Genomic DNA, 57,394 nt, shown 5'->3' with positions numbered 1-57,394 from the left:
GTGACACTGTATGTTCCTGCTGCCAAGCCTGTTAAATCTTCCGTTGTTGCTCCGTTGCTCCACAAGTATTTCAATACTCCCGTACCACCACTTGCCGTTAAGTTCGCCTTTCCTGTTAAATCTGCATGACAAGTCAAGTTCGTACCAATAATACTCGCTATTACTTTCGTTGGTTGTGTAAGCGAAGTTGTTGCTGTCCCTATACAACCTTTTGTATCTTGTACTGTAATAGTGTAAGTTGTATTTGGGTCTAAACCTGTAAATAAATTTGACCCAGCGGCTGGTGTTGTAAATGTTCCACCATTTATACTAAATGTATATTGTGGTGTACCACCATTTCCTGTTGCTAAAATTTTTCCGTCTTTTGCACCATTACAACTAATATTTGTTGGTGTTAAACTAACTGTCGGTAACGGATTGACTGTTAAAATTGCATTATCAGAGGCTGAACATTCTTTGACATTTAGAATAGTCTTACAAGTTGCTACATAAGAGTATGAGCCTGCACTTTGTCCGTTGATATTGATAGTTGCCCCCGTAGTACTTCCTGCAATATTTGGTCCTGTCCAAGAGATAGTTCCACCTAAACAACCTGTGGCTGTCAGCGTAGTTGAAATATTTGCACATATTTCTTTATCATCAACATTTAGTGTAACGAGAGGATTGACAATAACGATTCCTACGTCGGAAGCTGAACAAGTTTTTCCATTGGCTGTAACCGAACAAGTGGCAGTATAGGTACCTGCTGCACTAACTGTAAGGCTTGTTCCTGTTGTACCTCCTGTCCATGTTACTGTTCCTCCTGTGCAACCCGTTGCTGTCAATATACCTGTTGTTCCATTACAAAGTGTTAAATCTGGCACATTGATTGAAACTGCAGGATTAACTGTAACAACCCCTACAGCAGAAGTCGAACACGCATTTCCATTAGTTATAACTGTACAAATGGCAGTATAGGTACCTGCTGCACTAACTGTAAGGCTTGTTCCTGTTGTACCTCCTGTCCATATTACTGTTCCTCCTATACAACCTGTTACTGTCAACATAGCTGTTGCTCCATTACAGATAGTTAAATTTGGAATTATATTTGTTGGTAATGGATTTACTGTGATTGTTGCAGAAGTTCTTGAACTTTCACAGTTTGCTAAAGTGCAACTTGCATAATACGTTGCATCTGCTGTTATATTATTTACCGAAAACGATATTCCACTTGCTAAAACTGTAGTACCCGTTGCGGTGGCATACCATTTTACTATTCCTGAGCATCCTGTTGCTGTAAGCATTGCATTATCGCCTGAACAAACATCAACCGAGACAACAGTTGGTGCAGGAGTGGTAGATGGTGGCCCGCAACATCCATCTATTTTAACATCATCTATTTCCCATACCGAACATCCACCTGTTGGATTATAACCTACGATTTCAAAGTCATAAGTTGTCTGAGAACTTGAAATAAAATCGGCATCATTTGTAAAACTAATTGTCTTCTGAACCCAAGTTGATGTTAGACCACTGATAGCCTCTTCATATATTTTAGTGCCATTTTTGAAAACGAGGACAGCTAAATTCTGAGAACCACCTGTGGCACAATTATAGCCAGTTCGTTTATAACGGAATGAAAGTTGTGTAACCTTGTGGGCATTCCCTACATTTGGCTTAACGGTAGTGCTAAACCTTACTGCTCTTTCTTCGTGGCTACCATAAGTTGTGCCATCTAAACCTCTGATACACATTGCGGCTCCGCCGTTGCCATCAGTAACACATGAATGCGTATTTACGTCAGGGTTTATTCTAAATATAGTAGATGCACTAATATTTGCACAACCTCCAAAATTAATAACTGGGGTGAATTCTCCATACCAGTTTCCACCTGAACCTGTATCACAACTGTTCATATTCCAAGAAACTAAGGTCTGTGGTGTACAGTTTGGTGCACACGGAGGGGTATTATTGCAGTCTGTTTTCACTGTAACATTCACTGTGGCAGTAGCCGAACAAGTTTTACTACCTGATGTATAAGTAGCCGTTACGGTATAAATTCCAGCATCGCTTGCTTGAATATTGGTTAATGAAACACTTTGCATGCTGCTAAATACTGTACCATTAGGTTTTTTCCAAGAATAAGCAATCGTACATGGAACATTTCCTTGGAAAGAGGCATTTAAGCTCATATCTCCACCCACACAAACATTGTTGCTTGATGCCGTTGCGAATAATGGAAACGGTGAAATTGGATCTAAATTAAAGTTCAAATCGCCATGCTTAGATGAAGACGACCAGTTATTTACACCGTCATTAGTAATAATGATATTGAACCATCCACTACCCCCAAATTTTGCGGTTTCGTTTAGGTTAGCACCAGTACCTATTTGGAATGAGAAACTATTGGTAGTATAAGTACCCGTAAGATCTTTATAAATACCACCCGCATCACCTGTGAAAGTTCCTACAGTAACATTTGGATAATAATACCAATCATTAGTTGCTGGATTATAGCCATCACAATGTGTATTTTTATATGGACTTCCCATTGGGGGGGTAGCTGTACGTCCACCATAATTTACTGACAATTTGATACAATCGCTTGCTCCTCCTCCTACTGCACAAGCAGTAATATCAAGAATGGCGGTTCCATCACAATACTCAGTTAATTTACCGGTTTTGACTTTAAAATATTTGTAGTCTGATTGGGTCGAGCTTATCAAGTCATTAAACCAAATCGCATAAGGTGTATTATTATTACACTCAATATTATCTTTGACTACCCTCGTTCCTGATAAGCAAATTGGGTCATTACCAGTACACGTGCCGCTTGTAGTAATTTTTATAGAAGCAGCAGCACTTGTACAGTTACCTACATTACAAGTTACAGTATAAGTAGTAGTGATAGAAGGAACAACTACGATGGCAGTACTTGTTGCACCAGTATTCCAAAGTAAAACTCCACCTGTACAATTAGATACTTCTAAACCTACTGATTGGTCTGGACAAACAGTAGTACCTGGCTTAGCAGTAATAACTGGTGTTGGCACATTACAACAACTTAGGAAACCTCCTGTTGATGTTCCGTTAACATAATTTTCATTAACTGAAGACACAGCATTATTAATATCAGAAAGTGAATAGGTCGATGAACAACCACCCAATGCTTTATTTGCTTCATCTAAAAGAAACTGTACATTCTTCCCAGAGAAAGTGCCAGAGTTAATTATTAAGTTTTTAAGATTTGTTGATGATGAACCAAAATTAACATCATAATTATCGAAACCAACATTAAGTGTTAAAGCAACAACTTGCCCAGCAAGAACATTACTATAAAGACCACCAATGTTAATTAAAGTACCTGATGGTAAAACAGAAGGGGTACTACCAGATGGTAAGAAATCCTCAACTGCCTGTGAAGTAGTAAGTTTCAACAGTTTAGTACCACAACCAACGGTTAAGCCACTTGGGAAAGCCCCTACAAAATTAGCATCTCGGTAAACTCCTGGGTTTTCTCCGTTTCCTTTGCTTCCCCAACCACCCTGTGTTTGTGTACGGAAACCAATACAGTTATCTCCTGGTTGTGTAATAATAAATTGCCACATTTTGCTACATCCTTGTGCATCAGTCACAGTTACCCAATATACCCCCGCTTTCAAATTAGTACGGTCTTGTGTTGTAGCACCATCGTTCCATAAATAAGTATATGGGGCAATTCCGCCAGTAACCGTTACATCAATTGCTCCATTTGTACCATTTATTGTTGTAACATTGGTTATATTACCCGAAATAACTGTATTACATTCTTGACAAGTAAGTGTAGTAGTTACTGTACCCACACAAGTTGGGATGTTAACTGTTCTTACATAAAAAGTATAGGTAGTACCTGGAGCCGACGACGCTGACAAACCTGTGAATTCATTAGATGTTTGTTTGGTTGCAAAATTATCTTTACTGTATTCATACGTACCAGTACCACCAGTTGCAGTAACTGTAACCGAGCCATTGCTCTTTGTGCAAATTGGCGATATTGTACTACTAATGACTAAAGAAGGTGGTGTACAAATAGAAGTAGGAGGCGATACATATACTCCACTTGTACCCGAAGTCATGCTAAATTTGTTAGTCTTTGAATACCACCCTCCAACAAAAATACCATTACTCAAAGAAGCAGTATTTCCGAAGGGCTGATTACTACCATCCAAATTATCGGGTGAGCCAGTAGTCAACCAATATCCTGTAAAAAAACCTCCACCATTAAAATCAGCTCCACCATTGACTAATGCACCCGAACCGTCATTTAGTCGAGGACCTTGTGGAAAAGGCAAAGGCGGATTACCTCCACCACCACTACTGTTTATGTCGCCAGCAACATTTATAAAGTTTGTTGGCTTAAGATTTCCTGCTGGAATTATACCACCACCTGATTGAAATTTTACCTGACCATTATATCCATTACTAAAAATGGCATCACTATCCCATCTCAAAATAAATATATCTCCCGCATCACCAGTAATAACAATTTGGCTGGAAACTTGCAATCCGCTGGTAATGTTGATCACAAAAGTCTGGTTGATATTATTCTGCGTGTTTAAACCATTTAATGAGGTTGAGGAAACATTAGAATAACCACTGGTAGCAGATAATGAATTTATTTGATTAAATGCACTTTCAAGGTCCGCGTTTAATCCATTAATAACAGTTGATTGATTTAAAGATGCCGTAGCTTGACCTGCATTTTGGTCAACTATACCTTGCCAAGCACTCAATGTATTATCATTTGTAAAAATCGTTCCTGCAAACGGAACACTACCAGAAGTTCGTTCAGTAGCGATTGTTCCTTTAATAGCCATATTTCCTGCAAAGCCCTTCGTGGCACCTTGCCAGTTTGCATCGACGCTACCATTTGTAAAAACCATGTGATAATTTGGCAGGTTTCCAAGGTTCACTCCACCCAATATAGTTTGAGCAAATGAAGAGTAGGTTGCATAAATACAAAATGCAGCAAGAAAAACGCTCCTACGTAGTAGAGTTTGGACGAAATTATTCATCATTTTAAAATTGTAAAGGTTCACTCAATAGTATAAAACAGTAATATTTTAGCCCCGCGAAGGAGGTTTACTCGTATTGTATTTAATAACTCAAAATAGTATGGAAGGTTTCTGATAAGTTAATAAAAATATCAATTTCAAAAACCACATTTATATTCAAAAAGGTATAAAATTAAAAAATTAGGCACAATGAGAGGCTTTACCAACCATTGGCTTATATTCTTTAAAAGCTTGTATTTGCATTTTTTACTTGATTCTCTATTACAAAAAAAGAGAAGTGTGAAAACAAAAAGAATGTAGCGAAAGCCACGCTTCTTCGGAGAAGAGTAACAGCGTAATTATTCATCATTTTTATATTGTAAAGGTTCACTCAATAGTAAATAACTGTAACATTTGGCCCCACGAAGGAGGTTTACTTGTTTTAAACTTATGACTCAAAATAGTATGAATTGTGCCTGATAAATTATTAAAAATATCAATTTCAAAATCCACATTTATATTCAAAAAGGTATAATATTCAAAAATCAAGCCCAATGGAAGTTTTACCAACAATTGGCTTATATTCTTTAAAGCTTGTGTTTACTTTTTTTACTTGACTCTACTTGTGCAAAAAATGAGAAGTGTGAAAACAAAAAGAATGCAGCAAAATCTACATTTCTCCTAAGAAGAGTAACAGCGTAATTATTCATCATTTTTATAGTGTAAAGTTTCATTCAGCAGTAAAATTTAAATCCCACGAAGGAGATTTACTTGTGTTAAACTCATTTATTAAAATAATATGGAATGTAACTGATAAATTATAAAAAACCAATTTCAAAATCCACATTTATATTCAAAAAGGTATAGAATTCAAAAATCAAATCTAATCAAGTATTATGGCACGATATTTGAAACCAACAATTGCCTCCTCTTATCTAAATTCGTGCCAAACCTGTAACTATGATTCCAATATTTTTTTTCATTAAAAATATATAAAAAATGATGTTTTTAATTAAAAAAGCCACTATTTAAAATTCTGGAATAAAATCCATTGCTCTAACGTCTGCAAAAACCATGCTAAAAATTAGCATGCGGATACACTCATCCAAAAAACTCTTAAATGACTTCATTTCCAAAGAAAATCACCGTTACTTTGTGGTGTAATAAAACCACAATCAAGTGAAACTTTGGCAAAAGGAAAGCAGTAAAAAAAAATCTAAAAGGGAGGATATCCTCCGAGTTGAAAAATTTACGGTTGGCGGAGACCGTGAAATGGATATGTATTTAGCAGAGTTTGACGTACTCGGCTCAATGGCACATGCCATTATGTTAGAGAGTATCGGCTTACTCGAAACCGAAGAATTAGGGTTGATTCTCAAAGAATGTCGAAAGATATATAATGATATTTTAAATGGCAAGTTTTTAATAGAAAAAAATATTGAAGACGTACATTCACAAGTAGAATGGCTACTCACACAAGCACTCGGCGATGCAGGAAAAAAGATTCACAGCGGTCGCTCTCGCAACGACCAAGTATTGGTCGATTTAAAACTTTTTATGCGTCATCAAGTACGGCAGGTTGTAACCCAAGGCGAGCAACTTTTTCATAAACTGATCGAACTAAGTAATAAACATAAAAATGATTTATTGCCTGGCTATACACATTTGCAAATCGCTATGCCTTCGTCGTTTGGGCTGTGGTTTGGTGCTTATGCCGAAAGTTTGGTTGATGATATCGTAGTAATGCATGCAGCTTATAAAGTAGTCAATAAAAACCCATTAGGTTCGGGAGCTGGCTATGGAAGTTCATTCCCATTAAATAGAACTTTGACTACAAAACTGTTAGGTTTCGACGACCTTAATTATAATGTAGTATATGCCCAAATGACTCGTGGAAAAACGGAGTATGTGGTACTTTCGGGACTTACTTCATTGGCTACAACCCTATCGAGAATGGCGATGGATATTTGTCTCTATAATTCTCAGAATTTTAGTTTCTTGACCCTTCCCGACGATTTTACGACAGGCAGCAGTATCATGCCTCATAAGAAAAACCCTGATGTGGCCGAACTTTTGAGAGCAAAAACAAATCGCCTTAAAGGGCTTCCAACTGAATTGGCTTTCGTTACAAGCAATCTCCCAAGTGGCTATCATAGAGACATGCAGATTTTGAAAGAAATTTTGATGCCTGCTTTCGACCAGATGTTAGAGTGTTTGGATATTGCTCATTTCATGCTTTCAAATATTGAAGTAAAAACAAATCTTTTGGAAGATAAAAAATATGACCCGATTTTTTCGGTAGAGCGGGTCAATGAATTAGTGATGCATGGCTTACCTTTTAGAGATGCGTATTTGCAAGTAAAAGAAGAGATTTTTGGCGGAAGCTACGAAGCACAACGTGAGCTGAATCATACGCTCGAAGGAAGTATTGGTAATTTATGTAATGACGAAATTACGAAAATGATGAACAAAACCATCAATGATTTTGACTTTGATAAAGTTGATGAGGCTTTAGAAAAATTATTAAATTGGGAGTAATATATATTAGACTTGTTGCAATGGAAGATTATTCGTTTAAATTTTCGTCCGTAGCTTCACTACGAACTCAAATTTAAGCCTCAATCAAGCAAAAAATCACTTGATTTTATAAATCGAAACTCCCATTGCAACAAGTCTATTGGGAGGATTTTAAAAAAACCTCCCAATATTTCTCTTATTCTTTACTAACAGCCACTGCAATCTTAGAATCGGCTGTACCATAATACAAAAACCATTTATTCTTAAAATTTACCAAACCTTCTACAAAAACTACGTGGTTTACTTGTCCTTCGAGTTCGTAAGGTTTGTCGGGTTCAAAGAAAAAAGTTTTTGAGCGGTCAATAATTTTTGATGGGTCATTTTTGTCAAAAAGCAATTGTCCTGCACGGTAGGCATTTCTGCTATCTTTGCTTTTATTCTGAAAGCCTTTGTTGGCACTATTATATATAAGGAATATACCATCATTACGAATAAATGCCGCAGGACCAGATTCGACCAGCCAACTATCAAAATTATCATCACGTGGCTTTACGATTGGCTTGGGTTTTCCTGACTCATCTTCCAAAATTTTCCAGTCGGTCAAATTATCCGAACTTGCCAAAAACAAATTGGTATCGCCCCAATACATCCAATATTTGCCATTAATTTTTGTTGCTACAAATCGCTCACCTACTTTCTTACAAATGATTGCTCCAGATTTTGACCACAAACTTTCATTTTTAGGCTCTTTAAATGCCAATCCTTCTTTTGTCCAATTTTGTAAGTTTAGCGACGAAGCAATACACAGCCGAGCTGTTTTTCCGTCATAAGCTGTATAAGTCAAAATATATTTCCCATCTTCTGTTTCCACCAAACGAGGGTCTTCGCAACCACCTGGATATTCGTATTTTTTCATAAAATCATTGGCAGGAAAAAAAACAGGTTTTGTCTGACGCTTAAAATGAATACCGTCTTCACTCACTGCCAAACCCAAACGAGAAGTCCCTTGCACAACTTTCAAAGTATCTTCTGCTCGATAAAGCAAATAGACTTTTCCGTCACGCACCACCGCCGAAGGATTATATACATCTTTTGCTTCCCAATTAATAGTTTTTTGAAGAATTGGGTCATTAAAAGTAGTAGTATCGACTGCACTCAAAATGGGGTTTTCGGAATCCTGTTTTACAAATTCTGTAAGCTGCCAAGCTTGTTGCGTAGTATTTCTGCAAGAAGCAAACGCCAAAAGCAAAAGAATTAAACTTTTTTTCATAGATTTGATAGAGAAGTATAAGTTTAGTTAAATATAATAATGACTGAAATATACTTCAAAATCACCTACTAAAAAGCATTTAAAAAATTTATTCTGAAAAAATGACTCGAAAATTATTACTCGCTCTCTTTTTATTGTCCAATTTAAGTTTTGCCCAAGAACGACTAATTTTAATTGGCGGTGGCAAACGAACACCCGATATTCTGACAAAATTCATAGAATTTAGCGGCAATGAAAATGGCAAAATACTGGTCATTCCGTGGGCAAGTGGCGAGCAAGAAAAGGCTTTTGAAAATATTAGAAATGAAGTAGCAGATCTTTCAAAAATTTCGGTTGAAAATGCTCCATTATCTCCATTAAATGCTGAAACGAAAGCTAAACTTTTAACACAACTTAAAACAGCAAAAGGCATATTTTTTTGTGGTGGCGACCAAAACCGAATCATGGAGGTTTTGAAAGATGAGGAATTATTCAAAATGATGCACGAAATGTATAAAAATAGCGTAGTTTTTGCAGGAACAAGTGCAGGAACGGCAATTATGTCGGAAATTATGATAAGTGGTGAAGGTGATTTCAAGTTAATTGACGGCTCAAAAGTTGAAACAAAAAAAGGCTTAGGTTTAGTCAATGAAATGATTGTGGACCAACATTTTATCAAGCGACAAAGACAAAATCGTTTGATTGGTTTGATTTTCAAAAACCCGACTTTGCTCGGCGTTGGCATTGACGAAAATACGGCTTTAGTAGTGGAGCAAAACCGCTATGCAGAAGTATTAGGCGAAAGTCAAGTAATGATTTTCGAAGCATTGAAAGCAACTAATGAAATGAAGTTTGTTATGCTCCAAAAAGGCGAAAAATTTGATTTGAAGAAGAGAAAAAAAATAAAATAATAATGCGTTTTTTCACAAAAATTAATAAGAAATAGACAATTTTTAACTATCTATTTTACATTATACATTAAACAAGTACCTTTGCAGTTCAAAAAAGAATTCTGAAAATGACTGACCGTTATATGCAGCGTGGCGTTTCTGCCGCCAAAGAAGATGTTCATAAAGCAATCGAAAAACTCGACAAAGGGCTTTTTCCGAAAGCATTCTGCAAAATTTCACCCGATACCTTGGGCGGAGATGCCGACTATTGCAACATCATGCACGCCGACGGTGCTGGCACAAAAACATCATTAGCATATCTATATTGGAAAGAAACGGGTGATATTTCGGTTTGGCGTGGCATTGCCCAAGATTCAATCGTGATGAATACCGACGATTTGATTTGTGTAGGAGCTGTTGGCCCAATGCTTATTTCGTCGAGTATTGATAGAAATAAAAATAAAATCTCAGGCGAAGTAATCGGAGAAATTATTAACGGTACGGAAGAATGCTTGGAAATGCTTCGTAGCAACGGCATTGAAATTTACAGCACAGGCGGTGAAACCGCCGATGTAGGTGATTTGGTACGCACGATTGCCGTTAATAGCACTATTGTTGCACGAATGAGGCGAAGCGATATTATTTCAAACGATAATATCAAAGCGGGCGATGTAATTGTAGGCTTGGCTTCGTATGGTCAAGCAACTTACGAAACAGCATACAATGGCGGTATGGGAAGCAATGGTTTAACCTCAGCACGCCACGATGTTTTATCAAAAATTTATGCTGAAAAATACCCTGAGAGTTTTGATGAAGAAATTGATTATTCGCTTGTTTACAGTGGCGGAAAGCAATTAACCGAAGAAATTATAGGTACAAACATCGGTAAACTTATCCTCTCCCCTACTCGCACTTATGCACCTGTGGCAAAAGTATTTTTAGACGAACTTCGTCCGCATATTCATGGCATGGTGCATTGTAGCGGTGGAGCTCAAACCAAGGTTTTACATTTTATCGAAAATCTACACGTCATTAAAGACAATCTTTTCCCAATTCCTCCACTTTTCAGATTGATTCAAAAGCAAAGCGGAACATCTTGGAAAGAGATGTATAAAGTCTTCAACATGGGACATCGTTTGGAGGTTTATCTTGACGAAGTTCATGCTCAACGAATTATCGAAATATCACAATCATTTGGAATTGATGCCCAAATTATCGGTAGAGTTGAGGCAGCAGAAAACAAAAAAGTAACGATAAAAAGCGAATTGGGAGAGTTTGTATATTAAGTCAATTAGACGATAGCAAAGGAATCTATTCGATAGCTATCTTTCTGAAATCATAAAAAGCCATGTTGAGAAACTCAACATGGCTTTTTATGATCTGTCGTCGTCCTTAGACTATTTAAAATCCGATTCCTGCATACAATTTCACATCATCAAGTGTGATTGTTGGCCCACACATAATCACGAGGCGTTCTACCACGTTGCGTAGCTCACGCACATTTCCTGACCATGGCAAATTTTTCATATACTCCAACGCATCCGCTTCAAAATCTTTGGTAGCATCACCATATTCTTCGGCAACATCATTCAAGAATTTATCTGTTAATAAAGGAATATCATTTTTGCGGTCAGCCAAAGCAGGTACATGAATTGGAATAACATTCAGACGATGAAATAAATCTTCACGGAAATTCCCTTCTGCAATTTCTTTTCGTAAATCCTTGTTAGTTGCCGCAATTACACGCACATTGATTTTTATTTCTTTATCGCCCCCTACACGAGTGATTTTACTTTCTTGCAAAGCACGAAGCACCTTTGCTTGGGCAGAAAGGCTCATGTCGCCAATTTCATCTAAGAAAAGTGTACCGCCATCGGCTTGTTCAAACTTACCAATTCTTTGCTTAATTGCCGAAGTAAAAGCTCCTTTTTCATGTCCAAAAAGTTCACTTTCAATCAATTCCGAAGGAATCGCCGCACAATTTACTTCCACCGAAGATTGATTGCAACGGTTACTTTTCTCGTGAATTTGCTTGGCAACCATTTCTTTACCCGAACCGTTAGGGCCAGTTATCAATACACGTGCTTCTGTTGGAGCAACACGGTCGATAGTTTCCTTCACTTTCTTGATAAGGTCAGACTCGCCAACAATTTCATTGATTTTATAAATTCTTCTTTTAAGAACTTTTATTACTTGCACATCTTTGCTCTTTTCAATGGCATTCCGTACTGTTACGAGCAAACGGTTTAAATCAGGTGGCTTTGTAATAAAATCATAAGCTCCACGTTTGGTGGCTTCTACCGCATTTTCAACGTTTCCGAAAGCCGAAATCATAACAAACTGAGTCATTACACCTTCTTCTTTGGCTTTCAACAGCATTTCAAGTCCATCAAGTTTCGGCATCTTTATATCGCAGAGAGCTACATCATACTGGGTTTTTAACAGCATTTCGAGTCCCTCTTCGCCATCTTTTGCTTCATTTACTTCGTATTCTTCATATTCTAAAATGTCACGCAAGGCATCTCGAATACTTTTTTCGTCATCAACAATCAGTAATTTTGCCATTAGTGGTTCTACGCAGGAATAGGGTAATTAATCTTATAATAAATAGGTTATTTCTATTAGGACGCAAAATAATGAAAAAAAACTCAATTTTAGCGATAAATTTGTTTTTTTAAAGATACCAGAGGCAAAATACGAGGTATGTGATATTTTTTAATATCAGTTATTACTGTTTTTTAAAAATATTAATAACACATCTTACCTAATAAATGTTGTAAAATTAGTATCAATTTTAGATGTTAAGTTTTTATGAAAGCAGCAATCATCGGAGCAGGAATTGGGGGAATTGCAACGGCTATTCGCTTGGCAAATAAAGGTTATGAAGTAGCCGTTTTTGAAGCAAATAGTTATTCAGGAGGCAAATTGAGTCAATTTCAGCAAGGCGATTATCGTTTTGATGCGGGACCTTCGTTATTTACGATGCCACAATTAATAGGCGAGCTTTTCGAGCTGTCAGGAAAAAAAACTACCGACTATTTTGAATATATAAAACTACCCGAAGTATGCAAATATTTTTGGGAAGATGGCACTCGATTAGACGTTTCGGCTGATATAAATATTTTTGCCAAAGATGCAGAAAAAAATATTGGTGAACCTGCCGAAAAAATTTGTAACTTCCTGAAAGACAGTGCTTTAAAGTATGAGATATTGAGTGGTCTGTTTTTGGAAGATTCGCTTCATAAACTCTCAACTTGGACTTCAAAGAAAGCTTTTCGAGGATATTTTAATTTGCATAAGTTAGGTATCTTCAGCACAATGAATGAGGCAAATGAAAGTTATTTTTCGACAAAAAAAGCCGCTCAATTATTCAATCGCTATGCTACTTATAATGGCTCTGACCCTTACCAAACTCCTGCTACGCTCAATATTATTCCGCATTTAGAATACAATATTGGGGCATTTTTCCCGAAAGATGGAATGTTTGGCATAACTCAAAGTTTGGTTCGATTGGCAAAAGATTTAGGTGTAAAATTTCATTATAATTCGAAAGTTGAGGAAATAATTGTAGAAGAGGGAAAGACAGTAGGAATCAAAATTAGAGAAACAATAAATGAGAGGCACGATGAACAAAATTCATCGACGGAACGCCGCCCGACGGATCGCCGCCCGACGGATCGCCGCCCAATTCTGATTTATCATTCATCAATTGTAGTTTCAAACATGGATGTTACGCCCACTTATAGAAAGCTATTGCCAAATGAAAAACATCCTAATAAAATACTAAATCAAGCCAAAAGTGGCTCTGGACTTATTTTTTATTGGGGAATCAAGCAAGAATTCAAGGAATTGGGATTACATAATATCTTTTTTTCGGATGATTATCGAACCGAATTTGAATATCAGTTTCAAAAAAAAACAATTTATAATGACCCAACCATTTACTTAAATATTACATCAAAATACAAAAAAAATGATGCTCCACAGGGTTGTGAAAATTGGTTTGTTTTGGTCAACGTCCCTGCCAATGAAAATCAGAACTGGAACAAAATTATTGCCGAAACTCGCCAGAATGTGATTGATAAATTAAGCAGAAATTTGGGCATTAATGTAGCTAATTTGATAGAAAATGAGTCAATTCTTGATCCTCGAAGCATTGAATTTAAAACTTCTTCGGCACAAGGAGCATTATACGGTAATAGCTCCAACAATAAATTTGCGGCATTTTTGCGACACGCCAATTTTTCGTCAAAAATAAAAAACCTTTATTTTGTTGGTGGAAGTGTACACCCAGGCGGGGGAATTCCATTGGCTTTATCATCAGCCAAAATTGTGGGAGCAATGATAAAAGATATACGATAAGTGCTTAGAGCCAAAATCACCAAGAAATTTTCTTAGTGATTTTTGAAATCTATGAAATTTAAGCCAATTGTGGCTCTTTAATAGCCAACTGCCCGCAAGCGGCATCAATATCTTTGCCTCGGCTGCGTCGAATATTTACAATTACACCTTTTTCCTCCAAAAACTTAGCAAATTTCGTCAATTTATCTTCCGAAGTATTCACGTAATCGGCTTCGGCAATTGGGTTATATTCTATGATATTTACTTTTGCGGGTACTTTTTTTGTAAATTCCCATAACTCTTTGGCATCTTGCAGTGTATCATTGAAATCATTAAAAACAATGTATTCAAAAGTAATTCTGTTACCCGTTTTTTTGTAGAAATAATTCAATGCTGTTGCTAAATTTTGTAACGTATTGGTTTCGTTAATTGGCATAATTTCGTTGCGTTTCACATCATTTGCAGCATGAAGCGACAACGCCAAATTGAACTTAACGCCATCATCGCCCAATTTCTGAATCATCTTGGCAATACCAGCCGTACTTACCGTAATTCGCTTGGGAGACCAGTTTAGCCCTTCGGGTGAAGTAATATAATTGACCGATTCAATAAGTCCATTGTAGTTGAGCAGAGGCTCACCCATACCCATATACACAATATTTGTAAGTGGTTGTTGATAATGCTCTTCGGCTTGTTGTTTTATCAAAACCACTTGGTCGTAAATTTCGGCAGCATCTAAGTTTCGTTTGCGTGCCATGTAGCCCGTTGCACAAAATTTACAAGTAAGTGAACACCCCACTTGCGATGAAACGCAAGCCGTCATGCGGTCGTCGGAAGGAATAAGCACACCTTCCACTAAATTCCCATCAAACAGTTTAAAGCCTGATTTAATAGTTCGGTCATTGCTAATTTGTTTTTTTAATACTGAAACTGCTCGAATTTCAAAATTTTCTTTCAATAACTCACGCGTCTTCAACGACAAATTGGTCATTTCATCAAAACTTATTGCCGATTTTTTCCAAAGCCATTCCGAAACCTGTTTTGCCCGAAAACCCTGCTCACCATTTGCCGAAAGCCAAACTTTAATTTGGTCGGTTTTGAGTTTTCTTATATCTTGCTTGTCCATACCCACTACCTCCTAAAAAGGAATTTTTTTTTATTTATTCAACAAAGTTCCGAAATATTCGTTGGTTTTACCAAGAATAATGAATTATCATAGAAAAATAGTAGTTTTGTTTTTACTAAACCATATAAAGATTTAGAAAATTGTATTCAAAAGATGAAAAAATTTGAAAATAAAGTTGTTTGGATTACAGGAGCATCGTCAGGTATTGGCGAGGCCACAGCTTATCAATTTGCTAAAGAAGGTGCAACACTAATTCTTTCAGCAAGGCGAGAAGATGAACTTTTAAGAGTAAAACAAAACACGGGTTTACCTTCACATCAAGTATTCATTTTGCCGATTGATATTGAGAATATCGAAAAAATTTCTGAAAAAGCCAAGCAAGCCATCGAACATTTTGGCAAAATAGATGTGCTTTTCAATAATGCGGGTATTTCACAGCGAGGCTCGGTTTTAGATACAGACATATCTGTTTATCAAAAAATATTTAATCTTAATTTCTTCGGAGTTATTGCTCTCACAAAGGCGGTTTTGCCTTTTATGAAACAACAAAAAAGTGGACAAATTGCCGTTACCAGTAGTGTTTCAGGAAAATTGGCAACACCAATGCGGTCAGGATACTGTGCTTCAAAACACGCATTACATGGTTTTTTTGATGCTCTACGCTCAGAAATTTACCAAGATAATATTAGTGTAACACTTATTTGTCCAGGTTATATCCATACCAATATTTCGTATAATGCAGTGGCTGCCGATGGTAGCAAATTTGGCAAGATGGACGAAAACCAAGCCAATGGAATGTCGCCAGAAGAATGTGCCAGTCGAATTGTTGAGGCAATTTATAAGAAAAGAGATGAAGTTTATATGGGTGGTAAAGAAGTTTTGGGTGTTTATCTAAAAAGATTCTTCCCAAGAATATTATCAAAACTTTTACGTGGACAAATGCCGAGATAACTAACAGTCAACTACCAATTATCATAATAAATACTAATTATTGAGTTGCTTTAGGTTTAGAAAAAAGATTAGTTTTTTGAATTTAACATCAAAAAACCAATCTTTTTTAATTATATCTTATCTACTTTCCTTTACTCCATATTTTGTTTAAAAACACACGCTACCTTCCTAATAATCAGTAGATTATGCTCAAAAACATAAACTTTAATAAATCGCATAAATCTTGATTTTGGTCATATAAATTAAAACCTTCATTGCTTTTCTTTGTTAAAAAAAGGATTAGTGTGTATATTTATAATACAAAGTTTTAATTACACTAAACTAACTAACAACAAACTGAATGAGGAAACTACTACTCGCTGGCATAATGCTGGTGTGGGCAAGCATCGCTTTTGCCCAAGACAAAACAGTATCAGGGAAGATAACTTCTTCTGACGACGGCTCTCCACTTCCAGGTGTGAGTGTATTAATTAAAGGCTCTACTAAGGGTGTAACAACTGATGGAGACGGTGTTTACAAAATCTCTGCTCCAGCGAATGCAACATTAAATTTTAGTTTTATTGGCTTTACTACGCAGTCGGTTGCAATCAATAACCGCACAATTGTTGATGTTCAATTAAAAGCAGATGCAGCCGCTTTTAATGAAGTTGTGGTAACCGCTCAAGGAATTCGTAAAAATATCAGAGAGATTGGCTACGCTTATTCTAAGGTCAATACCGAAGACATCACCGTGGGTCGTTCGCCACAATTGGCTCAGGCTCTTTCGGGTAAAGTAACTGGTTTGGCCGTTTATAACGTAAACAATAGCGTTGACCCATCAGTAAAAGTCGTTTTACGTGGTTTCAGGTCATTGACAGGTAATAACGAAGCCTTGGTAGTATTGGATGGTATGCAAACTACCTCTACGATTTTGGCTTTGATTAACCCTAATGACATCGAAAGCGTTTCGATTTTGAAAGGTGGTCAAGCAGCTACATTATATGGTTCGGCGGGTATCAATGGGGCAATTGTAATCACTACCAAAAAAGGTGCTCAAGGTAAAGTAAAAGTATCTTATTCAAATAGTACAAACTTTGAAGAAATTAGCTTTTTACCAGATTTTCAAGATAAATATGGCTCAGGCTCACACTATTATCCATCATTTGGTACGGCCGGTTATAGCAATGACTATTTATTAAGAATGAAAGAAAACTTTAGACCTTATGAAAACCAACAATATGGTGATGCTTTTGACGGCTCTTTAAGACTTCAAGGAAGGGTAGCTGAAGATGGCAGCAAATTGATTGTTCCTTATGCTGCACTTGACAATATTCGTAGAAAGACTTTTGATGTGGGCGTTTCTACAAACAATCAAATAAGTGTTCAGGGTGGCGATGAAAAAAGTTCGTTCTATCTATCGGTCGAAAACCAGAAAATTAAAGGTGTTGTACCTGAAGATAAAAGTGAAAGAACAGGTGTTAGATTATCTGCAACAAAAGAATATAACAAACTTACATCAAGCTTCAATGCGAGCTATACGCAAGCTGCTTATGACCGTACTTCGGCTGATTTTTACAGTGAAGTATTGAATCAGCCAGCAAACATTCCTTTGAACGAATTGAGAGATTGGAGAAATAACCCATTGGCAAGTCCAAATGGTTATTATAATGATTACCTAAATAATCCTTATTTTCTTTCAGGTAATAACAGAATGAATTATAAAGATGCCAATATTACTGGAAACTTTAGCTTGGTTCATAAAACAACTAATTGGTTACAATTTACCAACCGTTTGGGTGTGATGAACAATTCTCGTACTGGAAAAAACTATACTGGTAAATTCTTGTATTCTGACTGGGCAAAAAATAAGGCGTTTATTCCAGAGCCTTATACGCATGATGATGATTATGATGGTATTTATCGTGCAATCACCGACATCTTAGGTTCAGTTTCAGATTATTCAACAACTGAAAATGTAATCAACAACGAGTTCCAAATACAATTGACTAAAGATTTTGGTCCACTCAAAAACAGATTGATTTTGGGAAATAGTGTTTATCAAAGATTCACTAAGTCTATCTCAGTAGGTTCAAACTCACTCGTTGTACCTCAAGTCTATAACGTTTCTAACCGTCAAGGTGAATTAACAGGTGGTGAAGCAAATACATTAGAAAGAAAACTCGGTTACTACGCCGATTTAACTACTAATTATAAAAACTGGTTGATTTTTAATGGTACTTTCCGTTTTGACCAAACTTCACGTTTCTATAAGCCAACTCGTGCGAAGAATTTCTATTCTTATCCGTATTATGGTGCTGCTTTGTCGTTTATCCCAACCGATGCCTTCCCAGCATTGAAAGGTACTGTATTGAACTATGCAAAGTTGCGTATGAACTTCAATAAAAATGCCAACGACAATGTTCCTTTATATGGTTTGGATTTAGTTTACAACAACGGTGCAAACTTCCCTTACGGAAATACTGTAGGTTTGACAGTTGGAAACGTACTTCCTGATGCAAACTTGAAACCAGAAATTGTGTATTCAGGCGAAATCGGTGGTGAGTTCCAAATGTTTAATGACCGTGTAAATATTGATTTCTCGGCTTATTCTCAAACTTCAAAAGGACAAGTAATCACGGTTAAAGTACCAAATACAACTGGTTTCAGTAACTTGTTGATTAACGTTGGTGAAACTAAAAACTTTGGTTATGAAGGTGAGTTTAAATATTTAATATTTAGAGACCAAAAAATCAACTGGGATTTCTCGGTAAGATATTCATACAACGACAACAAAGTTGTGGATTTGTATCCAGGTATCAACGAGTTCCAATACGGTGGTTATTCTTATGCTAACACAAACGTTATCAAAGGTGAGCGTTTCCCAATGTTGAAAACTGATGGTTATCAATATGCTCCTGATGGCTCTGGTTATGTATTGGTTAATCCTACAACGGGTTATCCATTAAGACAAACTACGTTATCAAAACGAGGCGGTACATTGCCACGTCATATTGCTGGTTTAGGTTCACGCTTCTCTTATGGAAGTGTTGCATTTACTTTCAATTTTGAATACCGTGGTGGCAACTATATGTATAGCGACTTAGGTCGTCAGATGACATTTACGGGTGCAGGTGGTTGGACAGAGAACAGAGCTCCACACATTTTCCCTAATTCAGCTATCTTAAACGCCGATGGAAAAACAGTAACACCAAACACTACTGTTAATGTGCGTGAAGCAGAATACGCTCTTTGGGTTGATAACTATCGCTTGATTTCTGAAAACTTCGTAAGCAAAGCGTGGTTCATTAAGTTGAGAGATGTAAACTTGTCATACTCTGTACCTGCTAAATTAATTGCTAAAACCAAAATATTCTCGAGTGCAAGTATTGCCGCTTATGGTAGAAATTTATTAACAATCGTTGATAAAGCAAACTTCTACACTGACCCTGAGTTTAGCTTTACAACTGGTAATGGTTTGGGTATCAATAACACGACTCAAACACCTCCAGTACGTCAGTACGGTATGAACATCAATCTTGTATTTTAATAACAACCAAAATTGAATTAAAATGAAAATAAAATCAATATTAATATCAGCATTAGTGGCTTTAGTGAGCAGTGCTTGTAGCGAGTCTTTTCTAGACATCAACACAAACCCTAACACATTGCCAACTGCTTCACCAAACTTCGTATTTACGAATGCTTTGAATACCTCGGCAGCCAACATGGTTTCACCAAATGAAACTGGTTCATATTGGGCAGGTCAGTGGACGCAATCTAACGGTTACATTATCTCGACAACGCTTTTTGGGTATAACTTCACCAACGGCGATTTTAACTATTGGGATGGATATTATGATAATTTGAATGATTATCAGTTTGTAATTGACAACGGAGATACCTACAGTCAGAAGTTTTTGAAAGGACCAGCAAAAGTAATGAAAGCTTTGTTGATTCAACAATTGGTTGATATGTACGGAAATGTGCCTTATTCTGATGCTTTGAAAGGCGTTGGCTCTTTAGCACCGAAATTTGATGACCAAAAAACTATTTATGAAGAACTTATCAAACTATTAGATGAGGCTCTTGTGGACATCAAAGCTAATACTTTTGCAAGTGCATTTACGAGTTCGGACATCATCTTTAAAGGTAACACTACCAAATGGGCGAAATTTGCCAACTCTCTAAAATTGAGAATTTTGTTGCGTCAGGCAAGGGTAAGCGGTAGAGATGCTTACATCAAAACCGAAATCAACAAAATCGTTAGTGAAGGCTCAGGCTTTATCACAGGTGAAGATGTTGGTGTTGGTGGAAATGGTTTCTTTTTAGCAACTGCAGGTAAATTAAATCCAATTTATGACCGTTGGGGATATGATGCAAATGGAGCAAAAAGAGCATTGAACAATTTCCCAAGATTATCACAATATCTGGTAAATAGCCTAAAAACATCAAATGATACTTTGCGTTTGAAAAGAATTGGCTATACAACAGGTGGCGAAAGTGCAACTGCGGGTGTAAGTTCAAAAGCAGAAATTGCAGCTAACTATGTGGGTGTACCATTTGGAGCAAGTTCGGGATTTTTACCAGCGGGTTCAAGTGCATTAGGACCAAGCCTTTTAGTAAAAGGCGAGTTCAACAGACCATATCTTTTAATGACAGCTTCGGAAGTACAATTACACTTGGCTGAAGCTAAACAAAGAATTAGCGATGTAGCATTACCAGGAACAGCAAAATCTTACTTTGAAGAAGGAATTACTCAGTCATTCAGAACATTAGGTGCTAATGTAGCTGGTGCAAATGCATTTAAAGTTAGCAAAATTAATAACTACGATTGGGATGCTTCTACAAATAAATTGAATGCGATTGCAATTCAGAAATGGATTACATTCACAAATTTCAATGGTTTGGAGGCATGGTCAGAATACAGAAAAACAGGATTACCAGTTACACCACAAAGTATCCAAGTACCTGATGCCAAAAGACCAGTTCGATTCTTCTACCCAAATACAGAGTCGGGTGCAAATCAAGCAAACGTAACAGCACAAGGCACAATTGATGCCTTTGCAACAAGATTATTCTGGGATGTTGATTAACACTGCTCAGTATTTTTTTTAAAAAGAGAGGTTGTCAGTTTTGGCAGCCTCTCTTTTATTTTATACATCATTAGCACACGAATCGCTTCTAAAAAAGCTCCTAAATGACCGTTAAATAAGAAAGCTTACCGTTAAATAGATTTTTAGTATAGAAATATCTACTTTTTTTGATATTTGAAAGGGTGATTTAACTAAAAACAACCGTGGCAACACCAGTTGGAAGATATACTAAAACTAATGAAAAACACCCATTGCTTTTGTATAAATTCTAAGTATACTAAAAACCATAATCGTGCGGTAGTTAATGACTTATACTTAATTCAAAAAAATAATTACATCTATAAAACCTTTCTTCAACCCTAAAACAAAAACAACATGAAACGACCAATCTTTATGCTTATTTCTTCCATTTATGGTATTTTACTCGGTGGAATTTTAGTTGTTTCTCCTTCGGAAGCAATGAAAACTTACGGCTATAACGCCATTGATTTGCTCCATAACGACCTCTCAGTTCATCTTGGTTTAATTGTGCTTATTACTTCGGTTTATATCTTTTTAAAACGAAATTCCGAAAATCAAGAATTGGTAAATATGCTCCTTTGGATGAACCTTATTTCGTTGATAACAGGAGCTTTATATGATATTTATGCACTTAATCATGTGTCAGTAATGCCTACAATTGGCTATTGTGACATTGGGTTACGATTGATTTTAGGAGTAACTACTGGATTTTATTTGAAAAAATAAATTAACAGTATATGGCACTATCTTCGCTTTCAAAAGAGTGGTTTTCAATCTGAGAACCATTCTTTTTTATTTATTTTCCCGATAGATTTGTGCATCATGCCTATAGATTTGGATAAGAGGAAATGGTGCAAAATTGTAAGAAAAAACAGGCTTTTGAACGATTATCCAAATAAAACCAACAAGATTTTTATCACATCTCAAACATTTAAAAGCATTTTTTTGTTTTGTTTAGGTATAATTATTTGTATAATTGTATGTTATAACATTAATTTTGTATTCCAATTATTTCATTTACAAACAAACTAAACAGACAATGATGAGGAAAAATTTATTTAACCTCCTTTTAGCAGTACTTTTCAGTGTGCAAATTTTTGCACAAGAAAAAACTATATCAGGAAAGGTCACATCGTCAGACGACGGATCTGCTCTACCAGGGGTAAGCATTACAATCAAAGGTACTACAAGAGGTGCCTCTACCGATGAAAATGGAGTTTATAAAATTGCAACTCCAGCAAACAGCGTATTGGTGTTCAGTTACGTGGGTTTTGTTATTCGAGAAATTCAAATTAATAACCGAACAATAATTGATTTACAATTAGCTCCTGATGCAAGTGTTTTAAATGAAGTTGTAGTTGTTGGTTATGGTCAGCAATCAAAAAAACTGAGTACACAATCGATTTCTACAGTAGGCTCTAAAGCAATTGCTAACAGACCAGTTCTTTCACCTCAAGAATTACTTCAGGGGCAAGCTGCTGGTGTACAAATGGTAGGGTCGTCGGGTTTATTAGGGGCAAACCCCGTCATTCGAATTAGAGGTGCTGGATCAATAACTGGTGGTGGTCAGCCTTTATTTGTTGTAGATGGCGTTCCTCTCAACGACGGAACCCTTTCCGGTGGGCAAGGTGCACCAACAGGTTTAAATCCATTATTGAATATCAATCCACAGGATATTGAATCAATGTCAGTTTTGAAAGATGCTGCTGCGGTTTCTATTTATGGTTCGAGAGGTTCGAATGGTGTTATTTTAATTAATACCAAAAAAGGTACATCAGACCGTAAAACTGAGATTAATTTAGATAGTTATACTGGTTTTTCAAACCCTACGAGCCTGATACCAATGATGAATACAGAGCAATTTGTAGGTTATGTAACTGAATACAGAAAAGCCAGAAATCTTGCTCCTCAAACTTTGAGTAACGACTATTTCGACTGGCCTACAAATGTTGTGCAACAAGGAAGAACAAATAATATTAGCCTTTCTGCAAGAGGAGGAAGTCAAAATACAACTTTTTTCATTGGTGGTACTTATGCAACAGAATCAGGTTTTACGATTGGAAACGACTTACGCCGTTTGGCAGGACGTTTAAATTTAGAGCATAAAGTAAACAAATTCCTCACTATCGGAACTAACCTTTCAATTTCAAATGTAAATATGGATAGGATTGGTGCAGAAAACAGTACATTCGCACCTTTGACTTCTGCTTACTTACAACTACCAAACGTTTTACCACGTGATGCAAGTGGAAACTTCCGAAATACTGGTTTTATCCAAAATGTTATTGGTATTGAAGCACTGAATACTAACCGATTTGTGTCAAAAAGGACAACTGGAAATATCTATGCTGACTTTAAAATCATTAAAGATTTAGTATTCAGAACCGATTTCGGAATGGATTATAACTCTGGTGATTCAAAGCAGAGACAAGTTGATTTATTTACACCAACAGGATCTGCTTCAAGAGATTTTCAGTATGATAGCAAATGGCTAAGTACCAATACTTTAAAATATAACAAAGACTTTGGCAAAAGCACAATTGGGGTATTAGCTGGGTATAGCTTTGAAACTGCGTTGTTTGACAGAATATTGGTTGCTGGTACTGGTTTTGCGTCGGATGGTCTTCCAAACGTTGTTTCGGCGGCTACTCCTACCTCAACAGTTGAGGAGCGTTCGGAATGGGCTTTAGAATCTCAGTTTGGTCGTTTTAATTATGGATACGATAACAGATATGTATTTGAAGCTTCTTTGAGAAGAGATGGCTCTTCAAGATTCGGTGCTGATAATAGATTTGCCTTGTTTTATGCCGTAAGTGGAGGCTGGATTTTGTCTGAAGAGAAATTTATGAAGAATCAGAATTTTATTAATTTCTTGAAATTTACAGCCAGCTACGGTACTGCAGGAAACGACCGTATCGGAAACTTCTCGTCACTTGATTTGTATGGTGGTGGTGTACTCTCAGATTACGCAGGTTCACCAGGTCTTCGCCCAACACAAGTACCAAACAAAAGCCTTACTTGGGAAGAAACAGCCCAGTTAGATATTGGCTTCAATACAACATTCTACAAAAATAGATTTAATCTATCTGTTAATTACTTTGACAAAATAACATCAGGAATTCTATTAGATGTACCATTCCCTTTTACAACTGGTTTTCCAAGTGCTTCGAGAAATATTGGTAAAATGCAAAATACCGGTATAGAAATAGATTTTAATGCAAATATTTTTGACAAAGGCGATTTCAGATGGAGCGTAGGTTTTAACTCCTCATTCTTGAAAAATAAAGTATTAGAGTTGCCAGAAGCATCAATTGACCCAGATGGTAATAGATTTGTTGCTGGTTCGGGTTCTCAAAGAGCAGTTGTTGGACGTACACTCAATGAATTCTTTATGGTTAAAGCCATAGGTGTTAATCCAGCAACTGGAGACCTTGAATGGAGAGGTAAAGATGGTACGCCAACAACCACTTATTCTGCAAATAATAGAGTATTTGTAGGCTCGGCTATTCCGAAATGGACGGGTGGTGCTAACACAAACATGTCTTACAAAGGCATTGATTTGAGTGCTCAGTTTAGTTATTCTTATGGTAACAAGGTATTAATTAGTGGTTTAGGCTTTACTGATAACATGAGTGCAACAGCAGGATTTAATAAATCTATTGATGTGTTAGACTATTGGAAGAAGGCAGGTGATGTAACTTTTGCACCGAATTTAGCCAGTTCTACTGCACCGTTGTTTAACTCAACATCTACATTACAACTTCAAAATGGTTCGTTCATGCGTCTTAGAAACTTGAGTTTAGGATACACTTTTCCATCTAAATTATTAGAGAAACAAAAGGTAATAAGAACATTTAGAATCTATGGAATGGGACAAAATCTATGGCTATTGAAAGATAAAAATTTCAGAGGTCCAGACCCAGAAGTTTCGGCAAATGGCCCTAACAACCAAATCCTTGGAGAATCGTTCTTTGCTTTACCCCAAGCCAAAACGATTACTTTTGGATTAAATCTTGGATTCTAATTTTTTTAACAAAAATCGTTTATTACAATGAAAAATATTAAAATAGCAATATTATCAGCTTTAGTTTTGATTGGGTCGAGCTGCTCTAACAGACTCGAACTTCTGCCTGAGCAATCTCTGGCTGGTTCGCAAGCATTTTCGAGTGCTGCCAATGCCGAATCTACCCTTAGAGGGGTATATTCACAAACCCAATTATTAGAGGTATTCGGGTCAGGCCCTCAAATTATATTTGATTATCAAGCCGATAATACCGATTTTGTAGGTTCTTTTCCTACATTACAAGAGATTAATAACTACGTAACTACATCGCCCAATGCTACAATTCAAGTTTATTGGCAAGTACATTATAGAGTTATTAATGCCGCCAATTCGGTGATTGAAAATGTTCCAAGAATGACAGACCCAGCACTAACACCCGATATCTCTAAAAGATTGGTTGCAGAAGCTAAGTTTTTAAGAGCCATTACTCATTTCAATCTCTTACACATGTTTGCACAACCTTTTCAGGTTCAGAGTGGTGCTACTCCGGGTGTGCCATTGATATTGAAAAGTTTTACTGGCGAAATTGAGTATCCTGCCCGAGCAACTGTTTCAGCATGTTACGAGCAAATTAGAAAAGATTTGAATGAGGCATTGACAGATTTACCAGCCGTATCTACTCCCGCATCAAGAGGAAGAGCGACAAAAGGAGCAGCCGCAGGTTACCTGTCAAGACTTCATCTTTACAAAGGTGAATATCAACAAGCCGCTGATTTTGCCAATCAAATTGTAAGTGCAACAAGTACTTACAGTTTGGCAACCAACTACTCTTTTTATGGAGCTACTCCTACTGCCGAACACGTTTTCGTTATTGTAAATAGTGCTACTGATAATGGTCGTACTGGTTCTGGCGGATGGGCTTCGTACCACAGACCTGCCTCAAATAATGGACGTGGCGACTGTGCTATGGCTGCAAGTTTGGAATCCTCGTTCAAGCTAGAAGAGACCGACAAGAGATTCGTTGATTTGAGCACATTTGTTACAGCAGCTGATGGACAAAGAAAAAGAATGACTCTCAAGTTTCCTGATGCAGCAAACAATACTGACTTATCTCCGCTTGTGCGTACATCAGAAATTTACCTTACTCGTGCTGAGGCATTAGCAGAATTGAATGGTATTAATAATGAATCATTGAATTTGGTGAATGGTATTCGCACTCGTGCTGGACTTCCTGCATGGACTTCTACTACCTTCACCACAAAAGCTGCTTTTGTGAATGCAATTTTAGAAGAAAGAAGAAAGGAGTTATGTTTTGAAGGACACAGAAGAATGGATCTTTTGAGACGAGGTTTACCTCTTCGTACAACTGGACCAACAGCAACATTGGCTGTTTATGGAAGCCCAAAAACTGTATTGCCATTACCTCAAAGAGAGATTGATTTGAACAAAAACCTTGTTCAAAACCAATCTTATTGAAATAAGTAACCGAAAAAATACATAAAAGAGGTAGTTATTTGATAAATAACTACCTCTTTTATGTTTGTATCTTGCCTTTCGGCTCAACAGAAATTAATCTAAGGTAAATAGAATTCTATCTACTAAACTCAGATTTGAATGTTTTTTATATATAATGGCAACTTAAAATAAAAACAAAGAGTTTACACATAAGGCATTGACAATCAATACCTTATGTGTAAACTCTAGCCTAAATATATAATTTTCTTAATATCTATTACGGTTGTTATCACGGTCATAACCACCGCCGCCACCACCGCCGCCACCACCGCCGCTTCCGCCGCCACGATTGTAACCGCCACCGCCGCCACCACCGTAGCCGCCTCTGTCTCCACCACCGCCGCCACCGCCACGGTTGTAACCACCGCCGCCGCCGCCGCTTCCGCCACGATTATCTCTTTCTTTTTTCTCTTCAGCTTGATTAACTACTGCCGAACGTCCGCCAATGTCAGAACCATTCAATGCGTCAATTGCTTTTTGGGCTGAGGCATCGTCTGGCATTTCTACGAATGCAAATCCTTTGCTTCTTCCTGTGTACTTGTCAGTAATGATTTTTACTGAACTTACTTCGCCATACTCTTCAAAATATTGCTTTAATTCGCTTTCTTCGATTTTAAAAGGCAGACTTCCAACAAAAATGTTCATGGTAACTTTATGATTTGAATGATAAATTTTTACAAAAGTATATTTATTTTATTAATTAACTACAATTATTCGTTTTTTTGATAAGAAAAATTGAAAAATAATTGAGATTAGTATTTAGGTGTTAAGAATTAGGGGAAAATAGGATGAAAGTGTTCGAGTCTTTTACAGAATTCTAAACCCAAATTTCTAAGTTCTACTTCTAAATCCTAATTTGCCATTTCAGACAAAAACTTAATTCTCATGAGCCTTAATTCCTCCTCACTTATGTCTTCGCTTTCAAACTCTTGTTGAGCTGCACGAATATTATCAGTTTCAGCTGCCATAAAGTATCCATATATTTCATCCTGACGGTCTTCATCAATGACTTGGTTTATGTAATAGTCGAGGTTGAGTCGTGTGCCTGAATAACAGATATGCTCAATTTCCTCAATTAACTCAGTCATTGTTAAATCTTTCGCTTCAACAATTTCATCTAAATTTATCTTGCGATCAATTTGCTGAATAATAAAAATCTTAATTTTTGATTTATTTACGGCCGATTTTACAACTAAATCTTGTGTAGTTTCAATTTCGTTGTCATCAACATATTTTGTAATTAAATCTATAAATGGTTTGCCAAATTTTTGTACTTTTCCTAAACCTACGCCATTGATATTTGCTAAATCTTGCGAAGTTGTAGGATAGGTGGTTGCCATTTCTTCCAACGAAGGGTCTTGAAAAACCACGTAAGGCGGCACGTTTTTATCTTTAGCAATTTTCTTACGCAATGCTTTCAATAATTCAAATAAAGCAGCATCAAATGCACCGCCACTCGAACTACCGTTCATACTTAAATCATCCTCATCACTACTTTCGGTATTTTCGTAGTTATGGTCTTCTGATATTGTAATCGGATGCGAATCTTCAATAAAATTTGTTCCTTTGGTTGTTAGCCTTACTACGCCATAAGCATTCTCAATATCTTTTTCAAGAAATCCCAATACCATCAATTGACGTAAAGCCGAAACCCAATAGTCGTTTGATGATTTTTTATTGTCGTGCTTTTTCGATGTCTTTTCGGCTTTCTTTACAGGTAGTGGTGCTTTTGCAACAACTGGTTTTGCATCGTCATCATCGTCCGAAACTTCTACTTCAATTTCTTCTTCATCCTCATCATCGTCATCGTCTTCTTCATTCAGCACAAACATTCCCTTCCCTTTGCCATATACTTCCAGTTTGTCATGCTCATGGCTACGAATATAGGCATTGGCAGTATTAGCAGTCAGAATATCGGCAATGTGCTGAATATCAAATCTTTCGCCTGCTTGAAACACAGCTTTTAGACCTAAAACGGCTTCGTCTTCTATCTTTATTTTTTTGGTAGGTTTCAAACAGTTATCGCAAAAGCCACAATCTTTGTCCGAATATTCTCCAAAATAACTCAAAAGTTGTCTTCTGCGGCAAACACCCAAGTTTGAATACGCCACCATTTCCATAAGCAATGCACGGGCATTGTCTCGTTCGGTAACGGTTTTGTCTTTATTGAATTTTTCTAATTTCAGAATATCGTCATAGGCATAAAACATGAGGCAGTTTCCTTCCAAACCATCTCTTCCTGCACGACCTGTTTCTTGATAATAACCTTCGAGCGATTTTGGAGCATCATAATGAATCACAAAACGAACATCTGGTTTATCAATGCCCATTCCGAAAGCAATTGTAGCTACAATTACGTCAGATTCTTCATTCAAAAACGCATCTTGATTTCTCATTCGGGTATCGGAGTCGAGCCCTGCATGATAAGGCAATGCTTTTACGCCATTGACACTCAATAAACCTGCAATTTCTTCAACTTTCTTTCGACTCAAGCAATATATAATACCCGATTTGCCTTTATTGTTGGCTATGTAGCGAATTAGTTGCTTTTTAGAATCAATCTTCGGACGAATTTCGTAATAAAGGTTTTTACGATTAAAGGAAGATTTGAAGATATGCGATTCCTCCATGTTGAGGTTTTTCTGAATATCTTGTTGAACCTTCGGCGTTGCTGTTGCTGTTAGGGCAATGATTGGCAAACTTGGGTCAATATCGTCAATTATTCCTCTGATTCGGCGATATTCTGGACGAAAATCATGTCCCCATTCCGAAATACAATGGGCTTCATCAACTGCTATAAACGAAAGTTTCGCTTTTTTCAGAAAAATCAGATTATCTTCCTTTGTCAACGACTCTGGAGCGATATAAAGCAAGCGACATTCGCCACTTAATACATCGTTTTTTACACGAGTCATTTCCGACTTATTGAGTGTCGAATTCAGAAACTGAGCATTAATACCAAATGCGGTCATTTGATCGACCTGATTTTTCATTAGAGCAATCAACGGAGAAATCACAATGGCAGTGCCTTCTAAAACCATTGCTGGTAATTGGTAACAAAGCGATTTTCCTGCCCCAGTTGGCATAATGACAAAAGTATTGTGTCCACTAACAATATTATTGATAATGGTTTCTTGTTCGCCTCGAAAGGCATCAAAGCCAAAGATTTCTTTGAGTTTTTCTTTTAATGATTGTTGTATTGCTGCTTCTACCATAAATGCAATGTTGCTGAACCGAAACTTATAAATGTGATAATTAGGATAAGTATTATGCTAAGTTACTACAATTTTTGAATTTGTATTAAAATTTGTTTTTTCTTGATAATGATTTATAAAGCCATTATTGATTGGTATTAAACAATTAGATTTAAAAAAGTCAGTCCGATATTTTTTACTACGTTTTCTAATTTAGCAAACACAATAAAAATAAAAGCTATCCTAAAAACTTATTTTACGTTGCTAAAAGTGATAGTATCTGAGGATTATTTTATGACATAAGAAATAAGCATATAAGATTCTTTTTTGTATGCTTGATAAACATCCGCTACTTTTGTCGAAAAATCAAGTTCTGAAAAGTGAAGACGAAGTTAGAAAAAAAAATACAAAGCGTTGCTAAAAAAGTCTTACAAGATGAGGCGGAGGCAATTCTTTCTTTAAAAAATCATATTGACGAGTCGTTTGAGGCTTGTGTCGATGCAATTCTTATTTGTAAAGGGCGACTTGTTGTAACAGGCATTGGCAAAAGTGCCATTATTGCCCAAAAAATTGTGGCTACTCTAAATTCTACGGGAACTCCAGCCATTTTTATGCACGCTGCCGATGCTATTCATGGCGATTTGGGCATTATCCAAGTAGATGATATTGTGCTGTGTATTTCAAAAAGTGGAGATACCCCTGAAATAAAGATTTTAGTGCCATTGTTAAAAAGATATGGCAATTGCTTGGTAGCAATGGTAAGTAATATTAGCTCTTATCTTGCCAAAAATGCCGATTTTGTATTAAATGCTCATGTAGAGAAAGAGGCCTGTCCGCTTAACCTTGCTCCTACCACATCTACTACCGCTGCTTTGGCTTTGGGCGATGCCCTGGCAATGTGCTTGCTGGAAGGGCGAGATTTTACGACTAAAGACTTTGCTAAATATCATCCAGGAGGAAGTTTGGGTAAAAAACTTTATTTGAAAGTGAGAGATATTTTTCCACAAAATGCAGTACCGAAAGTAATTGAAAGTGCGAATATTCAGATAGTAATCTTAGAAATGACCTCCAAACGCCTCGGAGCAACGGCGGTGGTGAATGATGAAAACGAGCTTTTGGGAATTATAACTGATGGAGATTTGCGAAGAATGTTGAATAAACAACAAGATTTTTCTATTTTGCAAGCGAAAGACATCATGAATGCCTCGCCAAAGGTTATTTTAGCTGATGAATATGCCGCCAATGCATTGGCATTGATGCAAGAAAAAAACATTACGCAATTGGTGGTGGTTGATAATAAGAAAGTGGAAGGTTTTATCCATTTGCACGATTTACTGAGAGAGGGATTAGTATAAATAAATTAAGTGGGTGTGTGAATTGGTGATTTAGTGAATAAGATTTTCTATCCTTCAAATTTACTTACTTTTACAAGAAATATACTTTATGCGAATAATCGTTAATCACTAAATTACTCATTTTTCCATGCCCGAAAATCTACCAGAAGAACAAACACCATTAAACCAAAATTTGGAACAAGAGTTTTCACAACCTATTGAAAACACAGTAGTTTTAGATGAAAACAAGGCTGCTGAAGACTTAATTGATGAAAACAGCATACCTCCAAGCGAACCAACTGAGCCTGTAACAGCCGCGATTATGCGTCCACATAAGCCTTGGATTCCGTCATTTCATGGCGAAGGTTCAAAATACTTTGTTATTCGCCTGCTAAATGCTCTCTTGCAAGTTATTACTCTCAATTTTTATTATCCATGGGCAAAAGCTGCTAAATTAGATTATCTCTACGAGCAAACAGAGTTTGCAGGAAGCCGATTTAAGTTTCATGGTTCGGGGAAAGAAATGTTTATTGGCTATCTAAAAATGTTATTCATGGTGGCAGTCATTTATGGTGGATTTTATTGGGCAAAAGGCAATCAACTAATCGTTTTAGGATTTTTGATTTTGTATGGTGGTCTGATTTTGGTTTATCCTTTGGCTATTCACGGAACTGTAAAATACCGACTTTCGAGAACTTCATGGCGAGGTATTTTCTTTGGCTATCGTGGCGAATTGAGTGAGTTATTTGCAAAATTTTTTATCGGCATTTTGCTTTCTGTGGTTACGTTTAGCATTTATTGGTCATGGGTACAAGTCGATTTGAGAAAATATATAACTCAACACATCCGATTTGGTGATATAGAATTCGATTTTACAGGAAAAGGGCTTGATTTATTTCTTATCAAACTCAAATACATGGCATTTTTCCTTGTGGGCTATATCGCTTGCATCGTTATAATATTAGTTTTAGCAGTATTAGGTTTCGGTTTGGGTACTATTTTTAATGCCGACATAAAAGGAGGTTTTGGAGGTTTTTCGGCCAGTATAATAATCGGAATAGTCTTTTTGTATCTATTAATCATAGCCATTTTGGGAACTATCGCTTTAATGCGGCAGCGAGAAATTTTTCAGTTTTATGCGGCTCACACCTTTGCTTGGCAAAACGAACAATGGCATGGCGTGAAACTCAACATGACCTTTGGAGATTTATTCAGGCTAAGTGTAGGAAATATGTTTTTGTTGGTCATTACTTTAGGCATTGCAACCCCTTATGTCGAAGTCCGAAACCTGCATTTTATCATGCCACGCTTGGAGATTGACGGTACATTTGACCCCGATATTATTTCACAAACCGAAAGCGAATATAGAGATGCTACTGGCGAAGATGTTGGAGATTGGTTGGATATTGATTTGGCATAAACCCCTGAAATTTGGAATAAATTGATAATTGTGTACTAAATAAATATTTACTGATGGAAGCAATATATTATGATGGTAAAACCAGCCAGCCTTATGATGCTAAAATAAGCATTTTGGGCAATATATTGTCTATAAATTATGAAAATGGTCAGTTGGCTTGGGTAATTTCACAGATTGATTATAGTTCATTTACGGGCAAAGGTAAAACGATGCTCAAATATGGTGAGTTTCCGCATCAATATCTTGAGTTTCCGATTGACTCATCACTATTTCATGCTTTAGAAAGCCATTTACCAAGGCGTAGAGAAGGTTTTTTGGCATTTTCTAACGAATTGGCAAATTCTGGTTTTCGTGGTGTTTTAATTGGATTAGTTATTTTTATGGCAATTACATCCGGATTTTTCTTTTTTGTGTTGCCAAAAGTTGCCGAATATGTTGCCGGTGGAATCCCAATTGAGGCAGAAATTGATTTGGGGAAGCAGTTTTATGAGAGTTTTGTGGGCGATATGGAAGTTGACAAAGAAAAGACAAAATTACTCAAAGATTTTGCCAAAAAAATAGATTTTGATACAGAATATCCTTTGAAATTTACAGTCGTAAAATCGGAGCAAGTCAATGCGTTTGCTTTGCCCGGTGGAAATGTGGTAGTTTTTAGTGCTATTTTGAAGAAAATAAAGAATCCCGAAGAATTGGTAGCCCTACTTTCGCACGAAGTTACGCACGTAAAAAAACGTCATTCTTTGAAAGGTTTAGCACGAAATTTATCAAGCTCGTTGGTAGTTTCTGTGGTCATTGGTGACATGAATACAATAGGAAATATTTTGGTTAGTCAAGCCAATAATATTTATCAATTGGATTTTACAAGAGATATGGAAAAACAAGCCGATTTGGAAGGTTTGCAAATCATGTATCTTAATAAACTCGACCCAAAAGGTATGATACAACTGATGGAAAGACTGCACGAAGAAGAAAAAAAAGTAGGCGTTGATAAAATGCCCTCGTATCTTAACTCACACCCAATGACAAAAGAACGAATCGCTTACATCACCAAAGAAACGAAAGGTAGAAAAGGAGTGAAAAACGAGGCATTGGAAGCGATTTGGGAGAAGATTAATGGAAAGATGTAGCTTTTACTAAATCGTTATTTTAACACAACAAAGGCTGAATCAATGATTCAGCCTTTGTTGTGATGAGATTTTAAATATTTTTCTACTCCTCCAAAAAATCTAAATCCTTGTTATGCGTTTCGGGAACAGTTAGGACAGAGTAAAAACCAATCGCAAAGCAAATAAGACCAACGATTGCCCCTGCCATAATAATTCCTTGCGAAGGCTTGAAAAACTTATAAGAAGTTGTCATCAACACTACCGAACCTCGCACCATATTTGGTATAGTGGTGGCAGCGGTTGCTCGAAGATTCGTACCAAATTGCTCTGCTGCAACAGTTACAAACATTGCCCAATAACCTGTGCCAAAACCTAAAAAACAGCATAGTGTATAAAACATAGCTGCACTTTTGATGGTTCCTGAAAACAACAGGATAAACACACATATCAGAGCAAATGACATCATATAGGCAATCGCTTTTTTGCGAGAATGAAGGGCATGACTAAAAAAACCACTCCCAAAATCACCAATCGAAATACCTATATATGCCCACATGATTGATAAACCAGGGTCAATTTTTTCAGTAATACCCAATGCTTCGCCAAATTCGTTACTTAGGTAAACCAAGATTCCGATACAAAACCATAATGGTATTCCAATCCCAATGCACTTCATATAAGTTGAAAAACGCTCCCAATTGGTAAAAAATGCAAAGAAATTACCTCTTTCTACGTTTTTCTTACCAACAATATCTTTAAAAATACCCGATTCAATTACTCCAACACGCAATAATAATAATGCTACGCCCAAGCCACCTCCAATCAAATAGGCAATTGTCCAATCGCCTGAAAGCCTTACGGTAAAAGTAGCAACCACCGCACCAAGCAAGCCTATGCCAGCAACCATTGAAGTACCTATTGCTCGAAGTTTTTTAGGTAAAATTTCTGAAACAAGTGTAATTCCTGCACCTAATTCGCCCGCCAAGCCAATTCCTGCAATAAAACGCAGCCATTTGTAGGCTTCAATTTTATCCATAAATTCGATGTGAGGAATCATTCCGCAAGCGATATTTGCCAATGAATAAGTAATAATTGAGCCAAAAAGCACAGAAAGCCTACCTTTTTTATCTCCCAAAATCCCCCAAAAAATGCCGCCAATAAGCAAGCCAATCATTTGAAAATTAATAATTGTTGTGCCGACCGAAGAAACGGCTTCTTTGGTGTTCAAACCAAGGCTTTCGAGACTTTGTACTCGTACGATTCCGAAAAGTTGAAGGTCATAAATATCAACAAAATAGCCTAAAGCAGCTACAATTACAGGTAAGCTAAAAAGGTGTTGAAAAGTAGTTTTTTCTTGATTCATAGTTTTTTTAGGGGTTGAGTTTAGAACGACGGATTTTTTTAATCCGTCAAGTCGAAAAAAGGACGAATTAAAAACCCGTCGTACTTTTATAATTCTTTAATTTTTATCTTACGCCAACTTACCTTTATTCCTCCTCCACTATGAATCTGCAAAGCAATACTGCCACTTATTGAGCCTATTTGGGTATCGTCTAAAGTAATCATTTGAGTGCCATTTAAGAAAGTTGTTACAACATTTCCCTTTACTAAAATTTTCATTTTATTCCATTTACCCATTTTCAAGGCTTTGTCTTTTTCGGGTTCAGGTTTTATCAACCAACCTCTTTTGTATGACTCATAAATTCCACCTGTTGAATGGCCGGGAGGTGCCACTTCTACTTGCCAACCTGTAACTTTTGTTCCTTCAATAGAAGAATGAAAAAACACGCCACTATTGCCATTGGCTTCTTGCTTAAACTCAAGTGTCAATTCAAAATCTTTGAAAGTTTTTTCAGTTCCCAAATAACCATATTCTTTGTCAGGGCCGCTTTCGCAAACCAATAGCCCATTTTGAACATACCATTTTTCAGTACCATAAATTTTCCATCCTGAAAGGTCTTTTCCGTTGAATAGTGCTTGTTTTCCACCTTTTTGAGCGAGAATTTTTGTCGAAAAAATACATAGAAGCAGCAGTGAAAGGCATAGTTTTGTTTTCATTGTAAACCGAGTTTTATAAGTTTTTATAAGGAAGAATAATTTTTTTTACAAAGAAAAGCTAAAATCTTTATCTTGCATCGTTTAATCAAAAAATACTATGAAAAAAAACGTTTTAATACCCATCTTTTTGCTCTTTATTTGGGGGTTTGGCGAGAATGCTTTTGCACAAACCAAACTTTCACAACAAACGTATGATGGTTTTATTAATGGTAAAATCCCTATTAGTTTATTGCTGACCTTTGATGCAAATCTGGTGTACGGAACACTAACTTATAAAAAAGTTGGACAGCCCATCAAAATTATTGGTACTATTGAGAAAGAAAACATCTTGCTTCACGAATTTGCTACGAAGGCTGATATTACGGGCATTTATTATGGCACAAAAAAGGATGATGAAATAAAAGGCTCGTGGGCCAGCCCCACTGGAAAGGAACTATCATTTAGTATACAAAAAACAACAATTATACAAATTGATAAGCCCGAAAACAAGTCTGTGACAGGTTCGTATGCTTATAGTTTTGGTAAAAACGGTGGCACAGGAAACCTTTATGTGCAGCAAGTAAAAGACAAAATTATTATTGAAATACAAGCAGTAAAAGGCCCACCGAGCTATAATCAGGCAATTATTGAGAAAACAAACTTGAAATTATTAAAAAACGAAGCGATTTATGAAAACAACGAGTATGGTAAATGTAAATTAAAACTAAGTTTTTTTGAAGGAGGAGCAAACATTATTTATCTCAATGAAGCCTACGAATGTGGTTTCGGAAATGGTGCTTCGGTAATAGGTAATTATTTAAAATTTGATAATAAAGCACCTAAGTTTGAACAGTTTTAATCTTTTATATTTATGAAAAAATTGCTATTTGTTACTTTAATGTTTTTCACTCTTACAACTTTTGCTCAAACCGACGAAGAGCAAATCAAGGGAACTATTAACCAAGTATTTGATGGAATGCGTAAAAATGACACAACACTTGTGCGACAAGTCTTGCATACTTCATGTTTTTTGAAATCAATTGGAAAAAACAAAACGGGTGAAGTAAACTTACAAGAAGACCCGATTTCGGGTTGGTTAAAACAAATAGGAACCAAGCGTGAAGGTATAGTTTTGGATGAAAGATTGACGAGCTACCACATAAAAATTGATGGTGAAATGGCAATAGCTTGGACTCCTTACGAGTTTTATGTTAATGACAAGTTCAATCATTGTGGTGTAGATGTGTTTACGATGATGAAAACCGACAAAGGCTGGAAAATTATAGGCATTGTAGATACTCGTAGAAAAGAAAACTGTAAAAAATAAATAACCCATTAACAAACCTGTAAATCAAAACAATGAAAAAACTACTATTGGGGCTTATAGCCTTGACTATTATCTCTTGTACTTCAAAAAAAGCCGAACAAGTAACTTCGACCTCACAAAACAAAGACTTAGCCAAAGTTTTTGATGATTACTACGAAGAAAGTCTCAAACTTTCGCCAATATCTGCTACCAATCAAGGCGACAACCGATATAATGATTTGTTGCCCAATGATATTTCGCAAGAGTTTATTGACAAAACAAAGGTAGTTTATAACAATTACCTCGAAAAAGTTTCAAAATTTGACCGTGAATCGTTAATTGATGAAGATAAGATTGCCTACGATATTTTCAAGCGTCAAATGGAAATACAGTTGGAAGGTTTTAAATTTCGAAGCGAATATATTCCTTTTCAGCAATTTTGGGGTTTACCTCTCACCATGGGACAGTTGGGTAGTGGCGAAGGTAGCCAACCATTCAAAACCGTAAAAGATTATGAAGATTGGTTGAAACGTATTTCAGCTTTCAAAGTTTGGGGCGACACTGCCGTGGTAAATTTCCGTAAAGGAATTGCGACAGGAATTGTTTTGCCAAAATCGTTGGTTGTGAAAATGATTCCACAAATGAATGATTTGGTGGTGAGTAACCCAACGACAAGCCTTTTTTATGGCCCTATCAATAAATTACCGAAAGACTTTAGCGATGCCGACAAAACTCGCTTGACTGATGCTTATAAAAAAGCAATCATGGGTGAACTTGTACCAACATACAAAAAAATGGGTGATTTTCTAAAAAATGAGTATTTGCCAAAAGCTCGTACAAGCTCAGGGATCGGCGATATGCCACAAGGCAAAGAATTGTACATATATATGGCCAAAGTAATGACTACCACCGACAAAACTCCCGAAGAAATATACGAAACTGGCTTAAAAGAAGTAGCACGCATCAGAGGTGAAATGGAAAAAGTGAAGGAACAAGTTGGTTTTAAAGGTACTTTAGCAGAGTTCTTTTCATATCTAAAAACCGAGAAGAAGTTTTATCCTTATAAAAACCCAAAAGAAGTTTTAGATGCTTTTGGTACAATTTTGACCAGAATTGAGCCAAATCTAAGCAAAATGTTTACCAAAACGCCAAAAACGAAGTTCGAAATTCGTGAAACAGAAAAATTTAGAGAGGCATCTGCCAGTGCAGAATACAATGCTGGTTCAGCTGATGGAAGTCGCCCAGGGATTTTCTACGTACCGATTCCTGATGCTACCAAGTTCAACTTTACCTCGGGCATGGAATCTTTGTTTTTACATGAAGCTATTCCTGGGCATCATTACCAAGTTTCGTTGCAACAAGAAAATACATCTTTATACAAATTTCAGCGATTTGGTGGCACGTCTGCTTATGCTGAAGGTTGGGCATTGTATTGTGAATCTTTGGGCAAAGAATTGGGAATTTATACAGACCCCTACCAGTACATGGGTGCATTAGGCGATGAAATTCATAGAGCTATTCGCTTAGTAGTTGATGTAGCAATTCATACAAAGGGTTGGTCTCGTGAGGAAGCTATCAAATATATGATGGATAACGAACCGATAGCCGAGCAAGGTGCTGTTGCCGAAATTGAGCGTTATATGGCAATTCCTGGTCAAGCATTGTCTTATAAAATTGGAGCCTTGAAAATTAGAGAGTTACGAACAAAATACGAAAAACAATTGGGAACAAAATTCAGTTTGGCAGAATTTCATGATGAGTTTTTGAAAGATGGAGATATGCCACTGAGCGTCATTGAACGTAAAATGGATGCTTGGGCAGCCAAGAAGTGATAAATCATTGAGAGATATCAATAAAAAAAGTCATGCCACGATTTAAAACGTGGCATGACTAAATTCTTTAAATTTTTACTTTTTATCAAACTCTCTGTGAGCTACTTCATCGAAAAGCCTTTCTCTCGGTAAACTCTTAAAGTATTCATAAGTTATTTTCAAACCTTCGGCTCTATCTACTTTTGGCTCCCAACCTAATATTGCTCTTGCTTTTGTAATATCTGGCTGACGTTGCTTCGGATCATCTTTTGGTAATGGTCTGTGAACAATTTTTTGATTAGTACCTGTTAATTTAATGATTTCTTCAGCAAATTCATTCATCGTAATCTCTGATGGATTTCCAATATTAACAGGCTGAGCATAATCCGACAAAAGTAAACGGTAAATACCCTCTACCAAATCATCAACATAACAGAATGAACGGGTTTGTGTACCATCTCCAAAAATCGTTAAATCTTCGCCACGTAATGCTTGACCAATAAATGCAGGCAGAACACGTCCGTCATTGAGTCTCATACGAGGCCCATAAGTATTAAAAATACGCACGATACGAGTCTCTAAGCCATGGTAAGTATGGTAAGCCATTGTCATGGCTTCTTGAAAACGCTTAGCTTCGTCATAAACGCCACGTGGACCAACTGGATTTACGTGTCCCCAATACTCTTCTGTTTGTGGGTGAACCAAGGGGTCGCCATAAACTTCCGATGTTGAAGCAATGATTACTCTTGCTTTCTTTACACGAGCCAAACCGAGACAGTTATGAATTCCGAGTGAACCAACTTTGAGGGTTTGAATCGGAATTTTCAAATAATCAATCGGACTTGCTGGTGACGCAAAGTGCAAAATATAGTCTAATTCGCCAGGAACGTGAATAAATTTACTCACATCGTGGTGATAAAACTCAAAATTTGGATGTTTGAACAAATGCTCAATATTGCGTAAATCTCCCGTGATAAGGTTATCCATCGCAATTACGTAATGACCTTCCTTGATAAATCTATCGCAAAGATGCGAACCTAAAAAACCCGCACCGCCCGTTATTAATACTCTTTTCATAAAACTAATGAGTGAATGATTGAATTGTAGAATGAGTGAATAAAAATATTCAAATATTCAGTTTTATTACTTTATAGATTGTCTGCCGACAGAGAAATACGTATAACCCAACTCTTGCATATCTTTTAATTCATAAAGATTTCTGCCGTCAAAGATAACTTTATTTTTCAAAGCTGTTTCCATTTTTTCAAAATCTGGCGTGCGGAATTCTGGCCATTCGGTCATAATCATCAAGGCATCTGCTCCTTCGAGAGCTTCATAAGGTGTTTTGGCATATTTTACTTTTTTGCCAACTACTTCACGAATATTGTCCATTGCTTCTGGGTCATAAACAATCACTTTTGCCCCTGCTTTTCTGAGTTCTTTGATGTTGTACAAAGCTGGTGCTTCACGAATATCATCAGTATATGGTTTAAATGCCAATCCCCATATAGCAATTGTTTTTCCTTTCAAATCACCGTCAAAATGAGCTTTCAAATGTGGCATCATTTTGGTTTTTTGCTTTTCATTTACTTTCATTACTGACTTCAATATCTTGAAATCATAATCAAATTCAGTAGCGGTTTTTTCTAAAGCCTGCACATCCTTTGGAAAACAACTGCCACCGTACCCAATTCCTGCAAATAAGAAACGCTTGCCAATACGGCTATCTGTACCAATTCCTCTACGAATTGAATCAACATCTGCTCCTGCTTTTTCGCAAAGATTGGCAATTTCATTCATAAAAGTAATTTTCATTGCTAAAAATGCGTTTGCAGCATATTTTGTCATTTCTGCCGAACGCTCGTCCATGAAAATAATTGGATTTCCTTGACGCACCAGCGGAGCATACAATTTTTCCATTACTTTTTTTGCTTTCTCCGACTTCGTTCCAATAACCACACGGTCAGGCTTCATAAAGTCTTCTACGGCAACTCCTTCACGCAAAAACTCTGGATTTGACACAACATCAAAATCAACTTTTGCATTTTTTGCTACACGCTCATGTACTTTTTGAGCAGTACCTACTGGCACTGTGCTTTTATCAATAATTACTACGTAATTTTCTAATAATGGTCCTAAGTCGCTGGCAACGCCTAATATGTATTTCAAATCGGCCGATCCATCCTCACCTGGAGGTGTTGGCAATGCCAAAAATATCACTTGTGCATCTTTAATGCCTTCGGCAAGATTGGTGGTAAATTTCAAGCGACCTTCTTTGGTATTTCGGTCGAAAATTACGTCTAAGCCTGGTTCATAAATAGTGAGTTTTCCTTTGCGAAGTTTTTCAATTTTACGTTCGTCAATATCAACACACATAACTTGGTTGCCTGTTTCGGCAAAACACGTACCCGTTACGAGTCCTACATATCCTGTTCCTACTACTGCTATTTTCATAAATTAAAACCCCCAGCCTCTAAAGGGAAATTTTTTTGTTGTGAATAATCGTCTGATTGAGGCACTTTCAGACAAGCAATATTTTATATTTTTAGATTTCTATCTTATGGCACAAATGTATAACTTTTTTTAGGAATAAAAATTTAATGCAACCAAAAGAAATAAAAATATTTCTCAAAAAAAGGCACTTAACACAATAATATGTTTATGAAGTCCAATTTTTAGAACATTATTTCGGTTTTTTGTCGTCAGGCTTAAAATGGGAAAATATTAAAAAAAAGGGATTTTACCGTAAATAAAATTAAATTTCTATGAAAACTTATTACAAAAATTTTGCCAATTTATAGCTGTTCATAGAATTTTCATTGGTTTTAACTTGCATAGACAAATGATTCTTTCGTAAATTCACCATTTAATTTATTTGACCACCCATTAAAGTATATTTAACCTTGAATAGAAGAGATGCCGTGCAAAGAGTTGCCTTCCTGATGGGAGGTGCTTTGTCTGCCCCAACACTGATTGCAATGCTTGAAGGCTGCAAGTCTACTACTGCTACCGAAGCAGCTACTTCTTTTGGTTTTTCGACCGAGTATAAAAATTTGGTTTCTGAAATTGCCGAAATTATTATTCCTAAAACCTCAACTCCAGGAGCTAAAGATGCAGGCGTAGGCCCATTTATTGAAAAGATGCTTAAAGACTGCTATACAACTACTCAGCAAGAGCATTTTTTGAAAGGTCTTGATGAACTTGATGGAAGCTCGAAAAAGGTAAATGGAGGAAAAAGTTTCTTAGAAAGTACGCCTGCTCAACAAACTGCTTTGTTGAAAACCTTTGAAACTATGTCGAATGAAGAAGCAAAGAAAAATGAAACTGCTAAGAAAATAGTAGATGCTGAAACGGGTTTGACCAAAGAAACTAAAGGAAAAACAGAAGCTCCGCCAACACCATTCTTTAAATTAATGAAAGAACTCACGCTTCTCGGTTATTTTACTTCGGAAGTAGGTGCTACCCAATCATTGGCTTATATGGCAGTGCCAGGCAAATATGAAGGTTGTGTAAAAATGACTCCAGGGCAAAAAGCATGGGCACTGAATTAATGAGTGAGTGAATGAATGATAGGATGAGTGAATAACAGATTCTTTATTATTTACACCTATAATTTAATAAATCTTAGACAAAAAACACTATTCAATCTGATGAATATTCAAGGTAAAGAAAAAGAAAAAATGACTTACGATGCTATCGTTGTAGGTTCAGGAATATCAGGCGGCTGGGCTGCTAAAGAGTTATGTGAGAAAGGCTTAAAAGTGTTAATGATTGAGCGAGGAAGAGAAATTAAGCACGTAGAAGGGTATGATACTGCGATGAAAAACCCTTGGGATTTTCCGCACCGTGGCAACATGGACAACATGGCAAAAGAAGAATATTGGGCAAGTGTTCGCACAGGTTATACTGGCAGAGAAGAACACCGCAATATGTTTGAAAACGATAAGCAAAATCCGTATTTAGAAAAACGTGGTTTCGACTGGATTCGTGGATATCACTTGGGCGGACGCTCATTGATGTGGGGTCGCCAAAGTTATCGCTTGAACGAAAAAGATTTTACGGCAAATCTTGAAGATGGACACGGCGTTGACTGGCCAATCCGTTATAGTGATTTAGCTCCTTGGTATAGTCATGTAGAAAGTTTTATTGGTGTAAGTGGTACAAAAGAAGGTTTAGATGTATTGCCCGATGGTAATTTTCAACCTGGCATGGAAATGAACTGTGTGGAGAAAGATTTCAAATCAAAAATCAATAAAAAATTTGGTGGTCGTGCCGTAACTATTGGTCGTACGGCTCACTTGACAGCTCCAACCAAAATTCAAACTGATTTAGGTCGTTCATCTTGTCAATATCGTAACGCTTGTATGCGTGGTTGCCCTTATGGAGCCTATTTTAGTACGCAATCTGGCACTTTACCTGCAGCAAATAATACTGGAAATTTGACTTTGACAACCGATAAAATTGTTCACCAAGTAATATTTGATGACGAAAAAGGAAAAGCAGTTGGTGTAAAAGCCATTGACCAAAATACAAAAGAAGAATATGAATATTTTTCAAAAATAATCTTCTTAAATGCTTCTTCTATTAATTCATCTTGGATTATGATGCAGTCAAAATCTACGACTCATCCTAATGGCTTAGGAAATGAATCTGACCAATTGGGCAGAAATATCATGGATCACCATTTATCTGTAGGTGCTTCAGGAACTTTCGATGGCATGGAAGATATGTATTATTATGGTCGTCGTGCCAACGGTCTTTATATTCCTCGCTTTACGAACTGGGGAAGCGACAAAAAACGTGATTTTGTGCGTGGATTTGGTTATCAAGGTGGAGCAAGTCGCTCAACTTGGGGACGTGGCGGCTCGATTGATGGTTTTGGTGCAGATTTCAAAGAATCAATGACGCAAGTTGGCCCTTGGTCAATGGGTCTTGGGGGTTTTGGTGAAACTGTTCCTGATTCAAATAATCGATTTATATTGTCTGACAATAAAGACAAATGGGGCTTGCCCGTAGTTGAGTTTGATGCAGCTTGGGGCGAAAATGCGTTGAAAATGCGTGTGGCAATGATGAACGAAGCAGCTGAAATGTTGGAGGCTGCAGGTTTCAAAAACATCAATCCTTATAATAATCCAACTCCAAATCCTGGTATTGGCATTCACGAAATGGGAACGGCTCGCATGGGTCGTGATGCGAAAACATCAGTTTTGAATGCAAATAACCAAGTTTGGGGAGCAAGCAATGTATTTGTAACCGATGGTGCTGCCATGACTTCTTCGTCGTGCGTAAATCCTTCATTGACTTATATGGCTCTAACAGCCCGTGCGGCAGATTTTGCTGTGTCGGAGTTGAAGAAAATGAATTTATAATTTAAGACGTGACATAGTTATAAAAAGAGCGAATCTGCCGTTGGTAGATTCGCTCTTTTTGTGAACTTCATCATAAATTTCAATACATTTACAGACCTTAATACAAAAGATATGAAAAACTTAAAATTAATCTTAACATTTCTATTCGGAGTAATTATGATTATCGCTGGAATAAATCACTTCATAAATCCTGAAATGTATGCTCCTTTTATTCCTGATTTTTTGCCAAATGTGCTTGTCAATTATTTAGCTGGTTTTGGAGAAATTATTTTTGGCGTTGGTGTTTTTACTTCACGCTTCCGCTCAATGGCAACACTCGGAATATTGATAATAATGTTGGTTTTTTTGCCGCTACACATCATTGATGTTTTCAAAGATAACCCTTCCATCGGAAGTCATCAAATGGCATTGATTCGTCTACCAATTCAGTTCGTATTAATCTTTTGGGCTTGGTTTATTAACAAAAAATAATTAGCGAATCACTACCATTTTTTTACTAAAAATACCTTCTTCTGTTTCTAAAACATAGAGATAAATACCAGTATTGAGCATCTGATTATTGAATTCGATGCTATGATTTCCAGCTGGTTTCCATTCATCCAACAACGTAATTCGTTCTCTGCCAATGAAATCTCTTATTTTGAGCGAAACTTTTCCTGCTTTAGCTAAACGATAATTAATTTTAGTAAAATCCGAAAAAGGATTGGGAAAGTTTTGTGAGAGTTTAGTTTGTAAATTTTCTTCTTCAATGCCCGTAATAACCACAATACTTGAAGTATTTGAAGGAATACTTTCGTTGTGCAGTCGGTCGATTGCTGTAATAACATAGGAATATCGCAGTGCTTGTGGAGAAGTTTCAGCATCAAAAAAAGCAGTGGTATCTTTTGTGATAATACTCCGAATTGCCTCCGTTTTGTTAATATCCACGGCTTCGTTATTAGCAAAACGATAGACTACATATCCTCTTATTTTTTCTAATTCTGTTGTACCAGCCGAAGGCTTATTCCATTTGAGTTGTAAGCCCATATTGGTCAAATTTACAGTCAAATTTTGTGGGGCATTCGGAGCAACCGCATCTTTCCAAGCCATCGTAGGCATAAGTGATGGCGTTTTATAAAATTTAGTAATCAACGAATCTCGAAAACCAAGAAGGTTTTTATTTAGCGTATTAGTATTGTAAAAAATACTCCCTCGCACTTTCGCATTACTGCGGCTCAAGCGAATTTGATTGGGCATTTGAGTAGGATTTTGCCAAGTCGTATTATCACTTGCATTGATGCGATAGGCCGCATGACCAATATACAAATGACGGTCGAAAGCATTATTTGCCCACCACGGAACTAAGATGGCAAAGTCGGCAACAGCAAGACCGATGTTCCAATAAATTTGGGGAGCGATATAGTCCACCCAACCATTTTGCAGCCATGCTCTTGAATCACAGTAAATGTCATTATAACTTTCTAAACCCCCAGTAGCCGAACCCAAAGGTTGTGCCGATGACTTGTTTTGCCAAATTCCGAATGGAGAAATACCAAATTTCACCCAAGGTTTTACCGATTTCAAAGTATCCGAAATTGTTTTTACCAAAATGTTTACATTATCTCTTCGCCAGTCAGTTTTTTTCAAAATTCCTCTTGAATTTTTGGCATAAGTTGTCGAATCGTTGAGCGTCAAACCAGTGGTTGGATAAGGATAAAAGTAATCGTCGAAATGCACGCCATCAATGTCATATTTATTAGCAACTTCCATAACTACTTGCGTTACGTGTTTGATAACTTCTGGATTTCCAGGGTCAAGAACTCGCAAATTTCCGTAAGGCAAAAGCCATTCTGGATGCTTCAAAGCCACATGTTTAGCATCTAAAAAAGAAGTATTTACGTTAGAAACTGCACGATAAGGATTGAACCAAGCATGAAACTCAATGCCTCGTTTTCGACATTCGGCAAGCATAAAAGCCATTGGGTCGTAATATGGCTCGGGGGCTTTTCCTTGTCTGCCAGTGAGCCATTCTGCCCAAGGAGCAAGTTCTGAAGGGTAAAAAGCATCGCCATTGGTACGAATTTGCACCATTACAGCATTGATGCCTGCTTGTTGGTGTTGGTCGAGCAATTTGATAAATTCTGCTTGCTGTTGAGCAGTGGTGAGGGTTTTGTTTGATGGATAATCTATATTTCCGACGGTAGCAATCCAAGCTCCTCGAAATTCTCTTTTAGGATTTTGAGATTGAGCGGTGAGTAAAATTAGGCAAAATAATATTGTTGTAAAATATAATCTCATAGATGGGTTCAATTTTAATGAGCCAAAATTACCAATTTTTGACTAATTTTGAGTAAATTATTAAAATTAGAAAATGTTGAATCAAGAGAAAATTGAACAATTAGAAGCATACAAACTCAAAGAAAGATTTATTTTGGATGATTGGGAAGACCGTGAACTCGTCCCTTCGTCAAGTTCGACGGTGGAGCGGATGCACAAAGAAGTTGAGCGATTTACTGATTTTTTGATACGCCAACTTGTCGCCAATGTGAGTAACTTACAAACCCAAGTACAACTTTATTTCAATGAATGGGACAATGAATATTTCAGTCAAGACGAAACCGAATATATTGTTGAAATAGAATACGAAGCAATGAGAATTGTAGGGCTAAATATTGATAAATTGATAATTTAACTTTTACCTGCGTATGAGGTAAAAGTTAAATTATCAAAAGTGCTTACCTAAAAATCTCATTCAGCAAGCCTGCCAACCTTACGCCACCTTTTAGGAGTTGTTGGTTGAGCATTTCTACATTATCAAAGTTATAGCGATAGCTCAATCTTGGCTCTGGCTGTTTGATGCCAGCATAAAGTTTATCGGCCAATTGATACGACTCAAAAAACCACTCGGTCATGGGTTGTTGTTGCCACTCACGTCTTTGCTTTTTTGTTACATAATTGATATTTGCCGAATATTCAGTATAACTCAGTTGCTGAAAATCAATCAATTTACTATCCCACAAAGCATGCAAATTTGTGGCATCGCTAAACCAAAAAGCTCTGATTCGATTTCCGCCCAAATCTTCGGCACGACTCACGTGCATGGGTTGATGAATATCGCCCGCAATGTGAATGAGTAATCTGAGGTAGAATTGTTTCTTTTCAAGCGAATTTTGCTTATTTTTCAATTCACTAATCAAAAAAACGAGTTTTGTGTAGGCATCTGTTCCTGTGTCTTTCTGTAAATATTCGGTAAAAGCGGCATTATTAAAACCAGATTTGATATTGATATAATGCCAAGAATCTAAGTATTTGAACGAAGTATCTGACTTAATGAAATCTGCCCAATTGCTGGAAATTGCGATTGATTCATTGCCCAAAATTTTACGGATATTCCTTTTAGCTTTGCACGAAAGATAAGAATCAGCAATATGCCCCACTATCCGATGCCCCGTTGGTCCCCAAGCGAATGTTTGTGATGAAAACGAAAGCAATAAAATCAGAACTAAAGTCTTTTTAATCATTATATTATTTATTTGTTGGAAAATTTCTGCAAAGAAACTAAAAATAGTTCATGCAAAGAAAGGTATTGGCGTTGAACCACAGAGTTTCACCAAGCTTTACTTCGTGGCGAATATTTTTCAGTGCGAGATTAGTACTTTTATTTCTTCTTCATTTTCATCTCAATTGGATCCCAATGGATGATTTTTTTATCGAAATAACTAAGATTACTAGCCAAAGCAGGAGCCGCCGCACGGAAGCCAAAAACTGGGTCTTGGCAAGTTTCCTGGCTACCTTTTCTGAGATTATCAAAGAAATTTTTGAAATGCTTGGCGTGAGCATCATCATCTTTTGGTGTTTCGTATTTTATTTCTTGCACGGCAGGGGCAGTTCGGTCAGCCTCTGCATATTTTGCATCGTATTCTTTCTTAAATTCTTGCTGCATGGCATCCGAGAATGTCGCAAAACTCTCACCTGAACCATAACCTGGGGCTTTTGGCAATTTTCTTTTGGTAAGCGTTAAACCTGCCGCACTCCACAAAATTTCGCCCTCTGTACCTACAATACGAGTGACGTTTTTAATTGCTCCCGCATTCGCAAAATTTACTCTTAATACCGCTTGAAACTTCGTGTGTTTTTCAGTTTCAGGATAATCCAACACCGTTACCATTACGTCAGGCACGTCACGACCATCTTTCCAGTAGCTTAATTCGCCCGAAGAAAAGATACGCTCTGGCCCGATTGCCCCAGTAGCAAAGTGCATACCAGTAATTAAGTGTACAAATAAATCGCCGGCTACGCCCGTGCCATAGTCACGGTAGTTTCTCCAACGGAAAAAGCGAGTAGCATCAAAAGGTCGACGTGGAGCATCACCCAAAAACCTATCCCAGTCAATTGTTTGTGCTGACGCATCGGGCGGAATTGAATATGTCCATGCACCCAAAGCATTATAACGGTCGTAAGTTGCTTCGATAAAATTCAAATCACCGATTTCGCCCAATTTCATCAACCTTTGGGCTTCGGCATAAGCAGCACCGCTACTTGGCTGACTTCCAACTTGCATAGTTTTACCTGTTTTTCGCCAAGTTTCAATCACAGCACGACCTTCATCAATGTGCTGTACCATTGGTTTTTCGCAGTAAACGTGTTTACCTGCATTCATAGCGGCAATGCTAATTCTATCGTGCCAATGGTCGGGCGTAGCAACGATTACGGCATCAATGTCTTTTCTGTCTAATATTTCACGGTAATCTCGTGTCGTAAAAAGGTCTTTATTGAAAGTTTCTTTGCCGTGAACTAAGCGTCCATCGTACAAATCGGCTGCCGCTACAAACTCAACATCTAAATTTCGGAGAGCTGCTTTTGTATCCGAATTTCCTTGAATTCCTAAACCAATCGTAGCAAAACGAATTTTGTCATTTGGACTAATTTTTTTTAGGTCTTTGATAATATTAAAAGGTTTGGCAAAACTTTCGGTTGCTAACAAAACCGAGGCCGCACCAACATTTTGAATAAATTTCCTACGGGAAGATTGCATAGTATTTGATTTTAGTTCTTGATTAGGATACTTTTTTATTTTTTCTTTAATTTCATTGCAATTGGATCCCAATGAATAATTTTTTGCTCGAAATAGCTATCATTACAAGCCAAAACAGGAGCAGCTGCACGAAAACCAAAAACTGGATCTTCGATTGTTCCTTGACTTCCTTTTTTGACATTTTCAAAGAAATTGGCAAAATGGTTTGCGTGAACATCTTCGCCTTTCGGAGCATCAAATCTAACTTCTTTTACAGGTTCAGATTTTCGGTCATTGTCCAAATATTTTGCGTCATACGCTGCTTTTGATTTCTTTTGTTCTTCCTCCGAAAATGTAGATAAACTATCATATCCGCCAATGCCTGGGGCTTTTGGTAATTTCTTTTTGCTCAAAACCAAAGCATTATCCATTAGATCAATTTGTCCTTCTGTTCCGATAATTCGAGTATTGTTTTTGATTGCACCAGCATTGCCAAAATTCACACGCAATACCATTTGAAATTGTGAATGTTGCTCGGTTTTTGGATAATCCAAAATCGAAACCAATACATCTGGCACATCACGACCATCTTTCCAGTAGCTTAGTTCACCCGAAGACAAAATACGAGTTGGCCCATACGAGCCTGTAATATAATGTACACCCGTAATGAGATGCACGAATAAATCGCCACCTACGCCCGTTCCGTAATCTTTGTAGTTTCTCCAACGAAAAAATCTTGTCGCATCAAATGGCATTTTAGGAGCAGTTCCCAAAAAAGTATCCCAATCGACTGTCTGTGTAGAAGCGTCGGTGGGAATCGTATAATTCCAAGCCCCGATTGCGTTAAAACGGTCATTATTTGACTCTATAAAGTTGATTTCTCCTACATCACCTGCTTGAATCATGCGTTTGGCTTCTTCAAAAACCGACCCGCTGATTCGTTGGCTACCGACTTGCATTGTTTTTCCTGATTTCTTCCAAGCATCAATTACGCTTCTGCCTCGGTCTATTTTTTGTACCATTGGTTTTTCGCAATAGACCGATTTTCCTGCTTCTAAAGCATCTTTCGTAATTTTATCGTGCCAATGGTCGGGTGTAACCACTAATACTGCATCAATATCTTTGCGGGCCAAAATCTCACGGTAGTCACGTGTAGTAAAAATGTCTTTTCCATAGTTTTCTTTTACTCGTGTTAAGCGACCATCATATAAATCTGCTGCTGCGACAAACTCAACACCAGCCGTTTTTAAAGCAGATTTTGTATCAGAATTCCCCTGAATACCCATACCTATGGTCGCAATTCGTATCTTGTCGTTGGGACTTATACTTAGACTTTTGATGATATTGAAAGGTTTGGCAAAACTATCGGTTGTTAATAAAGCCGAAGCAGCTCCGACATTTTTAATAAATTTCCGTCGAGAAGATTCCATGTTTATTGATGTGTTATAGGGCTTGAATAGTTTGAAGTGATGAAGTTAATGCAAAAAATAATTTTAATAAATTATTTACTCGTTTTATTTTAAAAAAATTTAATAAAGACGAAATTGGCTGTTCAAATATTTATTGAGAACTTTTGCCAAAAGAAAAAAAAGTAAATTTTGTTTATTCCAAAAAATGCGTGAATACTTGATTTTATTAGGCGACACGCATTTATTAGAGGTATCAATTGCAAACGTTTGCGTAACGATTACAAACGTTTGCGTAATTCAATATTAAAATAATTTAATTATTTATTAGTATAATGCAGTCTAAAGTAATAAAATATTAAAAACACCAAATATAAATTAATCACTCTTCAAACATTCAAGGTAAGCTAAATAAAGGTAACATTTTGGTAATATTGTGGTAATGCTGAAATCGTACTTTTGTGGCTTTTAAAATTGAGTTCATTCCTTACCAAATATATAATTAAAATAAAACCTAATAAATGACAGGCTAAAAAACCAACCCAAAGTCCGATTACTTTTCAACATTTTAAATAAATTTCAATAATTCATTTAAATATGTACTTCCTCAAATTCCTCAAAAAGATATCAAAAACAGTCAACAAAAATGAATCAAAAACTACAAAAAAACAGATTATTCTCCAAAATCATGGGAATTGCTGTACTTCAGTTATTCTTCACGCTCCTGTGTGTAGATATAGGCTTTGCAAAAGGCAACATCAACCCTGCTGATATTTCAGTCAAAGGTAAAGTAGCTGATGCAGAATCTGGCGACGGACTTCCAGGTGTGAGTGTTAGCGTAAAAGGTAGCACAAAAGGTGCGGTTACTGACGTTAATGGCGATTTTTCAATTGCTGTTATTGATAGTAAGTCGGTTTTGGTTTTTAGTTATGTTGGTTACACAGCTCAAGAAGTGGTTGTGGGTAGTCAAACTCAACTAAATATTCGATTAAGCTCAGATAGCAAAACTTTGAGCGAGGTGGTGGTAGTGGGCTACGGTACAGCAAAAAAAACCGACATAACTGGTGCTGTAAAATCGGTTAGAAGTGAAGAGTTCAACAAAGGTATCATCAATTCACCTGAGCAATTATTGCAAGGTAAAGTTGCTGGTGTGAATGTTACTTCGGCGAGTGGAGAGCCAGGTTCGGCACAAGGAATTACGATTCGTGGTCCGGGCGGTGTTCGTACTGGCAGTACTCCTCTTTTTGTGGTTGACGGTTTGGCTTTAGATAATTCGGGAACTGGTGGAGCGATGAATCCATTGACTTTCTTGAATCCTCAAGATATTGAATCAATTGATGTACTGAAAGATGCTTCGGCAACTGCCATTTATGGTTCTCGTGGAGCAAATGGCGTTATCTTGATTACAACCAAAAAAGGTAAAGTAGGTGCTTCTTCATTAAACTATTCGGCAAGTGTGGGTATTTCTGAAATCGCTCGTGCATTGCCAGTTTATTCTGCCGACGAATATCGCAAAGCGGTACCGAGTGTAGGCGGTGTTTTAGAAGATTTAAAAGGCAATACCGATTGGCAAAAAGAAATTACTCGTACGGCATATACGCAAAATCATAATTTGACTTTGGGTGGTGGTGCAGGAAAATTGACTTATTATGCCTCATTTGGCTCTCAAAAGCAAGAAGGAATCTTGAAAAACAATGATTTGAATCGTTATACTGGTAGAATTAACGTAAGTCAAAAATTCTGGGAAGATCGCCTAAGCGTAGATGTAAACTTAAATGCATCATTTACTAAAAACACTCGTCCACCGATTGGTGGAATGCTCGGAAATGCAATTTCAACCAACCCAACTTATCCTGCGTATGATGCCAATGGAAATCCGGCAGTATATCCAAACTTGGTTAATCCTTTGGTTAGCTTGAAGTTAGAAAGAGACATTACCAGTACTAATCGCTTGATAGGAAACATTTCTCCATCACTCAAAATCACTAAAGATTTAACTTACCGTTTGAATTACGGCATCGACAATTCTAATTCAGTTCGTGATTTAGAATCATTGCCAAATGCAGTTCCTTTACAAGATGGTCGTCTCGAAACAATTTATGCAAATAATAGCAATAGTCTTATCGAAAACTATCTTACGTATTCGCACGATTGGAAAGACCATAGTCTTACAGCACTGGCAGGACATTCATATCAAAAGTTTTTCCTTCAAGGGCGTTCATCAAGTATCAATAAATTCCCAATTTCAGATATCGAGCCACTTTATAATCCTGGTTTAGGGCAAGAATTGACTTTGGCAAATAATAGGCCATCGGGGTATGCTCTCAAAAACGAACTTCAATCGTTTTTTTCAAGAGTAAACTACCAATTTAAAAACAAATATTTATTTACAGCAACAGTTCGTGCCGATGGTTCATCGAAATTTGGTGCGAACAATAAATATGGCGTTTTTCCATCGTTTGCAGCGGGTTGGAGAATTTCGGAAGAAGAATTTATGAAATCATCACCTGTTAGCAACTTGAAAATAAGAGCTGGTTGGGGACAAACAGGTAATCAGGAAATTCCTTCAAAAATTACGCAGGCATTGTTTACTTCTCAGGTTTCAGCCGGTACGAGTTACCCTCTCAACTCAACCAACGTTTTTCCTGCAGGAACTACTTATACTCGTTTGGCAAACCCAGACATTCAATGGGAAGTTTCATCTCAAACCAATATCGGTCTTGATTTTGGTTTCTTGAATGGTGCTTTGTCAGGTTCGGTTGATTATTTCAATAAAATTTCAAATGATATTTTATTAGAAGTAATTCCATCTGACCCTGTTCAACCAGCAGGTACATTCTGGACAAATGTGCACGACATGACTATTACGAATAAAGGTTTAGAGATTGAATTAGCTTATCGTCAAAAAACAAAAATTGGGTTTAATTATGGCATCGGTGGAAACATTACTTTCATCAAAAACGTAGTAAATAACTCACCTTATTCGGTTATTCCTTCGGGAAGTGCTTCGGGTTCGGGTTTGACTTCGGCAACCATCAATGGTTATCTTAATGGTGAACCAATCGGCACATTTTTCTTGAAAGATTTTACAGGATTTGACGACAAAGGTCTAAGTACTTATAGAGATACTGATGGCGATGGACTTGTAACCGATAAAGACAGAATCGCAGCAGGAAGTGCTTTACCAACAATGCAATACAATTTCTTTGGAAACGTAAATTACAAAGGTTTCGATTTAATAGTTAATTTTAACGGCGTAAGAGGGAATAAAATTTATGATAATACCGCCAACTCAAATTTCTATAAATTGAGATTATCGAAAGGAATTAATACAACGCCAGAGGCAGTACAGTTTGCCAATGAATCAACCAATAATGCAGCTCCCGTTTCGACAAGATTCTTGAAAGATGGTGCATTTTTGAGACTCAATAACTTGGCATTGGGTTATAATTTCAATACAAGAGCTTTAGGTATCGACAAATATATTCCAACGTTACGATTATCGGTTACAGGTCAAAACCTTTTCGTCATTACGAAATACAATGGCTATGACCCAGAAGTAAATACCGACCGTACCATCAACGGTGTTTCGTCGTATGGTATTGATTATTTAAGTTATCCAAAAGCAAAATCTGTTGTATTTGGTCTAAATGTTTCGTTCTAAAATTTTTAGGTATTAGGATTTAGGTTTTGGAATAAAAATCTTTAAAAACTAATCAAAAATAGCTAAAATCATAAAAAATACTCAAATGAAAAAGAAAATATATTCGTTATTATTAGTGTGCAGCTTCGCCGTATTGGAGAGTTGCACCGACTTGAAAGAAGAAATTCTGGACGAAACACTATCGGCCGCTAAACTGACCGACAAACAAGCTGCCGACGGAATTATTGCTCCTGTGTACGCTCGTCTTCCTGATATTTTCTTGCATACCAACTATTTTGCTATTCAAGAAATCTCGACTGATGAGGCAATTTTACCTTACCGTGGCGGCACCGACTGGGGCGATAATGGTATTTATCTTGCTATGCACCAGCACACTTACCAAAGCACTGACCCGAATATTAGAAATACTTGGAATCTAATCTTGCAAGGAATATCGAGAGCTATTACGGCAATCAATACGCTTCCTACGCTCAATGACCCAAGTGCAAAGGTTTATTTGGCTGAGGCACGAGGCATGCGTGCTTATTATTCGATGCTTACACTCGACCTTTTCGGTTTGGTATTTGTGAAAGAAAACATCGGCGAAACATCAAAAATTATCCGTGGAGAAGAGGCTTTTCAATATATCAAAAACGAGCTTCTTGCCGTTGAGCCAGATTTAGATGTTTCTGTAGGACCTGGTCGTTTGTCTAAAAGTGCTGCTTGGGGATTATTAGCTCGTTTGTACATGAATGCCGCTGTTTATCGCGATATTTATGGAGTTCCTACCTTCAAACCAGAAGAAATGGACAAAGTAACCGAATATTGCGACAAAATAATTAGCTCTGGTCAGTTTAAATTATCGCCAGATTATTTCTCAATTTTTGGTTCAGACAATCATACAAACCAAGAGTTGATTTTTGCAATTGACCAAAGAGCTGAGTTGAATGGACATAACCGTATGGCGTATTTCTCGTTATCGGGCGACCAATTCCCGCTTCCTGCTTACCCAAATGCCAACGGTACTGATGGTCCTGCCATTACATCTGATTTTTATCGTACATGGGTTGACCAATATGCACCAAAAGACCCTGCAGTAGCCGACCCAAGATTTCATAAGCAAAATTTGTCGATTTACACAAACCCAGCCGATTCGTGCGTATCTGATGTCAATTTTAATATCAACAGAGGTATTTTGAGAGGTCAGCAGTATGGTTTAATTAGAAAAAATGGCGTTTTCTTGAAATGCCCTGATGGTAAAAACTTTAAAGTTGGCAAACTCTTCAATGATACCCGTAACAGACCAACTGTACCTGTTGTTTTCACTGAAAAAGTTGATTTTACCACCGCAGGAAGTGATTATAGCTCAGGTTTCAGAGTTGAGAAATATGAGTTCAGCAAGAAATCTGTTAGTGGTAGAAACTTTGGTGATGCCGACATTGTCATTATTCGTTTGGCAGATGTTTACATGATGCGTGCTGAAGCAAAATTACGTAAAAGTAACGATGCCGCTGGTGCTTTGGCAGACGTAAACTTTGTAAGAGCGGCAAGAACTTCGCCTCCTCCAGCATTGACAGCCATGTCATTGGATATTTTGTTCAAAGAGCGTGGTTTTGAGTTCTACTGGGAAATGCTTAGACGTAGCGATATGATACGTTTTGGGAAATATGAAGGCACTTGGACTGAAAAAACCAATACTGATAAGTTGAAAAGAATATTCCCAATTCCTCAAACAGCCATCGACGGCTCATCAAACCTTCCTGGCTATCTAAAACAGAATCAAGGATATTGATTTAATTCACAAATCTGTCGTAGAGACGTTGCAGAGACGGTCGTAGAGACGTTGCATTGCAACGTCTCTACTTTTTTGAAACGATTTCAAACGTTTGCGTAAATTTTATGTAAAATGTTATAGATTTTATTACTTTATTGCATAGTATTTGATAGTTTTCAAGAAAAAACGTTCAATAATTCAAAAAAAGACATACAATGGAATTCACTGAAAAAGAAATTTCGCCTTTAGCAAGCATTGAAGAATGGGAAGACGACCTACTCGTAAGGTATCCAGAGCCTAAAAACGTAGAAAAAACTAAGCAAGAATACCGTAATTATGAAGACTCGGAGCGAGTAAATACTGTGCGGGAATTTTATCGTTTAAATCATACTTATCAGACTTATGATTTTGTGGTTCAGAAAGAAAAAGAATTCTTGAAATTCGATAAACGTGAAATGTCAATTTGGGATGCCATTGATTTCTTGAATACTTTGGTTGATGATTCGGACCCTGATACAAATCTTGACCAGTTTCAGCATTTGCTACAAACCTCGGAAGCCATTAGAGCTGACGGTCATCCAGACTGGTTTGTTTTGACAGGTTTTATGCACGATTTAGGCAAGGTTTTGTGTTTGTTCGGTGAGCCACAATGGGCGGTTGTAGGCGATACTTTTGCCGTTGGGTGCCAACATTCCGACAAAATTGTTTATCCTGAATTTTTTGAAGCAAATCCTGACTCAAAAGACGAAAGATATAATACAAAATATGGTATTTATGAGCCCAATTGTGGACTTGAAAATGTAAAATTATCGTGGGGACATGACGAATATCTGTACCAAATGATGAAAAATTATTTGCCAGAGCCAGCTCTTTATATGATTCGTTACCACTCATTTTACCCACAGCACCGTGAAGATGCCTACGGTCATTTGATGACAGCTCACGACTACGAAATGTTCAAATGGGTAGATAAATTTAATCCTTATGATTTGTATTCAAAAGTGCCTGTGCAGCCAGATGCCAAGGCTTTAAGACCTTATTATGAGGATTTGGTAGCTAAATATTTGCCTAAGACTTTGAGGTTTTAATAAAACATAACATTCAAAACCAACATTGCCTGATATTTCAATATTGAAATATCAGGCTTTTTTTATTAATAACTTTAGTTACGCACACTGATTTAGTAGAGTATTATCAGCTTTAATAACTTATGCGAATTACGGGTTTAAAGTATAATTATTTTAAGATAACTTGACTCAAATTGTATTATTTTAATTTTTAGCAAAAAAAGACAGAGTGGGGTA

Annotated in this window: 37 protein-coding genes; 23 read left to right on the top strand and 14 right to left on the bottom strand. The window is 36.9% G+C overall.

Annotated features, from left to right (window positions below; all coding sequences use genetic code 11):
- A partial coding sequence (locus ACH2CJ_RS18610; RefSeq protein ID WP_394995144.1) for an immunoglobulin domain-containing protein occupies positions 1-5,036 on the bottom strand: 5,036 nt, incomplete at its 3' end.
- Positions 5,037-6,191: 1,155 nt separating this feature from the next.
- On the opposite strand from ACH2CJ_RS18610, the gene argH reads away from it, so the two are divergent.
- A complete protein-coding gene (gene argH / locus ACH2CJ_RS18605; RefSeq protein WP_394995141.1) occupies positions 6,192-7,550 on the top strand; it encodes an argininosuccinate lyase in 1,359 nt (452 codons plus the stop codon).
- 175 nt (positions 7,551-7,725) lie between these two features.
- Here the strand turns inward: argH and ACH2CJ_RS18600 are convergent, their stop codons facing one another.
- Complete coding sequence (locus tag ACH2CJ_RS18600) at positions 7,726-8,799, bottom strand: glycoside hydrolase family 130 protein (protein WP_394995139.1); 1,074 nt, start codon at positions 8,797-8,799, stop codon at positions 7,726-7,728.
- Between the two features lie 101 nt (positions 8,800-8,900).
- On the opposite strand from ACH2CJ_RS18600, the gene ACH2CJ_RS18595 reads away from it, so the two are divergent.
- Entirely contained in the window at positions 8,901-9,689 is a 789-nt protein-coding gene (locus ACH2CJ_RS18595) for a cyanophycinase (RefSeq protein ID WP_394995136.1), read from the top strand.
- 107 nt (positions 9,690-9,796) lie between these two features.
- On the top strand, positions 9,797-10,954 hold the full coding sequence (locus ACH2CJ_RS18590; protein ID WP_394995134.1) for an AIR synthase related protein: 1,158 nt from the start codon (positions 9,797-9,799) through the stop codon (positions 10,952-10,954).
- Positions 10,955-11,069: 115 nt separating this feature from the next.
- Here the strand turns inward: ACH2CJ_RS18590 and ACH2CJ_RS18585 are convergent, their stop codons facing one another.
- Entirely contained in the window at positions 11,070-12,233 is a 1,164-nt protein-coding gene (locus ACH2CJ_RS18585) for a sigma-54-dependent transcriptional regulator (RefSeq protein WP_394995132.1), read from the bottom strand.
- A 246-nt stretch (positions 12,234-12,479) separates the two neighbouring features.
- On the opposite strand from ACH2CJ_RS18585, the gene ACH2CJ_RS18580 reads away from it, so the two are divergent.
- Positions 12,480-14,030: a phytoene desaturase family protein gene (locus ACH2CJ_RS18580; RefSeq protein WP_394995129.1), complete on the top strand. Its 1,551-nt coding sequence runs from the start codon at positions 12,480-12,482 to the stop codon at positions 14,028-14,030.
- Positions 14,031-14,088: 58 nt separating this feature from the next.
- On the opposite strand, the gene rlmN is transcribed toward ACH2CJ_RS18580, so the two are convergent.
- Positions 14,089-15,135 carry a 23S rRNA (adenine(2503)-C(2))-methyltransferase RlmN gene (rlmN, locus tag ACH2CJ_RS18575; RefSeq protein WP_394995126.1) on the bottom strand — a complete coding sequence of 349 codons (1,047 nt, stop codon included), beginning with the start codon at positions 15,133-15,135 and terminating at the stop codon, positions 14,089-14,091.
- Positions 15,136-15,288: 153 nt separating this feature from the next.
- On the opposite strand from rlmN, the gene ACH2CJ_RS18570 reads away from it, so the two are divergent.
- From ACH2CJ_RS18570 to ACH2CJ_RS18545, 6 genes are all read left to right on the top strand, one after another.
- A complete protein-coding gene (locus ACH2CJ_RS18570; protein ID WP_394995123.1) occupies positions 15,289-16,086 on the top strand; it encodes an SDR family oxidoreductase in 798 nt (265 codons plus the stop codon).
- Positions 16,087-16,426: 340 nt separating this feature from the next.
- The gene (locus ACH2CJ_RS18565) at positions 16,427-19,612 is read left to right on the top strand and encodes a SusC/RagA family TonB-linked outer membrane protein (protein WP_394995121.1); all 3,186 of its coding nucleotides are present in this window, start codon (positions 16,427-16,429) and stop codon (positions 19,610-19,612) included.
- A 22-nt stretch (positions 19,613-19,634) separates the two neighbouring features.
- Positions 19,635-21,158 (top strand): SusD/RagB family nutrient-binding outer membrane lipoprotein, encoded by a 1,524-nt coding sequence (locus ACH2CJ_RS18560; protein WP_394995119.1) that lies wholly within the window; start codon positions 19,635-19,637, stop codon positions 21,156-21,158.
- 375 nt (positions 21,159-21,533) lie between these two features.
- Complete coding sequence (locus ACH2CJ_RS18555) at positions 21,534-21,905, top strand: hypothetical protein (RefSeq protein WP_394995116.1); 372 nt, start codon at positions 21,534-21,536, stop codon at positions 21,903-21,905.
- A gap of 313 nt (positions 21,906-22,218) precedes the next feature.
- A complete protein-coding gene (locus ACH2CJ_RS18550; protein ID WP_394995113.1) occupies positions 22,219-25,203 on the top strand; it encodes a SusC/RagA family TonB-linked outer membrane protein in 2,985 nt (994 codons plus the stop codon).
- Between the two features lie 27 nt (positions 25,204-25,230).
- Positions 25,231-26,658, top strand: coding sequence for a RagB/SusD family nutrient uptake outer membrane protein (locus ACH2CJ_RS18545; RefSeq protein WP_394995111.1), 1,428 nt, complete (start codon positions 25,231-25,233; stop codon positions 26,656-26,658).
- A 246-nt stretch (positions 26,659-26,904) separates the two neighbouring features.
- Here ACH2CJ_RS18545 and ACH2CJ_RS18540 read toward each other — a convergent pair whose 3' ends face one another.
- Together ACH2CJ_RS18540 and ACH2CJ_RS18535 are read right to left on the bottom strand one after the other, a co-directional pair.
- Entirely contained in the window at positions 26,905-27,342 is a 438-nt protein-coding gene (locus ACH2CJ_RS18540) for an RNA recognition motif domain-containing protein (RefSeq protein WP_394995108.1), read from the bottom strand.
- 206 nt (positions 27,343-27,548) lie between these two features.
- Positions 27,549-29,912 carry a RecQ family ATP-dependent DNA helicase gene (locus tag ACH2CJ_RS18535; protein ID WP_394995105.1) on the bottom strand — a complete coding sequence of 788 codons (2,364 nt, stop codon included), beginning with the start codon at positions 29,910-29,912 and terminating at the stop codon, positions 27,549-27,551.
- Positions 29,913-30,271: 359 nt separating this feature from the next.
- On the opposite strand from ACH2CJ_RS18535, the gene ACH2CJ_RS18530 reads away from it, so the two are divergent.
- The 3 genes from ACH2CJ_RS18530 (at position 30,272) to ACH2CJ_RS18520 (ending at position 33,772) form a co-directional block, all read left to right on the top strand.
- Positions 30,272-31,246 carry an SIS domain-containing protein gene (locus ACH2CJ_RS18530; protein ID WP_394995103.1) on the top strand — a complete coding sequence of 325 codons (975 nt, stop codon included), beginning with the start codon at positions 30,272-30,274 and terminating at the stop codon, positions 31,244-31,246.
- A gap of 127 nt (positions 31,247-31,373) precedes the next feature.
- Complete coding sequence (locus tag ACH2CJ_RS18525) at positions 31,374-32,645, top strand: YjgN family protein (RefSeq protein WP_394995100.1); 1,272 nt, start codon at positions 31,374-31,376, stop codon at positions 32,643-32,645.
- 53 nt (positions 32,646-32,698) lie between these two features.
- The gene (locus tag ACH2CJ_RS18520; protein ID WP_394995098.1) at positions 32,699-33,772 is read left to right on the top strand and encodes a M48 family metallopeptidase; all 1,074 of its coding nucleotides are present in this window, start codon (positions 32,699-32,701) and stop codon (positions 33,770-33,772) included.
- An 82-nt stretch (positions 33,773-33,854) separates the two neighbouring features.
- Here ACH2CJ_RS18520 and ACH2CJ_RS18515 read toward each other — a convergent pair whose 3' ends face one another.
- Together ACH2CJ_RS18515 and ACH2CJ_RS18510 are read right to left on the bottom strand one after the other, a co-directional pair.
- A complete protein-coding gene (locus ACH2CJ_RS18515; RefSeq protein ID WP_394995096.1) occupies positions 33,855-35,114 on the bottom strand; it encodes an MFS transporter in 1,260 nt (419 codons plus the stop codon).
- 86 nt (positions 35,115-35,200) lie between these two features.
- The gene (locus ACH2CJ_RS18510; RefSeq protein WP_394995093.1) at positions 35,201-35,809 is read right to left on the bottom strand and encodes a DUF1080 domain-containing protein; all 609 of its coding nucleotides are present in this window, start codon (positions 35,807-35,809) and stop codon (positions 35,201-35,203) included.
- Positions 35,810-35,906: 97 nt separating this feature from the next.
- On the opposite strand from ACH2CJ_RS18510, the gene ACH2CJ_RS18505 reads away from it, so the two are divergent.
- Genes ACH2CJ_RS18505 through ACH2CJ_RS18495 form a run of 3 tightly spaced genes read left to right on the top strand, consistent with a single transcriptional unit; the run spans position 35,907 to position 38,926 of the window.
- Positions 35,907-36,647, top strand: a complete 741-nt coding sequence (locus ACH2CJ_RS18505; protein ID WP_394995091.1) for a hypothetical protein — start codon at positions 35,907-35,909, stop codon at positions 36,645-36,647.
- A 12-nt stretch (positions 36,648-36,659) separates the two neighbouring features.
- Positions 36,660-37,115 carry a nuclear transport factor 2 family protein gene (locus tag ACH2CJ_RS18500; protein ID WP_394995089.1) on the top strand — a complete coding sequence of 152 codons (456 nt, stop codon included), beginning with the start codon at positions 36,660-36,662 and terminating at the stop codon, positions 37,113-37,115.
- A gap of 32 nt (positions 37,116-37,147) precedes the next feature.
- Positions 37,148-38,926, top strand: coding sequence for a DUF885 domain-containing protein (locus ACH2CJ_RS18495; protein ID WP_394995086.1), 1,779 nt, complete (start codon positions 37,148-37,150; stop codon positions 38,924-38,926).
- Between the two features lie 75 nt (positions 38,927-39,001).
- Here ACH2CJ_RS18495 and ACH2CJ_RS18490 read toward each other — a convergent pair whose 3' ends face one another.
- Positions 39,002-39,982: a UDP-glucuronic acid decarboxylase family protein gene (locus ACH2CJ_RS18490; RefSeq protein ID WP_394995083.1), complete on the bottom strand. Its 981-nt coding sequence runs from the start codon at positions 39,980-39,982 to the stop codon at positions 39,002-39,004.
- A gap of 66 nt (positions 39,983-40,048) precedes the next feature.
- Positions 40,049-41,359, bottom strand: a complete 1,311-nt coding sequence (locus ACH2CJ_RS18485; protein WP_394995080.1) for a UDP-glucose dehydrogenase family protein — start codon at positions 41,357-41,359, stop codon at positions 40,049-40,051.
- A 449-nt stretch (positions 41,360-41,808) separates the two neighbouring features.
- Here ACH2CJ_RS18485 and ACH2CJ_RS18480 point away from each other — a divergent pair, with 449 nt between their 5' ends.
- From ACH2CJ_RS18480 to ACH2CJ_RS18470, 3 genes are all read left to right on the top strand, one after another.
- Positions 41,809-42,456 (top strand): gluconate 2-dehydrogenase subunit 3 family protein, encoded by a 648-nt coding sequence (locus ACH2CJ_RS18480; RefSeq protein WP_394995078.1) that lies wholly within the window; start codon positions 41,809-41,811, stop codon positions 42,454-42,456.
- A gap of 99 nt (positions 42,457-42,555) precedes the next feature.
- On the top strand, positions 42,556-44,274 hold the full coding sequence (locus tag ACH2CJ_RS18475) for a GMC oxidoreductase (protein ID WP_394995076.1): 1,719 nt from the start codon (positions 42,556-42,558) through the stop codon (positions 44,272-44,274).
- 111 nt (positions 44,275-44,385) lie between these two features.
- Positions 44,386-44,745 (top strand): hypothetical protein, encoded by a 360-nt coding sequence (locus tag ACH2CJ_RS18470; RefSeq protein WP_394995073.1) that lies wholly within the window; start codon positions 44,386-44,388, stop codon positions 44,743-44,745.
- Here the strand turns inward: ACH2CJ_RS18470 and ACH2CJ_RS18465 are convergent, their stop codons facing one another.
- Positions 44,746-46,551: a family 10 glycosylhydrolase gene (locus ACH2CJ_RS18465; RefSeq protein WP_394995070.1), complete on the bottom strand. Its 1,806-nt coding sequence runs from the start codon at positions 46,549-46,551 to the stop codon at positions 44,746-44,748. It abuts the gene before it with no gap.
- A gap of 73 nt (positions 46,552-46,624) precedes the next feature.
- On the opposite strand from ACH2CJ_RS18465, the gene ACH2CJ_RS18460 reads away from it, so the two are divergent.
- Positions 46,625-46,945 carry a hypothetical protein gene (locus ACH2CJ_RS18460; protein WP_394995068.1) on the top strand — a complete coding sequence of 107 codons (321 nt, stop codon included), beginning with the start codon at positions 46,625-46,627 and terminating at the stop codon, positions 46,943-46,945.
- A gap of 43 nt (positions 46,946-46,988) precedes the next feature.
- Here the strand turns inward: ACH2CJ_RS18460 and ACH2CJ_RS18455 are convergent, their stop codons facing one another.
- The 3 genes from ACH2CJ_RS18455 to ACH2CJ_RS18445 all read right to left on the bottom strand — a co-directional run bounded on the left by ACH2CJ_RS18455 (position 46,989) and on the right by ACH2CJ_RS18445 (position 50,697).
- The gene (locus ACH2CJ_RS18455; RefSeq protein ID WP_394995065.1) at positions 46,989-47,774 is read right to left on the bottom strand and encodes a S1/P1 nuclease; all 786 of its coding nucleotides are present in this window, start codon (positions 47,772-47,774) and stop codon (positions 46,989-46,991) included.
- Between the two features lie 137 nt (positions 47,775-47,911).
- Positions 47,912-49,288, bottom strand: a complete 1,377-nt coding sequence (locus tag ACH2CJ_RS18450; protein WP_394995063.1) for a Gfo/Idh/MocA family protein — start codon at positions 49,286-49,288, stop codon at positions 47,912-47,914.
- Between the two features lie 35 nt (positions 49,289-49,323).
- A complete protein-coding gene (locus tag ACH2CJ_RS18445; protein ID WP_394995060.1) occupies positions 49,324-50,697 on the bottom strand; it encodes a Gfo/Idh/MocA family protein in 1,374 nt (457 codons plus the stop codon).
- A 622-nt stretch (positions 50,698-51,319) separates the two neighbouring features.
- Between ACH2CJ_RS18445 and ACH2CJ_RS18440 the strand changes: the two genes are divergently transcribed.
- The 3 genes from ACH2CJ_RS18440 (at position 51,320) to ACH2CJ_RS18430 (ending at position 57,178) form a co-directional block, all read left to right on the top strand.
- Positions 51,320-54,337: a SusC/RagA family TonB-linked outer membrane protein gene (locus ACH2CJ_RS18440; protein WP_394995057.1), complete on the top strand. Its 3,018-nt coding sequence runs from the start codon at positions 51,320-51,322 to the stop codon at positions 54,335-54,337.
- Positions 54,338-54,422: 85 nt separating this feature from the next.
- On the top strand, positions 54,423-56,108 hold the full coding sequence (locus ACH2CJ_RS18435; protein ID WP_394995055.1) for a RagB/SusD family nutrient uptake outer membrane protein: 1,686 nt from the start codon (positions 54,423-54,425) through the stop codon (positions 56,106-56,108).
- Between the two features lie 197 nt (positions 56,109-56,305).
- Complete coding sequence (locus tag ACH2CJ_RS18430; protein ID WP_394995053.1) at positions 56,306-57,178, top strand: inositol oxygenase family protein; 873 nt, start codon at positions 56,306-56,308, stop codon at positions 57,176-57,178.
- The last annotated feature ends 216 nt before the right edge of the window (positions 57,179-57,394 follow it).

Origin of the sequence: Emticicia sp. (assembly GCF_043780375.1) — a bacterium.
In the GTDB taxonomy this organism is placed as follows: domain Bacteria; phylum Bacteroidota; class Bacteroidia; order Cytophagales; family Spirosomataceae; genus Emticicia.
The sequence above is the reverse complement of the archived record's forward strand: the minus strand, read 5'-3'. Positions and strand labels throughout refer to the sequence as shown.

What these genes read in the sequence shown, in the direction of transcription:
- ACH2CJ_RS18455 (WP_394995065.1), bottom strand. Translation starts at nt 47,774, where the DNA reads ATGATTAAAAAGACTTTAGTTCTGATTTTATTGCTTTCGTTTTCATCA.
- ACH2CJ_RS18495 (WP_394995086.1), top strand. Translation starts at nt 37,148, where the DNA reads ATGAAAAAACTACTATTGGGGCTTATAGCCTTGACTATTATCTCTTGT.
- ACH2CJ_RS18570 (WP_394995123.1), top strand. Translation starts at nt 15,289, where the DNA reads ATGAAAAAATTTGAAAATAAAGTTGTTTGGATTACAGGAGCATCGTCA.
- ACH2CJ_RS18465 (WP_394995070.1), bottom strand. Translation starts at nt 46,551, where the DNA reads ATGAGATTATATTTTACAACAATATTATTTTGCCTAATTTTACTCACC.
- ACH2CJ_RS18580 (WP_394995129.1), top strand. Translation starts at nt 12,480, where the DNA reads ATGAAAGCAGCAATCATCGGAGCAGGAATTGGGGGAATTGCAACGGCT.
- ACH2CJ_RS18505 (WP_394995091.1), top strand. Translation starts at nt 35,907, where the DNA reads ATGAAAAAAAACGTTTTAATACCCATCTTTTTGCTCTTTATTTGGGGG.
- ACH2CJ_RS18545 (WP_394995111.1), top strand. Translation starts at nt 25,231, where the DNA reads ATGAAAAATATTAAAATAGCAATATTATCAGCTTTAGTTTTGATTGGG.
- ACH2CJ_RS18595 (WP_394995136.1), top strand. Translation starts at nt 8,901, where the DNA reads ATGACTCGAAAATTATTACTCGCTCTCTTTTTATTGTCCAATTTAAGT.
- ACH2CJ_RS18430 (WP_394995053.1), top strand. Translation starts at nt 56,306, where the DNA reads ATGGAATTCACTGAAAAAGAAATTTCGCCTTTAGCAAGCATTGAAGAA.
- ACH2CJ_RS18600 (WP_394995139.1), bottom strand. Translation starts at nt 8,799, where the DNA reads ATGAAAAAAAGTTTAATTCTTTTGCTTTTGGCGTTTGCTTCTTGCAGA.
- ACH2CJ_RS18510 (WP_394995093.1), bottom strand. Translation starts at nt 35,809, where the DNA reads ATGAAAACAAAACTATGCCTTTCACTGCTGCTTCTATGTATTTTTTCG.
- ACH2CJ_RS18555 (WP_394995116.1), top strand. Translation starts at nt 21,534, where the DNA reads ATGAAACGACCAATCTTTATGCTTATTTCTTCCATTTATGGTATTTTA.
- ACH2CJ_RS18550 (WP_394995113.1), top strand. Translation starts at nt 22,219, where the DNA reads ATGATGAGGAAAAATTTATTTAACCTCCTTTTAGCAGTACTTTTCAGT.
- ACH2CJ_RS18520 (WP_394995098.1), top strand. Translation starts at nt 32,699, where the DNA reads ATGGAAGCAATATATTATGATGGTAAAACCAGCCAGCCTTATGATGCT.
- ACH2CJ_RS18470 (WP_394995073.1), top strand. Translation starts at nt 44,386, where the DNA reads ATGAAAAACTTAAAATTAATCTTAACATTTCTATTCGGAGTAATTATG.
- ACH2CJ_RS18500 (WP_394995089.1), top strand. Translation starts at nt 36,660, where the DNA reads ATGAAAAAATTGCTATTTGTTACTTTAATGTTTTTCACTCTTACAACT.
- ACH2CJ_RS18535 (WP_394995105.1), bottom strand. Translation starts at nt 29,912, where the DNA reads ATGGTAGAAGCAGCAATACAACAATCATTAAAAGAAAAACTCAAAGAA.
- ACH2CJ_RS18560 (WP_394995119.1), top strand. Translation starts at nt 19,635, where the DNA reads ATGAAAATAAAATCAATATTAATATCAGCATTAGTGGCTTTAGTGAGC.
- ACH2CJ_RS18450 (WP_394995063.1), bottom strand. Translation starts at nt 49,288, where the DNA reads ATGCAATCTTCCCGTAGGAAATTTATTCAAAATGTTGGTGCGGCCTCG.
- ACH2CJ_RS18440 (WP_394995057.1), top strand. Translation starts at nt 51,320, where the DNA reads ATGAATCAAAAACTACAAAAAAACAGATTATTCTCCAAAATCATGGGA.
- ACH2CJ_RS18460 (WP_394995068.1), top strand. Translation starts at nt 46,625, where the DNA reads ATGTTGAATCAAGAGAAAATTGAACAATTAGAAGCATACAAACTCAAA.
- ACH2CJ_RS18540 (WP_394995108.1), bottom strand. Translation starts at nt 27,342, where the DNA reads ATGAACATTTTTGTTGGAAGTCTGCCTTTTAAAATCGAAGAAAGCGAA.
- ACH2CJ_RS18515 (WP_394995096.1), bottom strand. Translation starts at nt 35,114, where the DNA reads ATGAATCAAGAAAAAACTACTTTTCAACACCTTTTTAGCTTACCTGTA.
- ACH2CJ_RS18485 (WP_394995080.1), bottom strand. Translation starts at nt 41,359, where the DNA reads ATGAAAATAGCAGTAGTAGGAACAGGATATGTAGGACTCGTAACGGGT.
- ACH2CJ_RS18590 (WP_394995134.1), top strand. Translation starts at nt 9,797, where the DNA reads ATGACTGACCGTTATATGCAGCGTGGCGTTTCTGCCGCCAAAGAAGAT.
- ACH2CJ_RS18435 (WP_394995055.1), top strand. Translation starts at nt 54,423, where the DNA reads ATGAAAAAGAAAATATATTCGTTATTATTAGTGTGCAGCTTCGCCGTA.
- rlmN (WP_394995126.1), bottom strand. Translation starts at nt 15,135, where the DNA reads ATGGACAAGCAAGATATAAGAAAACTCAAAACCGACCAAATTAAAGTT.
- ACH2CJ_RS18490 (WP_394995083.1), bottom strand. Translation starts at nt 39,982, where the DNA reads ATGAAAAGAGTATTAATAACGGGCGGTGCGGGTTTTTTAGGTTCGCAT.
- ACH2CJ_RS18525 (WP_394995100.1), top strand. Translation starts at nt 31,374, where the DNA reads ATGCCCGAAAATCTACCAGAAGAACAAACACCATTAAACCAAAATTTG.
- ACH2CJ_RS18585 (WP_394995132.1), bottom strand. Translation starts at nt 12,233, where the DNA reads ATGGCAAAATTACTGATTGTTGATGACGAAAAAAGTATTCGAGATGCC.
- ACH2CJ_RS18445 (WP_394995060.1), bottom strand. Translation starts at nt 50,697, where the DNA reads ATGGAATCTTCTCGACGGAAATTTATTAAAAATGTCGGAGCTGCTTCG.
- ACH2CJ_RS18565 (WP_394995121.1), top strand. Translation starts at nt 16,427, where the DNA reads ATGAGGAAACTACTACTCGCTGGCATAATGCTGGTGTGGGCAAGCATC.
- ACH2CJ_RS18475 (WP_394995076.1), top strand. Translation starts at nt 42,556, where the DNA reads ATGAATATTCAAGGTAAAGAAAAAGAAAAAATGACTTACGATGCTATC.